51 protein-coding genes, 1 tRNA gene and 1 pseudogene (1 of these 53 running past the window's edge) are annotated in these 57,671 nt (G+C 62.2%); 36 read left to right on the forward strand and 17 right to left on the reverse strand.

The window, feature by feature from the left end:
- On the reverse strand, positions 1–1,025 hold a 1,025-nt coding region (gene cax / locus GXH28_RS03550), incomplete at its 3' end, for a calcium/proton exchanger (RefSeq protein ID WP_169237647.1).
- A 105-nt stretch (positions 1,026–1,130) separates the two neighbouring features.
- Between cax and GXH28_RS03555 the strand changes: the two genes are divergently transcribed.
- Both GXH28_RS03555 and rpe read left to right on the forward strand, forming a co-directional pair.
- On the forward strand, positions 1,131–2,204 hold the full coding sequence (locus GXH28_RS03555; protein ID WP_169237648.1) for a protein kinase domain-containing protein: 1,074 nt from the start codon (positions 1,131–1,133) through the stop codon (positions 2,202–2,204).
- Positions 2,201–2,914: a ribulose-phosphate 3-epimerase gene (gene rpe, locus GXH28_RS03560; RefSeq protein ID WP_240550159.1), complete on the forward strand. Its 714-nt coding sequence runs from the start codon at positions 2,201–2,203 to the stop codon at positions 2,912–2,914. The genes GXH28_RS03555 and rpe overlap by 4 nt, the downstream gene beginning before the upstream one ends.
- A 28-nt stretch (positions 2,915–2,942) precedes the next feature.
- Here rpe and rpmB read toward each other — a convergent pair whose 3' ends face one another.
- On the reverse strand, positions 2,943–3,170 hold the full coding sequence (rpmB, locus tag GXH28_RS03565) for a 50S ribosomal protein L28 (RefSeq protein ID WP_320447913.1): 228 nt from the start codon (positions 3,168–3,170) through the stop codon (positions 2,943–2,945).
- 83 nt (positions 3,171–3,253) lie between these two features.
- Between rpmB and GXH28_RS03570 the strand changes: the two genes are divergently transcribed.
- From GXH28_RS03570 to GXH28_RS03595, 6 genes are read left to right on the forward strand one after another with little or no spacing between them, the layout of a single operon-like run.
- The gene (locus GXH28_RS03570) at positions 3,254–3,607 is read left to right on the forward strand and encodes an Asp23/Gls24 family envelope stress response protein (protein WP_169237649.1); all 354 of its coding nucleotides are present in this window, start codon (positions 3,254–3,256) and stop codon (positions 3,605–3,607) included.
- A 28-nt stretch (positions 3,608–3,635) separates the two neighbouring features.
- Positions 3,636–5,318 (forward strand): DAK2 domain-containing protein, encoded by a 1,683-nt coding sequence (locus tag GXH28_RS03575; RefSeq protein WP_169237650.1) that lies wholly within the window; start codon positions 3,636–3,638, stop codon positions 5,316–5,318.
- A gap of 3 nt (positions 5,319–5,321) precedes the next feature.
- Positions 5,322–6,191: a DegV family protein gene (locus GXH28_RS03580; RefSeq protein WP_169237651.1), complete on the forward strand. Its 870-nt coding sequence runs from the start codon at positions 5,322–5,324 to the stop codon at positions 6,189–6,191.
- A 44-nt stretch (positions 6,192–6,235) separates the two neighbouring features.
- Positions 6,236–7,138, forward strand: coding sequence for an FAD binding domain-containing protein (locus GXH28_RS03585; RefSeq protein WP_169237652.1), 903 nt, complete (start codon positions 6,236–6,238; stop codon positions 7,136–7,138).
- 54 nt (positions 7,139–7,192) lie between these two features.
- Positions 7,193–8,536, forward strand: a complete 1,344-nt coding sequence (locus tag GXH28_RS03590; protein WP_169237653.1) for a cytochrome P450 — start codon at positions 7,193–7,195, stop codon at positions 8,534–8,536.
- A gap of 10 nt (positions 8,537–8,546) precedes the next feature.
- Positions 8,547–9,338: an XdhC family protein gene (locus GXH28_RS03595; protein WP_169237654.1), complete on the forward strand. Its 792-nt coding sequence runs from the start codon at positions 8,547–8,549 to the stop codon at positions 9,336–9,338.
- A 59-nt stretch (positions 9,339–9,397) separates the two neighbouring features.
- Here the strand turns inward: GXH28_RS03595 and GXH28_RS03600 are convergent, their stop codons facing one another.
- The 6 genes and pseudogenes from GXH28_RS03600 to GXH28_RS03625 form a co-directional block, all read right to left on the reverse strand.
- Positions 9,398–10,033, reverse strand: a complete 636-nt coding sequence (locus tag GXH28_RS03600; RefSeq protein ID WP_169237655.1) for a LysE family translocator — start codon at positions 10,031–10,033, stop codon at positions 9,398–9,400.
- A 3-nt stretch (positions 10,034–10,036) separates the two neighbouring features.
- The gene (locus GXH28_RS03605; protein WP_169237656.1) at positions 10,037–10,690 is read right to left on the reverse strand and encodes an L-ribulose-5-phosphate 4-epimerase; all 654 of its coding nucleotides are present in this window, start codon (positions 10,688–10,690) and stop codon (positions 10,037–10,039) included.
- 13 nt (positions 10,691–10,703) lie between these two features.
- The gene (lepB, locus tag GXH28_RS03610) at positions 10,704–11,318 is read right to left on the reverse strand and encodes a signal peptidase I (RefSeq protein ID WP_169237657.1); all 615 of its coding nucleotides are present in this window, start codon (positions 11,316–11,318) and stop codon (positions 10,704–10,706) included.
- A 39-nt stretch (positions 11,319–11,357) separates the two neighbouring features.
- Positions 11,358–12,116 (reverse strand): sugar phosphate isomerase/epimerase family protein, encoded by a 759-nt coding sequence (locus tag GXH28_RS03615; RefSeq protein WP_169237658.1) that lies wholly within the window; start codon positions 12,114–12,116, stop codon positions 11,358–11,360.
- Positions 12,117–12,304: 188 nt separating this feature from the next.
- A pseudogene (locus GXH28_RS16175) lies at positions 12,305–12,493 on the reverse strand (ribulokinase); the annotation flags it as partial.
- Between the two features lie 291 nt (positions 12,494–12,784).
- On the reverse strand, positions 12,785–14,164 hold the full coding sequence (locus tag GXH28_RS03625; protein WP_169237659.1) for an amidohydrolase family protein: 1,380 nt from the start codon (positions 14,162–14,164) through the stop codon (positions 12,785–12,787).
- 72 nt (positions 14,165–14,236) lie between these two features.
- On the opposite strand from GXH28_RS03625, the gene GXH28_RS03630 reads away from it, so the two are divergent.
- The 5 genes from GXH28_RS03630 to GXH28_RS03645 all read left to right on the forward strand — a co-directional run bounded on the left by GXH28_RS03630 (position 14,237) and on the right by GXH28_RS03645 (position 20,177).
- On the forward strand, positions 14,237–15,682 hold the full coding sequence (locus GXH28_RS03630) for a S8 family peptidase (protein ID WP_169237660.1): 1,446 nt from the start codon (positions 14,237–14,239) through the stop codon (positions 15,680–15,682).
- 25 nt (positions 15,683–15,707) lie between these two features.
- Positions 15,708–18,581, forward strand: a complete 2,874-nt coding sequence (gene polA, locus GXH28_RS03635; protein ID WP_169237661.1) for a DNA polymerase I — start codon at positions 15,708–15,710, stop codon at positions 18,579–18,581.
- On the forward strand, positions 18,578–19,528 hold the full coding sequence (locus tag GXH28_RS03640; RefSeq protein ID WP_169237662.1) for a peptidylprolyl isomerase: 951 nt from the start codon (positions 18,578–18,580) through the stop codon (positions 19,526–19,528). Before polA ends, GXH28_RS03640 begins: the two co-directional genes overlap by 4 nt.
- Before the next feature lie 80 nt (positions 19,529–19,608).
- Complete coding sequence (locus GXH28_RS16610; protein WP_255464512.1) at positions 19,609–19,734, forward strand: hypothetical protein; 126 nt, start codon at positions 19,609–19,611, stop codon at positions 19,732–19,734.
- A 77-nt stretch (positions 19,735–19,811) separates the two neighbouring features.
- Entirely contained in the window at positions 19,812–20,177 is a 366-nt protein-coding gene (locus tag GXH28_RS03645) for a Uma2 family endonuclease (protein ID WP_320447905.1), read from the forward strand.
- A 154-nt stretch (positions 20,178–20,331) separates the two neighbouring features.
- Here the strand turns inward: GXH28_RS03645 and GXH28_RS03650 are convergent, their stop codons facing one another.
- From GXH28_RS03650 to GXH28_RS03660, 3 genes are all read right to left on the reverse strand, one after another.
- The gene (locus tag GXH28_RS03650; RefSeq protein WP_169237645.1) at positions 20,332–20,598 is read right to left on the reverse strand and encodes a hypothetical protein; all 267 of its coding nucleotides are present in this window, start codon (positions 20,596–20,598) and stop codon (positions 20,332–20,334) included.
- Positions 20,558–21,166, reverse strand: a complete 609-nt coding sequence (locus GXH28_RS03655) for a CDP-alcohol phosphatidyltransferase family protein (protein WP_169237664.1) — start codon at positions 21,164–21,166, stop codon at positions 20,558–20,560. The genes GXH28_RS03650 and GXH28_RS03655 overlap by 41 nt, the downstream gene beginning before the upstream one ends.
- A 103-nt stretch (positions 21,167–21,269) precedes the next feature.
- Entirely contained in the window at positions 21,270–22,385 is a 1,116-nt protein-coding gene (locus tag GXH28_RS03660) for an inositol-3-phosphate synthase (RefSeq protein WP_169237665.1), read from the reverse strand.
- Between the two features lie 120 nt (positions 22,386–22,505).
- Here GXH28_RS03660 and GXH28_RS03665 point away from each other — a divergent pair, with 120 nt between their 5' ends.
- Positions 22,506–23,528, forward strand: a complete 1,023-nt coding sequence (locus GXH28_RS03665; protein ID WP_169237666.1) for a 30S ribosomal protein S1 — start codon at positions 22,506–22,508, stop codon at positions 23,526–23,528.
- Between the two features lie 76 nt (positions 23,529–23,604).
- On the forward strand, positions 23,605–26,505 hold the full coding sequence (locus GXH28_RS03670) for a DNA translocase FtsK (RefSeq protein ID WP_169237667.1): 2,901 nt from the start codon (positions 23,605–23,607) through the stop codon (positions 26,503–26,505).
- 61 nt (positions 26,506–26,566) lie between these two features.
- Here GXH28_RS03670 and GXH28_RS03675 read toward each other — a convergent pair whose 3' ends face one another.
- Entirely contained in the window at positions 26,567–27,949 is a 1,383-nt protein-coding gene (locus tag GXH28_RS03675) for a DUF2142 domain-containing protein (protein WP_169237668.1), read from the reverse strand.
- A 54-nt stretch (positions 27,950–28,003) separates the two neighbouring features.
- On the opposite strand from GXH28_RS03675, the gene GXH28_RS03680 reads away from it, so the two are divergent.
- Positions 28,004–28,693 (forward strand): class I SAM-dependent methyltransferase, encoded by a 690-nt coding sequence (locus tag GXH28_RS03680; protein ID WP_169237669.1) that lies wholly within the window; start codon positions 28,004–28,006, stop codon positions 28,691–28,693.
- Here the strand turns inward: GXH28_RS03680 and GXH28_RS03685 are convergent.
- On the reverse strand, positions 28,657–30,483 hold the full coding sequence (locus GXH28_RS03685; protein WP_169237670.1) for a thioredoxin domain-containing protein: 1,827 nt from the start codon (positions 30,481–30,483) through the stop codon (positions 28,657–28,659). The genes GXH28_RS03680 and GXH28_RS03685 overlap by 37 nt on opposite strands.
- A 182-nt stretch (positions 30,484–30,665) precedes the next feature.
- Between GXH28_RS03685 and GXH28_RS03690 the strand changes: the two genes are divergently transcribed.
- Both GXH28_RS03690 and GXH28_RS03695 read left to right on the forward strand, forming a co-directional pair.
- The gene (locus GXH28_RS03690) at positions 30,666–32,447 is read left to right on the forward strand and encodes a VWA domain-containing protein (RefSeq protein WP_169237671.1); all 1,782 of its coding nucleotides are present in this window, start codon (positions 30,666–30,668) and stop codon (positions 32,445–32,447) included.
- A gap of 19 nt (positions 32,448–32,466) precedes the next feature.
- Entirely contained in the window at positions 32,467–34,146 is a 1,680-nt protein-coding gene (locus tag GXH28_RS03695; RefSeq protein ID WP_169237672.1) for an acyl-CoA mutase large subunit family protein, read from the forward strand.
- Positions 34,147–34,171: 25 nt separating this feature from the next.
- Here GXH28_RS03695 and GXH28_RS03700 read toward each other — a convergent pair whose 3' ends face one another.
- Entirely contained in the window at positions 34,172–35,332 is a 1,161-nt protein-coding gene (locus GXH28_RS03700) for a 6-phosphofructokinase (protein WP_169237673.1), read from the reverse strand.
- A gap of 141 nt (positions 35,333–35,473) precedes the next feature.
- Entirely contained in the window at positions 35,474–36,067 is a 594-nt protein-coding gene (locus GXH28_RS03705; RefSeq protein ID WP_169237674.1) for a GNAT family N-acetyltransferase, read from the reverse strand.
- A gap of 256 nt (positions 36,068–36,323) precedes the next feature.
- Between GXH28_RS03705 and GXH28_RS03710 the strand changes: the two genes are divergently transcribed.
- The 12 genes from GXH28_RS03710 to atpF all read left to right on the forward strand — a co-directional run bounded on the left by GXH28_RS03710 (position 36,324) and on the right by atpF (position 48,800).
- Positions 36,324–36,680, forward strand: a complete 357-nt coding sequence (locus tag GXH28_RS03710) for an NADH-quinone oxidoreductase subunit A (RefSeq protein WP_169237675.1) — start codon at positions 36,324–36,326, stop codon at positions 36,678–36,680.
- A 60-nt stretch (positions 36,681–36,740) separates the two neighbouring features.
- Positions 36,741–37,994, forward strand: a complete 1,254-nt coding sequence (gene nuoH, locus GXH28_RS03715) for an NADH-quinone oxidoreductase subunit NuoH (RefSeq protein ID WP_169237676.1) — start codon at positions 36,741–36,743, stop codon at positions 37,992–37,994.
- A 31-nt stretch (positions 37,995–38,025) separates the two neighbouring features.
- Positions 38,026–38,745 (forward strand): NADH-quinone oxidoreductase subunit J family protein, encoded by a 720-nt coding sequence (locus tag GXH28_RS03720; protein ID WP_169237677.1) that lies wholly within the window; start codon positions 38,026–38,028, stop codon positions 38,743–38,745.
- Between the two features lie 38 nt (positions 38,746–38,783).
- A complete protein-coding gene (nuoK, locus tag GXH28_RS03725; protein WP_169237678.1) occupies positions 38,784–39,101 on the forward strand; it encodes an NADH-quinone oxidoreductase subunit NuoK in 318 nt (105 codons plus the stop codon).
- A 49-nt stretch (positions 39,102–39,150) separates the two neighbouring features.
- Positions 39,151–41,340, forward strand: a complete 2,190-nt coding sequence (locus GXH28_RS03730) for an NADH-quinone oxidoreductase subunit 5 family protein (protein WP_169237679.1) — start codon at positions 39,151–39,153, stop codon at positions 41,338–41,340.
- A 51-nt stretch (positions 41,341–41,391) separates the two neighbouring features.
- Positions 41,392–42,981, forward strand: coding sequence for a complex I subunit 4 family protein (locus GXH28_RS03735; protein ID WP_169237680.1), 1,590 nt, complete (start codon positions 41,392–41,394; stop codon positions 42,979–42,981).
- A 4-nt stretch (positions 42,982–42,985) separates the two neighbouring features.
- Positions 42,986–44,521, forward strand: a complete 1,536-nt coding sequence (locus GXH28_RS03740; RefSeq protein WP_169237681.1) for a complex I subunit 4 family protein — start codon at positions 42,986–42,988, stop codon at positions 44,519–44,521.
- A gap of 45 nt (positions 44,522–44,566) precedes the next feature.
- The gene (locus tag GXH28_RS03745; protein ID WP_169237682.1) at positions 44,567–46,060 is read left to right on the forward strand and encodes an NADH-quinone oxidoreductase subunit N; all 1,494 of its coding nucleotides are present in this window, start codon (positions 44,567–44,569) and stop codon (positions 46,058–46,060) included.
- A 100-nt stretch (positions 46,061–46,160) separates the two neighbouring features.
- The gene (locus GXH28_RS03750; RefSeq protein ID WP_169237683.1) at positions 46,161–46,514 is read left to right on the forward strand and encodes an AtpZ/AtpI family protein; all 354 of its coding nucleotides are present in this window, start codon (positions 46,161–46,163) and stop codon (positions 46,512–46,514) included.
- A gap of 40 nt (positions 46,515–46,554) precedes the next feature.
- Positions 46,555–47,658 (forward strand): F0F1 ATP synthase subunit A, encoded by a 1,104-nt coding sequence (locus tag GXH28_RS03755; protein ID WP_169237684.1) that lies wholly within the window; start codon positions 46,555–46,557, stop codon positions 47,656–47,658.
- 79 nt (positions 47,659–47,737) lie between these two features.
- Positions 47,738–47,986, forward strand: coding sequence for an ATP synthase F0 subunit C (gene atpE, locus GXH28_RS03760; RefSeq protein ID WP_169237685.1), 249 nt, complete (start codon positions 47,738–47,740; stop codon positions 47,984–47,986).
- 22 nt (positions 47,987–48,008) lie between these two features.
- Positions 48,009–48,800 (forward strand): F0F1 ATP synthase subunit B, encoded by a 792-nt coding sequence (gene atpF, locus GXH28_RS03765; RefSeq protein ID WP_169237686.1) that lies wholly within the window; start codon positions 48,009–48,011, stop codon positions 48,798–48,800.
- A gap of 102 nt (positions 48,801–48,902) precedes the next feature.
- Here atpF and GXH28_RS03770 read toward each other — a convergent pair whose 3' ends face one another.
- Positions 48,903–49,925 carry a mannonate dehydratase gene (locus GXH28_RS03770; protein WP_320447906.1) on the reverse strand — a complete coding sequence of 341 codons (1,023 nt, stop codon included), beginning with the start codon at positions 49,923–49,925 and terminating at the stop codon, positions 48,903–48,905.
- Between the two features lie 344 nt (positions 49,926–50,269).
- On the reverse strand, positions 50,270–51,550 hold the full coding sequence (gene eno / locus GXH28_RS03775; protein ID WP_169237786.1) for a phosphopyruvate hydratase: 1,281 nt from the start codon (positions 51,548–51,550) through the stop codon (positions 50,270–50,272).
- A gap of 203 nt (positions 51,551–51,753) precedes the next feature.
- Between eno and GXH28_RS03780 the strand changes: the two genes are divergently transcribed.
- The 6 genes from GXH28_RS03780 to GXH28_RS03805 form a co-directional block, all read left to right on the forward strand.
- A complete protein-coding gene (locus GXH28_RS03780; RefSeq protein WP_169237687.1) occupies positions 51,754–52,890 on the forward strand; it encodes a hypothetical protein in 1,137 nt (378 codons plus the stop codon).
- Between the two features lie 76 nt (positions 52,891–52,966).
- Positions 52,967–54,172, forward strand: coding sequence for an RtcB family protein (locus tag GXH28_RS03785; RefSeq protein ID WP_169237688.1), 1,206 nt, complete (start codon positions 52,967–52,969; stop codon positions 54,170–54,172).
- Positions 54,173–54,313: 141 nt separating this feature from the next.
- A tRNA-Gln gene (locus tag GXH28_RS03790) sits at positions 54,314–54,385 on the forward strand.
- A gap of 69 nt (positions 54,386–54,454) precedes the next feature.
- The gene (glmU, locus tag GXH28_RS03795) at positions 54,455–55,840 is read left to right on the forward strand and encodes a bifunctional UDP-N-acetylglucosamine diphosphorylase/glucosamine-1-phosphate N-acetyltransferase GlmU (RefSeq protein WP_169237787.1); all 1,386 of its coding nucleotides are present in this window, start codon (positions 54,455–54,457) and stop codon (positions 55,838–55,840) included.
- A 58-nt stretch (positions 55,841–55,898) separates the two neighbouring features.
- Positions 55,899–57,305 (forward strand): hemolysin family protein, encoded by a 1,407-nt coding sequence (locus GXH28_RS03800; protein WP_169237689.1) that lies wholly within the window; start codon positions 55,899–55,901, stop codon positions 57,303–57,305.
- 7 nt (positions 57,306–57,312) lie between these two features.
- Positions 57,313–57,671, forward strand: partial view of a cytidine deaminase gene (locus GXH28_RS03805; protein WP_445082640.1) — the 5' portion only. The gene runs 31 nt beyond the window's last position; the window shows 359 of its 390 coding nt (coding positions 1–359); its start codon is at positions 57,313–57,315; its stop codon lies off the right edge, out of view.

The raw sequence follows: 57,671 nt of genomic DNA on the forward strand, positions 1-57,671 counted from the left end.
CCTTCTAACCAGTTTGACTCTCCGTCAAAGGCTACCATTGCGGCTATTACAACCCCGCCTCCCAACGCAAGCAATTCAAATCGGTTGAAAATTAAGGTTAGAGGATTACCAATCAATAAACTGATAAAAACCAGTAAGGGAGCAACAAACAATGCAATTTGTAAACTGGATGATACCGCAATTTCTAATGAAAGGTCCATATTATTCCGAACCGCCACCGTTACCGATACCAGATGTTCTGCAATATTTCCGATGAGTGGGATAAGAATCACTCCTAAAAAGAATTCCGATACACCAAACGACACTATCACCTCTTCCACTGAACCAACCAGAAACTCGCTCATGAACACTACCCCCAGGGTGGATAATGCCAGTATGGAAATGGCACGCGAAGGTTTCCAAAGCCGGCTGACTTCGCTCTCTAACTGAACCGCAGCGACTGCGATCGGGCTTTTGGCTACTCTCAGGGTATAAATTAAACCAATCATATACAAAGCAATCATTACTCCTGCTACCCCTAGACTCAACAGTTCAACCCCCCAACTCCCTTCGACACCAATGGAATGGCTGAAAAAGGATGGAATAATTAATGCGATAATGACAACGACCAGCATCACAGCATGATTCGAAGATTGCTGACGATCGAACCTTTGAATACCGTTTTTTAGTCCCCCAAGAAGCATAGAAAGACCCATGACCAGCAATAGATTTCCTATGATTGACCCTGTGATGGAAGCTTTAACCAACTCCAGTAACCCCTGACGGATGGCCATGATGGTAATGATTAATTCCGCAGCATTTCCCAAAGTAGCATTGAGTAATCCACCAATTTTTGGGCCGGTATAAGCGGCCAATGCCTCGGTTGATTCCCCAATTAAAGATGCCAAAGGGATCACAGCAATTGCGGAGAAACCAAAAATCCAGATCGCTCTCCAGTTAAAAATCTCAGAAATAACGCTAACTGGAATTGCCAATAATAATATGTGAATGGGGTGTTTTTGGAGGTAAGAGATCAATGTTTTCAAGAATAACTCTCCACGGATAGAATATCTAGATTATAACTCCGATGCCACGCCAGAAATTCCACTTCGAAGTGGTGTGATATAATTCAGCCAATATTATCTAGGATTATGGAAGATTCGAAAACTGTTGTACCTGTTTTAGGCAACCGCTACCAACTGCTCCAAACAATAGGAACGGGTGGTATGGCAGTTGTCTATTTAGGCCGTGACACCATGCTCGAACGGCCAGTTGCCATCAAAATCCTGCGCGAGGACTATTCCAAAAACGAAGCCTTCCGAGAAAGATTTCGCTTAGAAGCCAAAGCGGCGGCAAACCTCTCCCATCCCAACATCGTAACGGTACATGACTTTGGCTTTGATTCCGATCGTCTGTTCCTCGTCATGGAATATTTGCCGGGCACAGATCTAAAAACGATTTTGCGCGAAAGAACCCGTTTGCCGATTGAGGAAGCAGTCAACATCATTGTTCAAGCCGCAGCCGGAATTGGCTACGCGCATCGGGCAGGGCTAATCCATTGTGATGTCAAACCCCACAATATCCTCGTCACTCCTGATCAGCGTATCAAGGTAACTGATTTTGGCATCGCCCGCGCCATGGCAAGTATTCATCCCGAAGAAAAATCGGATGTGGTTTGGGGATCGCCATTGTATTTCTCACCTGAACAGGCTGCGGGTGAACCTCCTTCACCCGCTTCAGATGTATATTCGTTGGGAGTGGTTTTATACGAAATGGTGACGGGAAGACTGCCGTTTCAAAGCAGCGACCCCGTTGAATTAGCCCGGATGCACCGAGAAGTACTACCACCGCCTCCTCGTCGCTTTAATCCTGAAATTCCACCCACCCTTGAGCAAATCATCCTGAAAGTGTTATCCAAAGAACCGGCAGCTCGCTATCGCACCGCCGATCAGTTTGCCAGGGTGTTATCTACCTTTTTACAAAATAATCCAGAAGCCCCTATTCTAACCTACCAAAACCCCAGCGAAGCAGATACTCAACCTCAATTAATTTCTGTACAACCGGCTTCCTCTTCATCGCTTCCCCAAGCTTCCCAAGCGAGCGATGATACCACATTGAACATTGATTGGTTGACAATCTTTCTTGCCTTGCTGGCCATTTTAGCGGTTGGCGGTTTGATCCCCTTGTGGTTGTATATCTGGTTTTCTTTCAATCCTCCCATTTGAAAGGGATTATTGACTTGTTTTACCTGTCAGCTTCAATTCTTTCAGCAGATTTTGCTAACCTCGCGGATCAAATACACAAGGCGGAGGACGCCGGCGTTGACTGGATTCACATTGATGTGATGGATGGCCATTTTGTACCCAACATTACCATGGGTCCATTCATCGTTGAAACCTGCCGGAGAATTACATCTCTCCCACTTGATGTCCATCTTATGATTGAAAAACCGGAGAATCACATCCAATCCTTCATTAACGCCGGTGCCAATTGGGTCAGCATCCATATTGAAGGCAATTCTAATGTCCATCGAACCCTTCAAGTCATTCAATCCCTTGGCGCCAAAGCAGGCATTGTTCTGAATCCGGGAACTCCCGCTCAAGCTGTTGAAGCCATTTTACCTTTCACCGACTTGGTTTTGGTCATGACCGTAAACCCCGGATTTTCAGGGCAATCCTTTATACCCCAAATGCTAGGAAAAATCAGCACCATCAAGAACATGATAGAAAAGACAAATTTAAGGGCCATTCTTCAGGTGGACGGAGGTATCAACCCGCAAAACATCTCCGTCGTTGCGCAAGCTGGTGCTAATTGCTTCGTTGCAGCCACCGCAATCTTTAAGCATCCGCAGGGAATTGCAGAGGGTGTAATTTCACTCCGAACTGAATTACAAAAAAAAATGCGGCTTTCGCCGCAAATTCAAGAAAACGGTTGATAAAACCGTATCTCTCGAAAGGATTGAACTACTTGGTCTTAACCAATGTCCGAATGCATTTTGCACATAATATACGCCGAACTTTCCGGCCGCTTTCCATCACCATCACCCGCTGCAGGTTGGGTTTATAGGAGCGGTTTGTGGCACGCATGGAGAAACTTCGGTTATGACCAAAAGTTGTTGTTTTTCCGCATCGTTCGCATTTAGCCATGATCATCAAATCCTTTCCAGCAACAAAACTCTCTTCCAGCCGCATAATGACCGGACGCAAGTTGGTATTTTACCACACAGCGCATCTTTTTTCAATACGAATTGTTTTATAAAAGAGGGATTGTCATAATGAGCGAAACAAATCCGCTAGGCAATATTTTCGTATCACACCGCGCCATCGCATCCATTGCCCACATGGCTGCAATTGAATCATATGGTGTTGTGGGATTAGCTGCAAAGAACCTGGCAGAGGATCTTGCCAATAAAATCGTCAAAGATCCTTCCAAGGGCGTTGAGGTCGAGTTCAAAGAAGATGGCATTGTAATTGACCTTTATATTATTGTCGAATACGGAACTCGGATTAAAATGGTAACTTCTAGCGTCGCGGAGAATGTGCGCTATCAAATCGAGAAATGGCTCGAGTTACCCGTGAAAGAAGTCAATGTTCACGTGCGCGGCTTGCGAATCAGCGACACGGATTAGAAAATCTAATGAATTGGTTTGGAGCACTATGATTGATGATATGAATCGAACAACCCTGCCTCAGGCAAAGGAAATTGCCCAGGCAGGGAAACTGGATGGAATTGGGCTTAAAAGACTGGTAGAGGCCGGCACGCTCTGGTTGAAAGCCAATCAACAACTGGTTAATTCCTTAAATGTGTTTCCTGTGCCGGATGGTGATACGGGCACAAATATGCTTTTGACAATGCAGGCTGCTTATAATGAAATCCTGCATTCCGATGAAAGAAATGTGGGAAAGGTTGCTCACGCCATTGCCCAAGGTGCTCTAATGGGGGCAAGAGGTAATTCCGGTGTGATCTTATCTCAATTGTGGAGAGGTTTTGCTCGTGCTTTGGACACTTTTGAGGAAGTGGACGGTGAAATTCTCATCAAGGCATTGGTAGAAGCCAAAAACACGGCTTATAAAGGTGTCGTCCGCCCCGTCGAAGGCACAATTTTAACAGTTGCGAAAGATATCGCCACAGCCATTGAATCCTTTAAAGGTAAACCTCTATCAATGGAATGGCTGGAAAAAATCGTATTTGAAGCCGATCTTTCCGTCCAGAAAACACCCGAGCTGTTGCCCATTCTTAAACAAGCCGGCGTGGTTGATTCCGGTGGCAAAGGTTTGTTTATCATCCTGGAAGGCATGTGGCGCTTCGTCAACGGCTTACCGGTGGAAGACGCCTCGCGCGCGGCCAGCAGCGTCCGGCTGAGCAGCGAGGCCAACTTGCAACACGAGGGCGGCTGGGGCTACGACGTGCAATACCTGATCTACGCCCGCAGCGGCCAGGCGCTCGATGTCGCCCAGATTCGCGCCGACATCGAAGCGATGGGCGAATGTCCGCTGGTGATGGGCGATGAGCACATCGTCAAAGTGCACGTGCACGTGCCCGACCCCGGCGTGCCCATCAGCTACGGCGCACGGCTTGGCTCCTTGCGCGACGTGGTCGTCGAGGATATGCAGGCGCAGTCCGAAGCATTCACCGCGCATACGGCGCCGCCCGCTCGCCCAGCCGAAGAGAGCCTGCCCGCAGCCCCAACGGCCATTGTCGCCGTCGCCTCCGGCGACGGCCTGGCGCGCGCATTCAAAGAGGTGGGCGTGCGCGTCGTCGTCGAGGGTGGGCAGACGATGAATCCAAGCGTGGATGACTTCCTGAACGCAATCGCGAAAGCCAACGCGCGCAGCGTCATCCTGCTGCCCAACAACGGCAACGTCATCATGACGGCGGAACAAGCAGCGGAGATCAGCGAGACGCCGGCTTGCATCGTGGCCACGCGCACGGTGGCGCAGGGCATCGCCGCAGCCATCGCCTTCAACCCCGATGCCAGCGCGGAAGAAAACGCCGCCGCCATGCGCGAAGCCGCGCAGCGCGTCACGACCGGCGAGATCACCGTCTCGACCCGCGACGCGACCATCAACGGCGTGCGCGTGCGCGCCGGTCAGGTCATCGGCTTGATTGACGACCAGCTCGCCGTGGCCGACGATGGCATCCCGGCCACCCTGCTGGCGCTGCTCGAGAAAGCCAACGCCCGCGAGCGCGAACTCATCACGCTGTTCTATGGCAACGGGCTGACCGAAGCGGAAGCGACGCCGATCGCCGAGGCGGTGCGCCAAACTTATCCATCCCACCAGGTCGAACTCGTCGCCGGAGGCCAGCCGCACTATTACTTCATCGTCAGCATCGAATGACGCATGACCCTCTGTCGCACCCCGCCGATCCGCGTCGTCACCGATAGCGCCGCACGATTGCCGCTAGATTGGGCCAAGGCGCACGACGTGATTGTGCTCCCACACTACGTCGTGCTGAACGGGCAAACGTATCGCGAGGACCTGGACCTGAGCGACACCGATTTGGCGCAGCAAGCGATCCGCTCGAAGTCCCCATTCGCCGTGCGCGCACCTCGCATCGAGGACTTCGACCGCGTATACGCTGCATTGGCCGACAAGCGCGCAGAGGTCATCTCGATCCATGTGTCGTCAGCACTCAGCGAGACGGTGCAGAACGCGCTGAAGGCGCGCGAAGCCTATCGGGGGCGTTGCACAATCCACATCGTGGACTCGCGCAGCATGGCGCTGGGATTAAATGAACTCACACGGGCAGCCGTGAAGCTGGCCGAGGCCGGCGAGGCCGGCGAGGCGATCGTCAAACATCTGCGCGGCCTCATGCAGCAGATCTACGGCATTTTCATCTCGGACGACATGGACTACCTGGAACACAGCAAGCGCCTGCGGCCAGCGCAGGCTATCCTCGGCGCCATGTTGGGCGTCATCCCCTGCCTATCTATGGAAGATGGCGACCTCGTCGCCGTAGAAAAAGTTCGCACGGCAGAACGCGCCATCGAAAAGGTGCTCGAATTCGTGACCGAGTTCGATGACCGAGCGCAACTCGCCGTGCTGCAGCTTTCGCCACAACCGAACGACCGCACCCGGGCGCTGATCGAAGCGCTCCAAACGCATTTCACCAGGATGAAGGAAATTCCGGTGAAGTCGTGCGGCGCAACCGTCGGCCACATCATCGGGCCACATGGCATCGGCGTGATGGTCTATGAAGGCAAAGTCTGACCGATCATCCGCAGCGATGGATGAAGGATGATAAATTACACAGCATGGTTATGCTGAATCTGAAGGAGTATCACCGGCCGCAGGGGTTAACGGAGGCGGTCGAGCTGCTCAAGCGGAAGGAGCCGCGCACGGTCGTGTTGGCCGGCGGCACTTGGCTGGTAGGCGAAGCGCCGCGCGACGTGGAAGCCGTGGTAGACATCGCCCACTTAGGCCTGAACCGCATCGTGGTCGAGGGCAACCTGCTGCGCATCGGCGCTGCCGTGACGCACCAGGCGCTCGTGGAGAGCGAGCTGCTTGGCCTAAACGCCCGCAGCGCGCTGCGCATCATCGGCGAGACGGCGCAGGCGATGTCCGGCCTGAACATTCGCAACCGCGCCACAATCGCCGGCGCCATTGTGACGGCCGACGCCGCCTCACCGTTGGTGACGGCGCTGCTGGCCTGCGACGCCGAGGTGGTGGTGGCCGGCGCCCGCGACCGATCCAAGGACGCGCAAGAACCGGACGACTTCTGGAAGGTGATCCCGCTCGCCGGCTTCCTGGCCTACCGCCGGCAAGTGCTGGCGGAAGGCGTGCTCATCACCGAGGTTCGCATGCCGATCCCCACGCCCGACACGCGCAGCGCCTACCGGCGCGTGGCACGCACACCGAAGGACTATCCCATCGTGTGCGCTGCCGCATCGTTTGCCATGAAGGATGGCATCGCCGGCAATGTCCGCATCGCCGTCGGCGGCGTCGCCCCGACGCCGATTCGCCTCAGCCGACTCGAGTTCGGCCTGGAGAAGAAGCATGTGTCCGACTGGCTCGAAAGCGAACTCGACGCGCAGATGCAGATGCTCAACCCACCAGGCGACTGGCTGGGCAGCGCGGCATACCGCAAGGAGATGGCGCATGTGCTGGTGCGCCGCGCCGTTCTGTCCATCGCCGATGACGCGCGCGGGCCAACATAGGCCGGGTCGTCTTCCTCATCGGGTTGGTTGACAAGTGGAAAGTGAGTCGTTGTTGTGGCAGATCACAAGATCCCAACTCTGGGCACATTTCGCAGCCTGTCGAGTCTGCTCGAAGCATTCAAGAATCCCAGCGCCTTCCTCCTCAGGCTGAGCTGCGCCGCTGGAGACATCGGTCAATTCAAAGCCGGACCGGTGCACATCATCTGCGTGAACCGGCCGGAGTGGGTACATACCATCCTCGTCGAGCAGGCCAGCGCCTTCCGCAAAATGCCGGCGGTGAAGACCCTGAGCGTCTTCACGGGCGATGGTCTGCTGGTCAGCGATGGCACCACGTGGGCCAGGCACCGCCGGTTGGTCGCGCCGGCCTTTCACCGACAACGCATCCTGGCTTACCAGGAAGTGGCGGCGCAGGCAGCGCGTGAGACGATCGCCAGTTGGCAGGATGGCCAGGTGATTGACCTGGAGCGCGAGATGAAGCGGCTGACCCTCACCATCGTCGGTCGCGCGCTCTTCACCCGCGACGTGAACGAGATTGCGGATGGATTCAGCCGCGATGTTGACTGCGCCCTGGACTACGTGAACGGCCTCTCGGGCCGGGTGACGCTGCCGCTCGTCCGCTCGATCGCGCGCCGCAACCGTGAGGCGTTAGCGGCCATTGCGCGCGTGGATGCCACCGTGCGCAGCTTGATCCGCGCCCGGCGCGCACAACCAGCACCGCGCGGCGACGATTTTCTGGACATGCTGCTTGCAGCGCAGACGGAAGACCGCGAATCGCTCACCGACGATGAAGTGCGCGATGAGGTCATCACCATGTTCGTGGCCGGACATGAGACGGTGGCCACCGTGCTGACGTGGTTGTTCTACCTGGTGGCGCGCCTCCCAGAGGTGCAAGCCCGCCTGGAGCGCGAAGCCCGCGAGGCATGTGCAGCCGGCGACACGCAGAACAGCGCCCCCTTCCAACGGCCCTACGCCCTGCGCGTGTACAAAGAGGCGATGCGGCTCTATCCGGGCGGCTTCACCATCGGGCGCGAGGCGATCCGCGACGTGCGGTTAGGCAATTACATCATCCCGGCCGGCGCATGGGTGATGATCTCGCCGTATAGCGTGCATCGCAACCCGGCCATCTTTCCAGAGCCCGAACGATTCAACCCCGAGCGCTTTGCCCTGGAGAACGAGCAGGCGCTGCCGCGGGCCGGCTATATCCCGTTCGGCATCGGCCCGCGCGCGTGCATCGGCGGCCAATTCGCGCTCATGGAAGGACAAATTGTCGTGAGCACGTTCGCGCAACACGCGCGCCTGGTCAACGTCACCCCCGGCGAGGTGGGCATTCGTCCGCTCGTCACACTGCGCCCCAGCCGGAAGATCGAGATGCGCGTCGAGAAAATCAGCAGCGATTAACATGAGCGCAATGAACATCCTCGGCCTTGCCTCGCAATGTGTCGAGCGCGGCGAACCCTGCGCGCTCGTCACCGTCATCCGCACCAGCGGCAGCGTGCCGCGCCACGCGGGCGCGAAGATGCTCATCGCCGCCGACGGCGCGATCCTGGGCGGCACCATCGGCGGCGGCGAGATGGAGAACCGCGCCATCCAACTGGCGCAACGCGCCATCGCCGATGGTCAGGCGCGCGTCGCGGGTTATTCACTGGCCGACCTGGCCAAAGGAGACCCCGGCGTGTGCGGCGGCACTGTCGAGCTGTTCATCGAGCCACTCTTGCCGGCCCCCACCTTGCTCATCGTCGGCGCAGGCCATGTCGGGCGCGCGCTGACGCACCTAGCCAAGTGGTGCGGCTTTCGCGTGATCGTCAGCGACGACCGCGCCGAGCTATGCACGCCCGAACAATGCCCCGGCGCGGATGTCTATCTTCCCGGCCTGCTGAGCACGCGGTTGGCCGAAGTGCCCCTCACCGCCCGGACCTATGTCGCACTCGTCACGCGCGGCTACCCGATTGACGTGGACGCCCTGCCCACCCTGCTCGATTCGCCAGTCGCGTATATCGGCGTCATCGGCAGCCGGCGGCGCTGGATGACGGCCGCCGAAGCGCTGCGCGAGCGCGGCGTGAGCGACGCGATGCTCCAGCGCGTGCGGGCGCCCATCGGCCTAGAGCTGAACGCCGAGACGCCGGAAGAAATCGCGGTCAGCATCATGGCCGAGATCATCATGGTGCACCGCCGAGGCAACGGGAGGCCGATGCCGGGCTAAAGGACGGGCGACGGCCTCCAAGAATCGGAGACGGCGCCCAGCCCATAGCGGCTCAGCGCTCAGGGGCTGCGCGAGCCGGAGAGGGCCGTCATCACGCCCAAGCCGACACACACCGCGCCGGCGAAGATGCGCTGACCGCGCCAAAAACGCCGGTTGCCGCGCAGCCAATTCCCCAGCGATCCGGCCAGCAGGGCATAGGCCCCGTCGTTCACCATGGCCAGCGCAACGAACAGCAGGCCCAGCAGCAGCACCTGCGCCGCCACATCGCCCTGCGCGGGATCAACGAACTGCGGCAGGAAGGCAAAAAAGAACAGCGCGGTCTTCGGGTTCAACGCGTTGACGACGACGCCCTGCGCGAAGACGCGCTGCAACGACTCCCGGGGTGTGGCCGGCGCGCCGGTTGCCGGTTCGCGCGTCCGCCATTGGCGCGCACCGAGATAGATGAGATAGGCTGCGCCGAGGTACTTCACCGCGTTGAAAGCCAACGCGGAAGAGAGCAGCACCGCCGAGAGACCCAGCGCCGCTGCGACGATGTGCACCAAAGCGCCCACTTGCACGCCGGCTGCCGATACCATGCCGGCCAGCCGGCCTTGGCTCACGCTGCGGGCGACGATGTAGAGCACGGCCGGGCCAGGCGCCACCAACAGTGCGAGCGAAGCCAGGACGAACAGTTGAATCTGCACCGGCTGTAGCATGGCTCAAGCGCGTTGGCCATATACGTTGCTGTAACGGTCGTGCAACTTCGCAATGTCGTCCGGGGCGATGGGGATGGGCGCACCGAGCTGCAACGCATAGAACGACGTGCGCGCGGCATCTTCAACCATCACCGCAGCTTTAACGGCAGCCTCGGCGGTCTTGCCGATGGTGAACACCCCGTGGTTCTGCACGACCACCGCCTTGCTATCCCCAATCACGCGCAGCACCTCCCGGCCGATCGCCTCGCCACCGATGAGCGCAAATCCGCCGAGCGGAATTTCGCCGCCGAACTCGCCGGACATGCCGGTAAGCAAACAAGGGATCGGCCGGCCGACGGCAGCGAAAGCGGTCGCGGCGAACCTGCTGTGGGTATGACACACGCCGCTCACATCCGGGCGGTGGCGGTAAATATACAAATGGGTTCGTGTGTCGCCGGAGTAAGCCAAGTCGCCCTCGACCACGTTGCCGTACAGGTCCACGATTACCAGGTTGTCCGGGCGCAAGTCCTGGTAGCGCCCGCCGCTGGGCTTGATGACCACCCAGCCGGTCTCGGGGGCGCGCGCACTCACGTTGCCCATCGTCCACACCGCCAGGTTGTATTTGGGCAACTCCAGATGGAGCGCGTGAACTTGCCGCTGCAGCGAGTCGAGCTTCATGGCCAAGCGAAGGTCATCGGGGGCCGGCCGACTTGTAAGTGTAATGCTGCACAATGTGCAGATCGCTCAGTGGCCAGTAGAGCAGCAGGGCGCGGCCAACGATCTTATCCGCCGTCACGGGACCGAACGCGCGCGAATCTTGGCTGAAGCTGCGGTTATCGCCCATGATGAAGTATTCATCAGGGCCCAGCACCCATCGGGCGCTGCCGTGCATTGGGCCGGAGTAGGCGCCGGGCGGAAGATACGGCTCATCAAGCGGCTCACCGTTCACATACACGCGGTTATCGCGCAGCTCAATCACATCACCGGGCTTGCCGATCAGACGCTTGATCAGTTCAATGTCTTGAATCGGCGAATGCACGACAACGACGTCGCCTCGGTTGTAGCCGAACAGTTGCGGTGAGATCTTATCCACCAACAACCGTTGATCTTCATGGTAATTCGGTTCCATGCTCTGTCCGAGGATCGAGTAGTTGCCGATGGCGAACCGCGCGACGGTAAACACGACGACGAAGAGCGCCACTGTCTCGGCAATCTCGCGCAGCAGGGCGCGGCTGGCGCCGCCTTTGGATTGCGCCGGCAACGCCGCCGCTTCCGCCGCATCGGGAATGGGGGCCGTCTCGTTCATCCGTGCGATTGTAACCGGCTGCTCGACCCGTGCGCTCGCTTACCCCAGCCATCCCCGCGCGACGATGTTCTGATAGCTCCGGCGCGCGCTTTCCAGCTCACCCTTGGGGCACTTATCTTGCTCAACGATGTACCAATCCACGCCGCTGGCATCGCCGGCCGCGAAAACAGCGTCGAAGTCGAGGATGCCCTCGCCGACGATCTCAAACGTGTGCGATGGGTCAGCGCTCATGTCTTTGAGGTGGATCAGGGGCACGCGGCCGCTCAGCTTCTTGATGTAGGCGACGGGATCCTCGCCGCCTTTCTTCACCCAATAGACATCGAGCTGGGACTTGAGCAACGCCGGATCGGTGTTGTCGAAGAGCTGGTCGAAGGCATACTTGCCGTTGGGCAGGCGTTCGAACTCGAAGGCGTGGTTGTGGTAGTGAAAGACCAAGTCGTGCTTCTGTGCCTGCAACGCGGCCTGCTCCATCAGCCTGCCGGCGCGCAGCCAGCCTGTCTCACTGCGATACGATTCCGGCATCCACGCCACGCCAACGTAGCCCGCCCCAAGCATCGCGTAGTCTTCCAGCAGCTTCTCAAGCCCACCCCCCAGCGCATCCATGCCGACATGTCCGCTGATCATCCGGATGCCCAGGTCATCCAGAATCCGCCTGAGTTCTCTGGCGCTATGGCCGCCCATGTCGCCCGCAAGTTCCACGCCCGTGTAGCCTATCCGGGCCACTTGCGCGAGCGTGCCGACAAAGTCCTTCTTGAGCGTCTCTCGAACGGTGTAGAGCTGAAGTGCAATTTTGCGCATGGTGGTGGCTGACCGATGAACGATGGCGAAAGGCCGATCACTCAACGACCCTGGCTGGCCAATTTGATCCGCTTGAGTATCTTGATCGTGCTGTTCGTATCCCGGCCGAAGTAATCGTGCAGCCGGACATATTCGCTGTAGAGCTGATCGTAGATCGGCCGATGCACTGGATTGGGCATGAATACTTCATCTTTGGGATCTTGCAACGCCCAATCCGGTTCGAGTCGGACGCCGCTTTCGGGCAAACGCTCGTCAATGACGCCATTGGCATACGCGCTGACTGCGCTCGCGATCTCGGCGCCGCCGCTGACGCGCACGAGCACAGCTCTGCCGGATAGGGCGCCGAAGTCAACGCCAAGTGTGTATTTGGGGGACATGCGTCTCTGCGCTGCTTCGAGCCGACGCGCGCCGGCAGCAGCCATCCACCATGCTACTTAATTCCGACATTTGCGCAAGCGCAGACGAAACATGGTTCATCGCATCAACACGTGGAGGGGGTGCGGCCTATCGCGCTTCACTCACACAGGCAAAACAATCGGCTTGTATCGCTCTCGATGAGTGTTGCGCCTGAAGCGATCGGGGTGGCCCCCCGATGGCTGCTGCGCCATAGCCGGCCAGGTTCATCGGTCGCCACACCCGCGCATGCGCCGTTCTAGCTCGCCACTGCATCACCGATGCCACAACCGGTCAGCGGCCTCGCGCGTCCGAGCAATTAGCGCTTCCGGATCCGCGTTGAGCACGACGTAGTTGCGCTTCAACCATCGGCCAGCCACCATCACACTGTGTACGTCCACCGCATCGCGCCACAGGATCAGTTGGTCGAGCAAATTATGCGCGGTGATCGGCGTCGGCAAATCGAGGTCAATCGCGATCAGGTCGGCCTGTTTGCCCACGGCAAGCGACCCAATGGCATCGTCCATCGCCAGCGCGCGTGCGCCATCGCGGGTGGCCATCTGCCACACTTCGCGCGCGGGCATCGCGCCGGGGTCCAGCAGCCGCGCCTTATGAATCAGGAACGCGCCGCGCAACGATGCGAAGAAGTTAGCGACATAGCCATCGGTGCCCAAGCCGACGATGGCCCCGGCTCGGCGCATCTCCGGCACCGGCGCGATGCCGCCGCCCACTTCGCAGTTGCTCAGCGGCATCGTCGTCACGCGGATGCCGCGTTCGCCGACGATGCGCACCTCATCCGACGAGAGCTGAACGCACTGCGACGCCAGCGTGGTCTCGTCGAGGATGCCCAGGTCGTCGTAGTGCTCGATCGTGCGCCGGCCCCACTTCTTCAACGCTTGCTCCGGCTCATACGTCCCCTCTGAGCAGTGGAAATGCAACAGCACGCCGAGTTCCTTCGCCAACCCATGCGCCTTGCGGATGAAGTTGTCGCTGCACGTGAAGGTGGTGTGATGGCACATCGCGCCGCTGATCAGGCGCGGCGCGCGAACCCCGGCGCCTGAACCGCCGCTCAGCCCATACTCAGCGCGACACGCCCGGATGAACTCGACGTTCTCGCGCAAGCCCAACTCGCCGTTCTCCTCGCTCACCCGCTGGGTGGCCTCGAAGCACAGCACGCCGCGCAGCCCCCAGCGCGCGACGACCTCGGCCTGGACGAACAAGCCGCCGGGGATGGCGTTGGGCGCCTCCAGGCAGTCGAAGAACGTGGTAATGCCGCTGCGGATCATGTCGTAGCACGACAGATCCATGGCTGCGCGGAGCATGTCGTGGTCGAGGCGATCTTCGATCTTGCCCCACCAAAACTCGTTCAAGAAAGCCCAGAAGTCCGCCGGCGCATGCTCGGTGGGGATGCCATGTGCCAACACACCGTAGCAGTGCCGATGCGCGTCCACGAAGCCGGGCGAGATGGCGCAACCGCGCAGGTCGGTCACTTCGGCGTCGGGGTGTTGAGCGCGCATCGCCGCAATTGCGCCGATGCCGGCGATGCGGTCGCCCTCGACGAGCACAGCATGATCGGGTTTAGGCGGCTCACCCGCCGAGGTGACCAGCCAGGAGCAAAGCAGCAGTTGACGTGCCGGAAGGTGATCCTGAGTCATGGCCCCGATTTTAGGCGCGCCGGGTTTAACCTGCGGATCGGCTACAGGCTACAATGGCAAGCAACGCCACATATGCCAGCCCCGGAGACACCGCCACAACGACGAGGACGCTTCGCAGCCCTTTTGGGGTTGCTGGCTGCTGCTGCGCTGATCCTATCCGGGCTTTCATCCTCGACAGCCCAGGGCGACGCCAAAGATCACTCGGCGCTGCTGCGCGCGCAAGCCGTACAGCGCGGCCGGCTGCGCGTCATCGCCACGCTGAACGTCAATTACCGGCCCGAGCGCCAACTCGCCGGCGCAGAGGCAACCGCCGCACAACGCGCGGCTATCCGTGCGGCGACGGCGCGCGTGCTATCGCGCCTGGCTGGCGGAAACTACACCGTGAATGCGACGTTCGAGGCTTATCCGTTCCTCGGCGTAACGGTGGATCCTGTCGCGTTGGAGACCCTGCTGTCTTCCCCGGACGTGCTGGCCGTCGCGGAGAGCACGCTCAAGCGCCCCACAGATGCGCTATCGAATCAGGTCATCAGCGCCAACGCTGCGCACAACCTGGGCTACACGGGTAGCGGTTACGTCGTCGCCGTCCTGGATACCGGCGTCCAGACATCGCACCCGTTCTTGGCCGGCAAGACCGTCGCCGAGGCCTGCTTCTCACGCACAGACATCTTGTGGGGGTCAACAACGCTGTGCCCGAACGGGCAATCCACCGGCATATCCGGCACACCCGGCCAAACCGGGCCTGGCGCAGGCACAAACTGCAGCGGGGTTCCCGGCTGCGACCACGGCACGCATGTCGCCGGCATCGCCGTTGGCAAGGATTACAGCGGCGGCCCAGGTTACAACGGCGTCGCGCCGGATGCCGGTCTCATTGCTATCCAGGTCTTCTCAAAGTTCACCACAGCCACAGCCTGCGGCGGGGCCGCTCCCTGTTTGGGGGCCTTTGACGAGGACATCCTGGCCGCGCTTCAGTATGTGCAAACCACGCTGGCGCCCAGCCACACAATTGCAGCAGTGAACATGAGCCTGGGCGACAGCTCATACAACGCCACACCGTGCGACTCCAGCCCCTATTTCACCGCCGTGGCCAACCTGCGCACAATCAACATCGCGACGGTGATCGCCGCCGGCAACAACGGCTACTCGAACGGCCTGAGCAGGCCGGCATGCGTCTCGAACTCGATCAGCGTTGGCGCGACGACGAACAGCGATACCATCCCCAACTTCTCCAACCGCGCGAGCTATATGAGCCTGTTCGCGCCGGGCGTATTCATTCAATCCGCATCGCCGGTAAACAGCTACGTCACCAAGAGCGGCACATCTATGGCCGCGCCGCACGTGGCCGGCGCGTGGGCCGCGATGCGCCAGCGCTACCCGACAGAAGACGTCGGACAGATCCTGACGCGGTTGCAAACGACAGGCAAACCGATTCCGTTCGGGCCGAACACCCAGTCGCGCATCCAACTGGACGCGGCGATGACGTTTGTGACAAGGTTTATGCCCATTGTGGCCAAGGAGTAGGCGCGGGCCAACTTACAATAGCGCTATGGCACATGCCAACGGCAGAAAGCCGAGGCTGCTCCTGCTTGACGGCCATTCGCTTGCGTATCGCGCGTTCTTCGTGGTCTATCCGCCCAACCGGCCCGACACCGGCTTGGCCCAGCTCTCGATCACCAACGAACGCGGCGAGAAGGAATTCACCGGCGTGGTCTACACCTTCGCCAACATGCTGCTGCGGGTGTGGAACGAGCAACAGCCGGACTACATCGCTGCGGCATTCGACGTCGGCGCGACTTTCCGCGACGCCATCTACCCCGAATATAAGAGCACCCGCCAAAAGTCGCCCGAGACGCTGGAGGAGCAAGTCACGCGCATTCAACATTTGCTGAAGACGTTCGACATCCCTATCTTCACCGCCGAGGGGTTCGAGGCCGATGACGTGCTCGGCACACTCGCCCGGCGCGCTGCCGGCGAGGGCATGGAGGTGATGATCGTCACCGGCGACCGCGACGCGCTGCAACTGGTCTCGCCGGCGGTGAAAGTGCTCACCTCCCGTCAGCGCTTCGAGGACACCATCCTCTATGACGAAGCGCTGGTCGAATCCACCTACGGCGTGCGACCGGACCAGTTGATTGACTACAAGGCGCTGGTGGGCGACGCCTCGGACAACATCCCCGGCGTGCGCGGCATCGGCGAGAAGACGGCTCAGGCGCTCCTACAACAATACGGCACGCTCGACGGCATCTACGCGCACCTGGACGCGATCGCGCCCAAGCGCGTGCGGGGAGCGTTGGAAGCCGGCCGCGACGCCGCCTATCTGAGCCGCCAACTGGCGGCCATTCGCACCGACCTGCCGCTCGATGTGAACTGGGACGCCTGCGCCGCGCAATTCGATTACCAGCGCGTGCTCAGCCTGTTCCGCGAGCTACGCTTCGAGAGCCTGATCAAGCGCATCCCACAGGCGCCAGCCGCTGCGGAGGTTGCAGACGCCGGCGATGACGCTGCGCCCGCGCAACTGAGCATGTTCGACGCGAGCGCCGAACAGCCGCCGACGCACTTCGTGCCGCGCACGCCCACGCGCGCGCGCCTGGTGGACAGCGACGGCGCATACAAAGCGTTGCTCGCCGCGCTCAACGACGCCCGGCGCATCGCCTTCGACACCGAAACCACCGACGCCGATCCGCTGCGCGGCGAGCTGATCGGCCTATCATTCTGCGTGAGAGAGGGCGAAGGCTGGTATCTGCCCTGCGTAGCCCATACGGCATCGGTGGATGGCGACAAGGCGCCCCCCTGGCATCTCGATCCGACTTCGCCCAAGTTCGAGCCGGTCGTCCTTGCGCTGCAGCGCCGCGAGGTCGAACTCATCGCCCACAACGCCAAATTCGACCTGGAGGTGCTGCGCGGAGTGGGAGTGACGCTTGACAAGCCGGTCTTCGACACGATGATCGCCCAGTTCCTATGCGATCCCGGCGGGCGTGCGCTGGGGTTGAAGCAAATGGCCTTCAACTATTTCGGCTGGCAGATGACGGAGATCGGCGAGTTGATCGGGCGCGGCAAGAGGCAAATCACCATGCGCGAAGTGCCGATCGAGCACGTGGCGGCCTACGCCGCTGCCGACGCCGACGCGACCTATCGCCTGCGCGACGTGCTCGAGCCGATGCTGCGCGAGCGCAATCAGGAGCGGTTGTTCTATGAGGTCGAGGGGCCGCTGATCCCGGTGCTGGTGGACATGGAGATGGCCGGCGTCGCGCTCGACGTGAAATACCTCGGCGAGCTTTCTGGCGAGATCACCGAGCGCCTGCGCGACCTGGAGAAGCGCATCTACAACGTCGCCGGTATAGTGTTCAACATCAACTCCACCAAACAGCTCAGCGACGTGTTGTTCGGCAAGCTCGGCCTGCCCACCCAGGGCCTGCGCAAGACCGAAGCCGGCGGCTTCTCCACCGCCGCCGACGTGCTGGACGGCCTGCGCGATCAGCACGAGATCGTCCCGCTCATCCTGGAGCACCGCGAGCTGAGCAAGCTGCAAGGCACGTATGTCAACGCGCTGCCGAAGTTGATCAACCCGAAGACCGGGCGACTGCACACCGACTTCAACCAAACCGGCGCGGTGACCGGCCGGCTATCCTCGTCGAATCCCAACCTGCAAAACATCCCGGCCAAGACGGAGATGGGCCGGCGCGTGCGCAAGGCGTTCATCCCGCGCAAGGGCTGGCGGCTGATCAGCGCCGACTATTCGCAGGTCGAGCTGCGCATCCTCGCCCATCTGGCCGACGACCCGACACTGAAGGAGGCGTTCGCCAACAACGAAGACATCCACGCCACGACGGCCGCCGCGATCTACGACGTGCCGCTGCGCGACGTGACGCCGATGCAGCGCAGCAACGCCAAACGCATCAACTTCGGCATCGCCTACGGCATGGGCGCCTTCGCCCTGGCCGCCAACACCGGCATGACCCAGGCCGAAGCGCAGGAGTTCATCAACCGCTACTTCGCGCGCTTCCCGCGCGTGCGCGATTGGCTGGAAGCGACCAAGCGCCACGCCGCCGAGCGGGGCTATGTCGAGACGGTGCTGGGCCGGCGGCGCTACTTCCCGGAGTTGACCTCGCGCACCTCCCCGGAGCCGGTGCGCCGGCGGGCCGAACGTGAAGCGATCAACCATCCAGTGCAAGGCTCGGCGGCAGACATCATGAAGATCGCCATGATCAACGTACATCGCAAGCTGCGCGAGGGCGGCTACCAGGCGCGCATGACGCTGCAGGTGCACGACGAGCTGGTGTTCGACTGCCCCCCCAACGAGCTTGCCCCACTATGCGCTCTGATCAAACGCGAGATGGAGTCGGCCTATCGGCTGAGCGTGCCGTTGCGCGCCGACATCGCTGCGGGCAAGAACTGGGACGAAGTGGAAGCGGTGTCATGAGCAAACAGATCGTCCTCGCGGCGTTAGCGACGCTGCTCACGGCGTGCGCCGGCGACCCGGTCAATGGACAACTGGTGATCACCCCGGTGATCTTCGGCGTCACGGTGGCCCCGCAAGCGACCGCCTCGCCGACGCCCCAACCTACGCCGACGCCCACGCCCAATCCACTCGCAGCGCGCGTGAACGGCCAGCCCATCACGCTGGCTGAATACCAAGCCGAGCTGGCGCGCTATATGGCAGCGCTGCCCGACACGCCTGCCCCCCAGGGCGAACACGGCCAACGGTCGGCGCTGCAGTTCAAAGATGCCGCCCTCGAGGCGCTCATTGAATATACGCTGATCGAACAAGAGGCCGCGCGCATCGGCATCCAGGTGAGCGATCAGCAGGTGGCCGATGAATTGGCCATCGCTAAAGCGCGCGCCGGCGGGGAAGCGAAATTTCAAGCCTGGTTAGCCACCATCCGCCAGACCGAAGCCGACATCCGCACACTCCTGCGCCGCGAGTTATTAGTCAACGCCGTGCGCGATCACGTGCTGGCGACGATGCCCCGCACGGCGGAGTATGTCCACGCCTACCACATCGTCGTGGCGACCGAGCGTGAGGCGCGCCAGGTGCTGACGCGGCTGCAAAACGGCGCCAAGTTCACCGCCCTGGCGCAGTCGCTTTCGCTGGACGAGAGCACGCGCGCGGACGGCGGCGACTTGGGATGGTTCGCGCGCCACACCGGGGCTGTGTTGTGGCCGGAGGTGGAAGACGCCGCATTCAACCTGCAGCCGGGCGAGACCAGCGACATCGTCAAAAGCCCGATCGGCTATCACATCATCCGAGTGACCGAGCGCGAGGTGCGCAGCTTGACCGAAGCCGACACCGTCCATCTGCAGACCGTCGCGCTGGCGGAGTGGATGGCCGGCCTGAAGGCACGCGCACAGATCGAGCGATTCGTATGAATCGGTTCGCGGAGAGACCGAAATATGCGCATCGCTGCCCGCGGCAGCGTTTGTCTATAGTTTGTCTACAACGGGTCTGCATGAAAGCGGTCGAGTCGGTTGCGCCACCCACTACAACTTGCTCGGACGGCATCGTCCGGCGGCGGCGCATGTCATTCGACGAGTTCCTAGCTTGGAACCCCGAAGGGGGATTGACCGAACGGTGAGGCGGCTCCATACATGCCAGCGACAAGCACGCACCAGCGCGTCATCCGATTTCCTCGTCCAGCTTATCGGCTAGTTGGTGCAGATTCATCAGCTCGGCAAGCTCTTCACTGGGCCTCACGCCATGCGCCTCCCAGGTGGCAACGCGCGCGAACCCGATGCATTCTTCGTGTCCAACGCACGGCTGGCAAACGCCGGAGAGGCGTTCCTGGACGGCCCCGCCGACCTGGTGATCGAAGTGGTCTCGGACGACAGCGTGAGCCGCGACCGTGTGGAGAAGTTCGACGAATACGAAGCGGCCGGCATCCCCGAGTACTGGGTAATTGACCCACGCCCCCACCGCAAACGCGCCGATATCCTTGCGCGCAATGCCGAGGGCGCTATCAGCAAGCGCCGGCCATGGACGGTGTCTATCGTTCCGCAACGCTGCCTGGCTTCTGGCTGAAAGCAGATTGGCCGTGGGAAGAGACCCGGACGCGCCGGCGGCGCTGGCGGCAATCGTCGGTGCCGAGGGGCTGATTGAGGCGATCTAGGCAAAGCGCGTCCCGGCGTGAAGGCCAGGGTTGCTGGCGCCTTATCCTTCACCGAGCGTTGCTGGATCAACTGTGCCCCACGATCGCGTGCGGCGCGTAAGGTGCTTCCATGTAGGCGATTTCCTCGGCGGTCAGTTGGATCGTCAGTGAGCGGGCAGTCGAACTCGCACCGTCGCAACTGCCGCGCAACATGCCAGCCAAGAACGCACAGGGGGTCAAGCCGGGGAAGCGCAGGGGGAAGGGGTGAGCTTCGTGCGTTGCGTCTTTCGTCTCACGTTTTCTGCGCTGCGTCTCACGTTTTACGTTGTACGTCTTGCGTTTCGCGATAGACATGGACGATGCGCTCGAGGGTGGTGTAGGCCGTCAAGATCGCCAGTGCCCAAACTAGGATGACGAGCGACACGGGAAAGACCGGCGACAGCAACAATCCGGCGACCAGGAGCAGGAAGCGCCCGAACCGGCTGAACAAGCCGACCCGACACTCCAGGCCCAGCCCCTCGGCGCGGGCGCGCGCGTAGCTCACCATGAACGAGCCGACCAGCGCCGCAAACGTGACGACCACGGAGAGCGCATCACCGCGTGCGGCGAAGTAATAGCCCAAGCCGGCCAGCAGCGCGCCTTCGGCCAACCGGTCGAGCGTCGCATCGAAGAACGCGCCGAACTTGGTCTGCTTGCCCAGCTTGCGCGCCACCGCGCCGTCCACGGCGTCGAACGGCATGCCGAGGGTAGCCATCACCACCCCGCCCCAGAACGGCTGGCCGATAGCGATGAGCGCGCCGGCCACGACGTTGATGACGAAACCGGCGAATGTGAGCGCATTAGGCGAAACACCCGCGCGCGCCAGCGCACCCACCAGCGGGTCGAGCAGCGGGCTGAGATGCTTGCGCGCCCAGGCTTCCATGTCAGGGGTCAGGGGTGTCAGGGGTCAGGGGTCAGGTGTCAGGGGTCAGGGATCGGCGCGGCGTGCTCATCCTGACCCCTGGTCCCCGATCCCCGGCCCCCGGCTACTCACCTCGAATGAATGCCTCGACCTTGTCGCGCGCCTCATCATCGGTGTATTGCTCCGGTGGCGACTTCATGAAGTAGGACGAGGGCCCCAGCAGCGCGCCACCGATGCCGCGGTCGAGCGCGATCTTGGCGCAGCGCACGGCGTCAATCACCACGCCGGCGCTGTTCGGGCTATCCCACACCTCGAGCTTGAGTTCGACGTTCAGCGGCACGTCGCCGAAGGTCGTGCCCTCCATGCGGATGTAAGCCCACTTGCGGTCGGTGAGCCACGGCACATAGTCGCTCGGGCCGACGTGGATGTTCTCCTCGGGAATCTCGTAGGGGATCTGCGAGGTGACCGCATTGGTTTTGCTGATTTTTTTGCTTTCCAACCGTTCACGCTCGAGCATGTTCATGAAGTCGGTGTTGCCGCCGAAGTTGAGCTGGTAGGTGCGATCAATGCGGACGCCTCGCTCGACGAACAAACGCGCCAGCATGCGATGGGTGATCGTCGCGCCAACCTGGCTCTTGATGTCATCGCCGATGATGGGCAAGTTGCGCTCGCGGAAGCGACGCTGCCAGTACGGTTCGCGCGCGATGAAGACGGGAATGCAGTTCACGAAGGCGCAGCCCGCCTGGAGCACCTGCTCCACATACCATTTGGTCGCCTCTTCGCTGCCGACCGGCAGGTAGTTGACGACCACATCGGTTTGCGTGTCCTTCAGGATTTTGACCACGTCGCTGGTCTCGCCGGGCGCTTTCTTGATCACCTGCGACAGATACTTGCCCAGACCATCGTGCGTCATGCCGCGGTGCACGCAGCAGCCGGTGTAGGGCACATCGCAGAACTTGTAGGTGTTGTTGGGCGCTGTGAAGATGGCTTCGCTCAGATCCTTGCCGACCTTGTTCACGTCTATATCGAATGCAGCGGTGAATTCGATATCGCCCACGTGATAGTCGCCCAGTTGCACATGCATCAAACCGGGCACTTTATCTTCAGGCTTGGCGTTGCGGTAGTAGTGCACGCCTTGCACCAGCGAACTGGCGCAATTACCCACACCGATGATCGCGACGCGCACTTTGCGGTTGGCCGCAGCGCGCAGCTCACTCAGTTTGTTCGACTTCTTCGCCATTTCTCAAAGGTCCTCTTCCGTAAGCTGCATACCGGATTGGTGCCTGACGCATCAGCTCGTCTTACAGTCTATTTCCTTAAAAACAGGCCGGCTGATTATAATCATCTAGCCGAGAAATCTATGCCATACCGTCCAGAGGATTTAGAACTCGACGAAGGGTACTGGCGCGCATTGCTGGAAGAAGTAGAAAAACTGCCTATCCCACCGACGCAATCGCCATCGCATCAGCCCACGTTGCAAGCGTCGGCACATTCCACCCCGGCCGAAGAAACGCCGCGCCCAGCCGGCGTCGCTTCCGAGAGCACACCGGCCTGGGCCGCGCTACAGGAAGCCATGGCTCAGAGCACGCTGCTGAGCGTAGAAGTGATCGGCTACAACCGCGGCGGCTTGATCGTCCATTATCAGGGGATGCGCGGGTTCGTGCCCTGCTCTCACCTGAAGGCCATCTCGCCCGACATGGATGAGCCGACCCGTCGCGCAGCGCTGGCCGACCATATCGGCCGTCACCTGAACGTGCGCGTGATCGAACTCGATCCCAAACTCAACCGAGTGGTCTTTTCCACGCGCGCGCGCCCCACAGACGCCGAATCGGCGCCGCCGGAGATTCCACCTCTCCTGCGCCAGATCCGCCCCGGCGAAACGCGGCGTGGCGTGGTGACCAACTTAACCCATTTCGGCGCATTCGTGGACCTGGGCGGCTACGAAGGACTGGTGCACGTCAGCGAACTCTCGTGGAGCCGTGTGAACCATCCGCGCGACCTGCTGCGTATCGGCCAGGAGGTGAACGTTTACGTGATCAGCGTATCGCCGGAAGAAGGGCGAATCGCGCTCAGCCTAAAACGGGCACAGGCGAACCCCTGGGAGACGATCGAGCAGCGCTACCATGTGGGCCAAATCGTTCACGGCACGGTGACGAACGTGGTGACATTCGGCGCCTTCGTCAAAGTCGAGAACGACCTCGAAGGACTGGTTCACATCAGCGAGATGGCCGAGGGCAACTTCATGCACCCGCGTAACATCGTGAACGAGGGCGATCGCGTAGTCGCCCGCGTGATCGCTGTGGATAGCCAGCATCGGCGTCTGGCGCTGAGCATGCGCGGCGTGTTTGCCGACCGCCAGGCTGAGGGCGAAAACGGCAAGTGAGACGCCGGCACGATACTCGCACTCTTATAATCCCCCTAGACCGCACACCAGGCGCAGCCGCTGTGCAACACCCATCATGACGGAGCGGGGTTCTTCGATTCTGGCAACCTTAGACGCGGCATTCGCCCGCATCGTCGCACGCAGCCGCTTGTGGCGCGCGCTGGCCGGCGCGACGCTCGTCCCCCTGGGGGCAACCACGCTCCTGACACTACTCGGCTTGAACACCGGCGGCCTGATCGCGCGCTGGGCGCTCCTCCTGCAACGCGCATTCGGCGCCGGCGTCTTTCCGCTGTGCCTGCTCATGATCGGCGCGGGACTGGTGGCGTTCTCGAACGCATCCCTGCGTTCAACTCGACGCACCTGGGTGCGCGTCATCGCCGGCGAGATCGCGTTCCTCTCCTTTCTGGCGCTCATGCACGCGCTGGCGCTCGGCGCCGATTCTTACCAGCTCGCGCTCGCCGGCGGGGGAGGCGGCGCGACCGGCTGGGTGCTGGCCGAATTGCTATGGCGCGCGCTCGGCATACAGGCTGGTGACGGCCTGACACCGCTGCGCCTGCTCTCCGTCTTGATCTGGTTCGCGCTGTTCACGTTCAGCGCCTTCATCGCCGCTGCGCCATGGCTGCAAACGACCCGGCGCGTCCACGCACAGCCGGCAGCAAACACCGTTGCATCATCAGCGATCACCAAGCGTAGCCTGCGCCCTGAGCCACGCACCGAAGAGACATCATCGGCGAGACCGATTCGCGGCGAGCAACCGCCCTTGCCTGAGCCGACAGCGAGTAGGGTAGAAGGACGGCAAAGCACGAAACCCTCGCCTGCCTCAACGTCCGTCAAGTCAGATGCGGTGATCATCAAAGACGGTGAACGCGACGCCGGCATCGTGACGAAGTCGAAGGCTGCCAAGCCTAAACCGTCTGCGCCGCGCCCGGACATGCTGCCGCCGCTCTCCCTGCTGCGAGCGAGCAAGCAAACTGGCGCAGCCCGCAGCGATGCCGATGCGCGGCGGCAAGCCGACATCATCGAGACGACCCTGGCCCAGTTCGGTTTGTCGGGCAAGGTGGTGGAGATCCGGCGCGGCCCAACCGTCACGCAGTTTGGCATCGAGCCGGGCTACGTGGATCGCGGCGCACAGAACCGCGACAAAGCGGCACAGAAGATACGCGCCGCGGTCGCCGATGCGCTCCACGACGCAATCGTCGTCGAGCCGAACGTGGATCGCACCGCTGCAATCCTCGAAGTGCCGGCGGCGCTGGTGGACGCGCGCGAAGCCGGTTTCAAGGCGCTGCTCAAATCGCTGTTGAGCGCTCTCGACCTGAGCACCCACTACACCGAAGGTGAGCGACGTTCCGGCCTAGCCTATTTTGAAATCGGCGCCGACACAGAACGCAAGCTCAAGATCAAAGCCGGCCAACTCAGCACACTGCGCCGCGAGCTGGCCGGCCGCCTCATGGAGCGCCTGTTCCACTTCGACAACTTCGAGGAGTCCGACCAACTGACCGAACGATTGACGCTTGCCTTCCCCGCTGGTGTGGGCGAGGCCCTCAGCCTGGGAGATGTGCTGCAGGATGCCATTGCCAGCCTGGGGTTGGCCGGCAGCGTCATCATCGGCAAGAAGGCATCCCAGGCGGTGATCGAGTGGCAAAAACAGGCGCAGAAAGTGCGCGTCGGGGCGATTGCCGCGTTGCAGAACGATATTGCGCTCGCGCTGGCCGCGCCGTCCATCCGGATTGAAGCGCCCATCCCCGGCCGCGGGCTGGTCGGCATCGAGGTGCCCAACAGCGTCATCGGCGAAGTGGACTTGCGCTCGATCATGGAAGGTGAAGCCTTTCGCAAGCTGGCCGAGAAGTCCCCATTGGCGATCGCGCTGGGCCGCGATGTCTCGGGCGCCGCGATCGTCGCCGACCTGGGGCGCATGCCCCACCTGTTGATCGCCGGCACCACCGGCAGCGGCAAGAGCGTGTGCATCAGCGCAATCACCCTATGCCTGGCGATGAACAACCGGCCGGAGGACTTGAAGCTGGTGATGATTGACCCGAAGATGGTCGAGTTGTCGCGCTTCACCGGCCTGCCGCATATCATCGGCAAGCCAGAGAGCGACATTGACCGCATCCCGGCGGTGCTGCGCTGGGTGACGCGCGAGATGGACGCGCGCTACAAGAAGTTCGCCGAAATCGGTTCGCGCAACTTGCAGGAGTACAACCAGGCGATGGCGCGCCGGCGCGAGGAGCCGCTGCCGCGCATCGTGGTGTTGATTGACGAGCTGGCCGACCTGATGCTGCAATCGCCGATCGAGACGGAGAAGACCATTTGCCGGCTAGCCCAAATGGCGCGTGCGACGGGGATCCACCTCGTCGTCGCCACACAACGCCCCAGCGTGGATGTGGTCACCGGCCTGATCAAAGCCAACTTCCCGGCGCGCATCTCATTCGCCGTCGCCTCGGCCACCGACTCGCGCGTGATCCTCGACCAGGTCGGCGCCGAATCGCTGCTCGGCCGCGGCGATATGCTCTTCCTCAACCCCGAGCACGGCAGCCCGATCCGCTTGCAAGGCTGCTTTGTGAGCGAACGCGAGATCGAAGCCGTGATCGGCTGGTGGAAGAAGCAGACTGCGCTTGAGCAGTCGGAAATCGAAAGTCGGGAGTCGGACGGAGCATACGTCGCGCACCAGAAGCCAGAACTGGAGACGCCGTGGGAGACGGTGGTCGCCGAGATCGCTGCCGAGCGCTTTCAGCAAATGGGCAGCGCCAAGGGCGGCCGGGGCGGCGAGGATGAAGACGGCGACGACGACCTGTTGCAGCGCGCCATGGAGATCATCCGCGCCAGCGGCAACGTGAGCACGTCGCTGCTTCAGCGCAAGTTGCGCATTGGCTACCCACGCGCAGCGCGCCTGATGGAAGAACTTCAAGAGATGGGCTACGTCAGCGCCCCTAGCCGACAAGCCGGCAAAGGCCGCGACGTCACTTTGCAGGACAAGTAAAAAGCCGCTGCGGGCCTCCCAGGCTAGCCTGAGCCGCGCAGTCTTCGGCCATGCCGCCCCCTCATGCGCCCATCCCCGGCAAGATCACGCGGAACAGCAGATAAGCGTCGAACGCCGCCAGGCCGATGAGCAACGCCAGCCACAACCACCGGCCAATTGCCTCGCGGCGCGAGAACAGGAAACTCCACCCCAGCGCCAAGGCCGTCGCGATCGGGATGAGCGCCGGATACAGGTAGCGCCCCTGATGCTGCACGAATTGCAGGTTGTACCAAGCATAGGCAAGCACCGTAAACAACGCTCCACCTGCCAGTAGCGTGAGCGCATGTGCCTGCTGCGTCGTGAGCAAAAGATAGGGCGAGTAAAGCGCGCTGTCAGCGCGCGCGTGCATCTGGCGGCTCAGCCGCCTGCGCGCTGCTCGCCCATGCGCCCACCAAGTGAGGAAGAGCACCGCAGAAATCAACGTAAAAACGAGCAGCGCAAGATAGATGCGCCGGTCGAGTGGGATGCTCATCCAACCAAACTGCCCCCAGAACGACTGGAACGTCGTCTGCCATAGGCGCCACAGCACGCCCCCCAGGCCATATGCAGCCAGCCATTCGGCGGTGGTGGGCTGGCCGACGACGACTGCGTTGTGCCGTTGCAGGCCGAGAAAGTCGGCGCCGCCATAGAGGCGCACGCTGCGCACCCACCACGGCAGGCCGATGAGCGCGCTGAGGCCGAGCACGACGAGCACAACGCGCAGCAGGGAGGGGAACGCGTTATCGGGGGCGTCGGCGCGTCGGGCGGCCAGGAAGCCGCCGAGCAGGGCGACGGGCAACGCCAGATACGCCTGCGCCTTGGTAATGAAGCACAGGCCAACGACGACGGCGAGGATGGCCAGCCGCCCTGCGGCGAAGGCGTCGCGTTTCATGATCATGCGAACGCTCAGCAACACCGCCAGGGCCAGCAGCGCTTCGGAGAGCGCATCGTTGTTATAGCTGCTCATGATCGCCAGATGCTGCGGCAGCAACGCGATGAAGGTCGCTGCGAAAGCGGCCAAGTAGCGATGCGCCGGGAAAATGGTCGCAACGGTGAAATAGGCAAAGGCGACCACGAACGCACCGATCAGCAAAGCGAACAGGCGCAACGCGACCAGACTGCCATCGGTGATGGCGAACACCGGCACGGAGAGACAGTAGAACAACGGCGGCTGGTGATCCTCATAGGTCATGCGCTCCACCGGCACATCGCGCACATCGGGGCCGATGGGCACGAGGCCGGCGACCCAGTCCTCCGGCTCGATAATGGGGAGGGTACCAGAACGGACGATCTGGCGCGTATAGTTGTAGTGCGCAGGTTCATCGGGATTCTGCCAGACCGGAGTGCGCAGGGCAAACAGGCTGCCGAGCACCAGGTAGGCGGCGACGATGACGATAAGCGGCCAATGGCAGCGACAGGCATTCATTGCGCGGTATTCTAATGACAGCATCATGGACGCCGAGTTGCCCATCAAACGCCGATGACCCAACGCGAAACATCGGCGATGAGCCGCCTGATCCGCTTCGCCTTCGATCAGCTCTACACCCACCTCGCCTGGGGATATGACCGGGTGGCGGACGCCGTCTCGTTCGGCGAATGGAAGGCATGGGGACGCGCCGCGATTCCCTTCCTGACGCGCGAGGGCCGCCTGCTGGAAATCGCCCACGGGCCGGGCCACCTATATCTGACGCTGCGACAGCAGGGATTCGAGGTCATCGGGCTGGATCTCTCGCCACAGATGGCGCGACGGCTGCGCCAGCGCGTCCTCCAGACCACCGGCCGTCCGGCTGCGCAGGTGCGTGCCTCGGCGCTGCGCCTGCCGTTCGCCAGCGGGTCGTTCGCCTGCGTCGTCAGCACCTTCCCGGCGGCGTTCATCTTTGCGCCCGAAACGCTGCGCGAAGTGCGCCGCGTGCTCCGCCCGGGCGGGCGGTTCGTGGTCGTGCCGACGGCGCGTCTAACGGGGCAAGATGCCCTCACTGCGTTGGTCAAGTTGGCCTACCGCGTGACCGGCCAGGGCCAATCGTCGGCGGACCGTGCTCGACAGCGCTTCGAGTCCGCCGGCTACACCTTCGCGCAGCACGTGGTGCAGACTGCGCGAGCAGAAGTCGTTGTGTGGGTGTGCGCTGCGCCGCATCACACAGACGCAGCGCGCAATTCATCCGGCGCGTAGATCGGCGCGCTGCACGCCGTCCCACGACAGAGGAATGCAACCGGCAACCGGGCTGCGGGATAGCCGCGCTGAGCGATAACAGCCGAGTCGCGTTCGGGGTCGAGCACCCGCACGATGCGCCAGGGCGAGTAGGTCGCGTGCGCCGCACGAACGAACGGCAACGTTTCATCGCTGCGCCCGACGATCGCGAACTCATCGGGAGGTTGGGCCGCGCGCATGACGGCCAACGCGTAGGGGGCTGCATGCTCGCGGTAGCGCTTGTATTCGTCGCCAAATGCCGCAAGCGCCGCCAGCGCTGCCTGTCGTCCATCCGCCTCATCGGCCAGAGCACTCATCATCACAAGCGCCTCGGCGAACGTGCAATTGTCGAAGATGGGCTGGATGCGCACACGCAACATCCCTTGCGCGTTCGGATTGGCCGGCGCGTCGTAGAAGTTGCCCTCCGGCGCGCGCAGCTCGCGCATGGCAAAGGCCACGATGCGGCGCACGACGGCGAGGGCGTCGGCGGTCCGCTCCGGCCGGTGCTGCGCCAGGTCCAGGCCGGCCTTCGCCAGCGCCGCCTGATCGCCGAGTTGGCCGCGCAGGCTGGCATGCACCATGGCGCCATTTTTCGAGATGAGCGAATGCACCACACTGCCATCGTCGTTCACACAGCGATTCACCAGCGTGCGCCAGATGCGCGCGGCGAGATCGGCATATGCCGGCTCGTCGAGCACGACGTCGGCCTGCAACAGCGCGGAGAGCATCAGCGCGTTCCAGTCGGCATACAGTCGCCAGTCAATGAACGGCGCCGGAAGTTGGGCGCGCTCCTCGCGCGAGAGCAGGTAATACGTCTCGTCGGCGTCCTGGCTGCCGGCGAAGTAAGTCAGGTCGGCTTCGTCGTGGAGCAGCGTCGAGGTCAAATAGTCGAGCGACGCCCGGACGATTTTGGTCAACGTCGCCGCGTCGTCTTCGCGCCCCGCCGCGCGGCACAACTGAATGGCGTGCAAATAGACCGGCGTCAGGCGGGCGTGGTCTTCGAGCATCTTCTCAAAGTGCGGCACGCTCCAATCGGGCGTGGTGGAATAGCGGAACCAACCGCCAGCAACCCGGTCGTACATGCCGCGCGTGCCCATGGCCACCAACGTCTTCACCACCATGTCGAGCAAACGCTTCTCGCGCGTCTGGGCATAGATGGCCAGCAATAGTTCCCAGGCATCGCTCATGGGGAATTTTTGGCCGTTGCCCAGCCCGCCGTGCTTGGGGTCGAAGTTGCGGATAATGGCGTGGGCCACGTCTTCGACGATTGCGGATGGACGCTGGCTGATTGACGATTGCAGCTCAGCCAGCGTTGACGTTGTGATTCGAGTGTTGCGCTCCGCATCCTCCGTCCTGCCCTTGAGCTGCTTCAGAATTTCTTCGCGCTCATTGCGCCACACTTCGAGGACGCGCGGAAGCAACTGGCGCATCTGCGCCGGCGCCAGGTAGGTCGCGCCGTAAATCACATCGCCATCGGGCGTGAGGAAGCAGGTCGTCGGCCAGCCGCCCATGTTGTAACGCGCGTTGATGTCAGGACGCTGATCGTTATCCACGCGGATGGGGATAAAATGCGCGTTGATGAAGTCGGCGATCTGTGGATTGTTGTACACGCCGGTGTGCACCGGATCGCCCGGCACACCCCGATCCATCACATGGCACCAATGGCACCACACCGCGCTGATGCCAAGCAGCACCGGCTTATCCTGCGCCTTCGCCTCGGCAAAGGCTTCATCGCTCCACTCGCGCCATAGAACCCGGGATTCGCTCGCCATAGGTGAATTATCCACGCCTTGCGCCGGTCGGACGAACTGATCCGGACGGCTCGCGCGTTCGCGTCGAGCAACGCATACACGACATCAATAAAATCCGGGCCCATACCCCCTAGGGATTTGCGGTTAAACTTCAGGGGTGACCGAAGCGCATCACCCGGAGGCCAGGAAGCGCTCAACTCGACATGAAAAGCAATCGGATTTTATTCAGCCTGATCGTCGGGACGGCGATCATCATCGTCGTCGCCGTCCTGCTGGGCCGGGCTGTCAGCAACTTCATCGCCGGCGCATCGCCGGCGGTGAGCAAGCCGGACAACGCGATCGAGGTGTCGTTCATCTACGCGCCGGAGTTCGATAAGAATCTGAACATCAGCGCGATCATCGCCGACTTCAACCGCACCTACGCACAGGGGCGCAACCCCCTCACCGGCCAATCGCTCCAGCCCGGCGAGCGGCCGATCTGGATCGAAGGCCGCAGCGGTTCATCCGGCACGGTGCACGAGGGCGTGATCAATGCGTTCATCGCGCCGAACAACGCCAACGTCGAGCGGCCGGTGCTATGGTCGCCTTCGGTGCGGCACTGGCTGGCGCTGGTGAACTACCAGACCGGCCAGCGCGTGTTCGACGTCGAGGGCGCGCCGGCGACGGCGATCGCGCCGGTGGTGATGGCGATCTGGGAATCGCGGCTGAAAGCGCTGCAGGCCAAGCACGGCGCGGCGATCGGTTGGGAGGAACTGCTCGCCGTGTTCGACAACCCGCAGGGCTGGAACGCCTACGGCCTGGGCGGGCGGCCGGCGGTGTATTACGGCCACACCGACCCACGCGTGTCGTCCACGGCGCTCTCCACGCTGATGGCCGAGTTCTACGCCAGCGCGCGCTACAACGCCGGCAAGACCGATGCCTCCTCGCGGCTGACGCTGGAGCACGTCAACGATCCGCGCGTGCAGGAGGGCGTGCGCCGCATCGAGAACCTCATCAAACACTATTCGGCGCGCACCACCGAGTTCATCGAATACATCGCGCAGGGGCCGGACTACGTGGACTTCGTCGCGCTGGAAGAGAACGATTTAATCTTCATCAACCAGGGCAAGACGCAAATCAAGCCGCCGGAGAAGTTGGTGGCGCTTTATCCGAAGGAAGGCACCTTCGTGCATGACCACCCCTTTGCCATTCCCAACGCCCCCTGGGTCACGGATGAGCAGCGCCGCGCCGCCGAGGTCTTCACCCAGTACTTCCTGAGCCAAGCAGTGCAACAGAAGGTGCTGGAAGCCGGCTTCCGGCCGGCCAACGAGGCAGTGCCCCTAGCCTACCCCATCAGCCCGGAGAACGGCGTAGATCCGAACCAGCCCAAGGCGCTGCTGCCGGTGCCCGATCCGGTGGTCATCGCGGCGGTGCAGCAGTCGTGGCAACTGGTGAAGAAGCAGGCCGACGTGATGCTGCTGATTGACACGTCCGGTTCGATGCGCGACGAGGACAAGATCGGCCAGGCGATCGAAGCTGCGAAAGTATTCCTGGAAGACCAGGCCGGCAAGAACAACGTCGGGCTGATGCGCTTCAGCAGCGATGTCGAGGTGCTTGTGCCGCTCGGCGCACTGGAGAGCAATCGCGATACCATCCTGGCGGCGCTCGACCGGATCGAGGCGCGCGGCAACACATCGCTTTACGACGCAGTGGTCGCCGCCGTTCAAAAGCTTCAAGCCACATCCGACCCTGAGCGCATCCAGGCGATTGTGCTGCTCTCCGACGGACAGGACACATCCTCACAGGCCAACTTGAACCAGGCCGTGCGCGTGATACAGGAAGCCCGCAACAGCCGCGCGCCGATCCTGGTGATTCCGGTGGCCTACGGGCGCGACGCCGACATCAACGCGCTGAACGCGATCGGCCGCGCCAGCGACACCAAAGTGCAAAGCGGCGATCCGGAGAACATCAAGAAACTGCTGGACGTGATCGGCAGTTACTTCTAACCGATACACTTCACGCGCCATGACGGAGATCGCTTACGCCCAACGCACCCGTGCCGACTGGGAGCGCGAGACGCTCCATCCCTCGTTGAAACGCGCGCCCGAGCGCAAAGCGCGCTTCGAGACGCCTGCCGGCATCCCGCTCGATGTCGTTCATGGCGACCCGCTGACCGGCGCCGGCCATCACGGCGAGTTCCCCGGCGAATATCCGTTTACGCGGGGCATCCATCCCACCATGTATCGCTCGCGCCACTGGACGATGCGGCAATATGCCGGCTTCTCTACGGCGAAGGAAAGCAACGCGCGCTATCGCTATTTGCTCGCGCAGGGACAGACCGGCCTTTCGGTGGCCTTCGACCTGCCGACGCAACTGTGCATGGACGCCGACGATCCGCTGGCCGCCGGCGAAGTCGGCAAGGTCGGCGTGAGCATCAGCACGCTGGGCGATATGCGCGAGCTATTCGACGGCATCCCGCTCGACCAGGTGAGCACCAGCATGACCATCAACGCGCCGGCTGCTGTGTTGCTGGCGCTCTATATCGCGGTAGCGAAAGAGCAAACCGGCGGCTCGCCCGAGATCGTGCGCAAGCTGCGCGGCACCACGCAAAATGACATCCTGAAAGAATATGCCGCGCGCGGCTTGTATGTCTTTCCCCCGCGACATTCCATGCGGCTGGTGACGGACATCTTCGCGTTTTGCAAAGATCACCTGCCCCACTGGAACACGATCAGCATCAGCGGCTACCACATCCGCGAAGCCGGGAGCACCGCCGTGCAAGAGGTGGCGTTCACGCTGGCCAACGCCATCGCCTATACCCAAGCGGCCATCGAAGCCGGCCTGAACGTGGACGAGTTCGCCGGCCAACTGGCCTTCTTCTTCAACGCGCACAGCGACTTCCTCGAAGAGATTGCCAAGTTCCGCGCCGCGCGCCGGCTGTGGGCCAAGATCATGCGCGAGCGATTCGGCGCCCAAGACCCGCGCAGTTGCATGCTGCGCTTCCACACTCAAACCGCCGGCAGCACGCTCACGGCGCAGCAACCCCTCAACAACATCGTTCGCGTCACCCTTCAGGCGCTGGCGGCGGTGCTCGGCGGCACGCAGAGTTTGCACACCAACGGCTGGGACGAAGCGTTGCAGCTTCCCACGGCCGAGGCAGCGCGCACGGCGCTGCGCACGCAGCAGATCATCGCCCATGAGAGCGGCGTGACCGACACCGTGGACCCGCTCGGCGGCTCATACGTCATCGAGTACCTGACCGACGAGATCGAGCGACGCGCCGCCGACCTCATCGCGAAGATTGACGCCATGGGCGGCGCGGTCAAAGCGATCGAGAGCGGCTGGATGCAGGCGCAGATCGCTGAGTCGGCCTATCGCTACCAGCGCGACGTGGAGCGCAAAGAGCGCCTCATCGTCGGCGTCAATGCGTTCGAGGATGAGGCTCAGGAGCCGGCCGCCGGAGAGCGGTTCAGAGTGGACCCAGCCATCGAGGCCGAGCAACGCCGGCGGCTGGCCGAATGGCGCCGCCACCGCGACAACGAACGCGTCGGTGCGCTGATCACCCAACTGGAACAGACGGCGCGCAGCAGCGAGAACATCCTCCCATGCCTGATCGCGTGCGTTGAAAGCGGCGTCACCGTCGGCGAGATCGGCAAAGCGCTGCGCCGCGTCTTTGGCGAGTATCACCCGCCGACGGTTATTTGAGAGATTGAAGATTGAGAGATTAGGGTCAATACAAGAACATCGGCTTATTCTCGACGTTGCGCACGCGCGGCCGATAGTGTTCGGCGTCGTACAGTTCGGCGACATCAAGCGGGCGCGGCCCCCCCCCTACTTCGGTCAGCGGGACGCTGGTGTACTTGCCGCCCTGTAGCGCAACCATCCGGCCGTAGCGCCCTTGCAAGAGCAAATCGGCCGCCAACGCGCCGAAGTTGCTGGACACCATCACATCCAACGCGTCCGGCGCCCCGGAGCGCATCAGATACGCCACGTTCTGATACATCGTGTGCTCGCCGGTGAGGCGCTTGATCTGCTCGCTGATGTAATCGCCGATGCCGCCCAGCTTGCGGTGCCCGTAGGCGTCGGCCTCGCCGCGTTCGATCATCGCGCCATCCTTCGGCCGCGCGCCCTCCGAAACGACCAGCATCGCATAGTTGCTCGGATTGGTGCGCTTGTCGCACAACAAATAGTCGCACAGCTTCTCGATGTCGAACGGCACCTCGGCGATCAAGCAGCGATCCACGTTGCCCAGATAGGAGGACACAAGCGCAGTCTCGCCGCTATAACGCCCGAACAGCTCGATCACAGCGATGCGCTCGTGGCTGCCGGTGCAGGTGCGCATATTGTGGATGAAGTCGAGGGCGCGGGTGACCGCCGTGCTGAAACCGATGCAGTAATCGGTGCCGCGCACGTCGTTATCCATCGTCTTGGGGATGGCCACGATCGGGAAGCCCTCGTTGTGCAACCGCAGCGAATAGCTGAGCGTGTCGTCGCCGCCGATGGTGATGAGCGCCTCTATGCCCAAGAACCGCAACACACTCAACACGTGCTGAGTGAAGTCGTAGCGGTCGGCCAGGCCGCTGGCAAACACCGTAGTGTGTTTGAGGAACTCCGGCACGTCTTTAGCTTTCACGTTGGCCGGGTTGGTGCGGCTGGTGTGCAGAAAGGTGCCGCCGGTGCGATCCACCGTGCGCACGGCGTTGCGGTCGAGCCGCATGGTGAACTGCTGTGCGCTCGTCTCGTCGTCCATGTTGAAGTGCAGCAGGCCATACCAGCCGCGCCGGATGCCAATCATCTCGTGGCCGGCGTCGAGCAATCGGATCGTCGCCGCTTTGATAGCCGAGTTCAAACCCGGCACATCGCCGCCGCCCGTCAAAATTCCAATTCGCATAATATCCCTCCTGATGTTTTGAGAATGCGTTTCTCTTGGGTTTCAACTCTCCATTTCTCTAAAACGGTTCAGCAAGCTGAGCAAGTCTTACAAAAGCGCATGGACATGTGGGCCTTCCTCTGGAATCAACACTATGCAGACTCAGGCGCTCAGCATTTGTTCGAGACGCGCTTTGACGAGCGGCCACTCGTCATCAATCACGCTATAAATCACCGACGAACGCGGGTAGCCATCCGGCATGATCATGTGCTTGCGCAATACGCCTTCGCGCACAGCGCCCAAGCGTTCAATCGCGCGCTGGCTGCGTTCGTTGCGCAGATCAGTCTTGAGTTGCACGCGAATGCACCCCAGCACCTCGAAAGCATGCTTCAGCAGCAGGTATTTACACTCTGTGTTCATCGCAGTGCGACGGTACGCCTTGCCATACCAGGTGCCGCCGATCTCCAGGCTGCGGTTCGGCCGGTCAATCGTCATGTAGCGCGTCATGCCGGCTGCCGCGTCCGTCGCACAATCAAACACCGCAAAGCACAAATCGGTTCCGCGCGCCTGGCGCTCGAGCAAATCCTCGATCAACGCGTGCAGCTTAGCCGGCGAGTTCATCTCACCGTAGGGCATATAGCGCCAGATCTCAGGCTCGGCAGCCTGCGGCCATAGTGCCTCAGCGTGTTCTATGCGCAGCGGCTCCAGCCTCACCCACCGTCCGGACAGGGTGACAGGCCGGACCTCCATCGCCATGCCGCAGAATTATAGTTAATTTGACACCAAGCGGCGAGGTCAGATGGAGCCGCCGGCGTATACTTCATGCCCGACCTAGGCAAGTGGTGACCATGAGAAGCTTGAAAAGGCCGAACAAACCTTGACGCTATAAAGCGCTTGCGGCTATAATGCTCACGCTTTGTGAAGTTTGGCACTTGTCCGGATCTCCGTTAGCCACAGTGCCGCGAAAGACGATCGTTCGTAGCGGCGCTGTGGCTAAATCGTGCATAAGCCTATGAGAACAGACTTTGCGTTCGTCGGTGTGATGTTGGTTACGGCTGCGTTGCTCATGGGAGTGACGCTCATCGCCGCTTCACTATTACGCCCCAAGAAGCCCAGCAAAGCAAAGCTCGAGACGTATGAGTGCGGCATGCAGACGGTCGGCGATACCTGGGTGCAGTTCCGCGTGCAGTACTACGTCATCGCCCTGGTGTTTGTGCTGTTCGACATCGAGGCGATCCTGCTCTTCCCGATCGCTGTGGCGTTTAACTCACTGACGTTCTTCGCCGTCGCCAACGTCATCCTTTTCATCGTCGTGCTGCTGATCGCACTGCTATATGCCTGGCGCAAAGGCGCGCTGGATTGGGAATAGGAAGAGGAGCACATATCGTGGGGCAGCCCAACCGGCTGCCGGCTGCCGAGACCTGATTCTATGGACTTGATCAACGATCTGCTCAAGATTATTGGCGACTTCATCGCAGGAATCATCAACAGCATCTTCGGATTCAGCCCCTTCCTCGCCGACCTCGTCACCATGGGGCTGGCGGCGGTCATGTTGTGCACCTTCGCCGCATTGTCGTTCATGGGGCTGACGTACGTTGAGCGCAAGGTTGTCGCGCGCATCCAAGACCGAGTCGGCCCTAATCAGGCTGGGCCATTTGGGCTGCTCCAGCCCATCGCCGACGGCATCAAGATGTTCACCAAGGAAGACACCACGCCGGCGACTGCGGATCGCTGGGTGTATAACCTCGCGCCGCTGGTCATCGCGGTGTTCGCCCTGACGACCTACGCGGTGCTGCCGTTCGCGCCGGGCGTGGTGGGCACCAATCTGAACGTGGGCGTGTTCTACATCATCGCCATGGGCTCGGGCAGCATTGTGGCCATCATCATGGCGGGTTGGGGCAGCAACAACAAGTATGCCTTGCTGGGCGCCTTCCGCACAGTGGCGCAACTGGTCGGTTACGAGGTGCCGATGCTGTTGAACGTGCTGCCGGTGGTGATGATCACCGGCTCGCTCAGCCTCGTAGACATCATCAACCAACAAACGACGCTGAACGGCAACCCCGGCATCCCCTTCATCGTGTTCTTCCCGTTCAGTGCGCTGGTCTTCCTGATCAGCGGCATCGCCGAGACCGGGCGCTCGCCGTTCGACCTATTGGAGGCGGAGTCGGAGATCGTCGCCGGCTTCCACGTCGAATATAGCGGCATGAAATTTGCGCTGTTCTTCCTCGGCGAATACGTCAACGCGCTGGCCGTGGCGTTTGTGTTCTCGACGCTGTTCCTGGGCGGTTACGCTGGCCCGGTGCTGCCACCCTACATCTGGTTGATGCTCAAAGCCGCCGTCGTCTTCTTCATCTTCATGTGGCTGCGCGGCACGCTGCCGCGCGTCCGCGTGGACCAGATGCACAACTTGAACTGGAAGTTCTTCGTGCCGGTTTCGATCGTGCATCTGGTCGTGGTCATGGCGTTGATGAAACTCTTCGTGACCAGCCCGGCGCTGGCACAGGCCAACGGCGGCGTCCTTGTCACGCCGGGCGCGCAAGCGGCGATTCTGTTCGTGGCAAGCCTGCTCATCCTCATTGGCTCGCTGGCGGTTGTGGCGCGGCGCGCGCGCATCCTGCGCCTGCAGGAAGCGGCCGTGCTCGAGCAACGCCGAGCGGAGAACATCGCCGCAGTGAGCGCCTAGGCCCGGTTGACCCATGACGAATTCGGAAATCATGACGATCCATCAAGCGCTTTTCATCGTGATGGCCCTGGCCGTCCTCGGGTCGGCCATCTTCGTTGTCACCACCAGCAACCTCTTTCGTGCGGCGCTGATGCTGATCCTCACATTTTTCGGCATCGCGGGGTTGTTCGTGTTGCTGGACATCGGCCTGTTCGCCGTGGCGCAGGTGCTGATCTACATCGGCGCCATCTCCATTTTGATCATCTTCGCCGTGATGCTCACACGCGGCATGCAGGGCATGGTGCCGCGCAACTCACAGGCGGTCGCCGCGGCTGTGACTGCGGGGATCATCTTCGCAGTGCTGCTGCTGCTGTTCGGCCCATTCCGTGTGACGGTTGATGTTGCGCGCTGGCCGGTCTTCTCGCTGTTTGCCGGCAACGCTTCTCCCCGCGACGTTGGCGGCATCGCGTGGACGCCCCCCAATCAGCCAATCCCGGCCATGCCGGAGACTTACATCGCCGATTTTGGCCGCTCACTGGTGGACGGGAACCAGTATCTACTGCCTTTCTTGCTGATCGCCTTCTTGGTCGATGTGGTGCTGGCTGGCGCGATCTTCATCGCGCGCCAACGCCGACCGGCCGAGATCATTGAGGATCGCCGTCGCCAGGCCGAAGAAGCTGCCGAGGAAGCCGAAGCAATGCGGCAGGCTGGTATGACGCCGGATGTTGCGCCGCTGCCGGAAGGCGCAGTGGCTTCAACCGCCGAACACTGAAACTCAAGCGCACTCCTGATCGAGGAATCATGCAAAACTTGCTCAACGGAATCCCGCTGTGGTGGTATCTCGTCGTATCGGCGGCGCTGTTCTGCATCGGCCTATATGCCGTGCTGGCGCGCAAGAATGCCATCGCTTTGTTGATGGGCGTCGAGCTGATGCTGAACGCCGCCAACATCAATCTGCTGGCCTTCTGGCGCTATCTGACGCCCGCATCGTCTGGCGGGCTGGCTTTCGCAGCCTTCGTGCTCGTGATCGCTGCCGCCGAAGCTGCGGTCGGCCTCGCGCTGATTGTTTCGGTCTATCGCATCACTCGCAGCATTGACCCGGAGAAGCTAGACCAGATGAAGCTGTGATGACGTAAGACGCCACAGACGCCACCGACACAAACGACACCATCAACGCATGTCGCACGAAACCCTGACTACACTGCTCTGGCTTGCGCCGCTGCCGCCGATCTTGGCGTTTGCGGTCATTGCGCTGTTCACCAATCGCCACCGGCAGACCAGCTCGACGATTGCCGTGCTCGCGATGATTGCATCTTTGGTGATGTCATTCATCGTGTTCTTCAGCGTCTGGCAGATGAAAGACCTGGGCAAGAAGCCCATCGGTGGGCAGGTCGGCTGGTTGCCCACCGGCGAGACTGTCTTAAACATCGGCGTCGTCGTGGATCCGCTCGGCGCGACCTTCCTGTTCATGGTGCCGCTGGCTTGCACGCTGATCTTCATTTACAGCATCGGCTACATGTCGGCGGATCCACGCTACACGCGCTTCTTCGCCTACCTCAGCCTGTTCGCCGGCTCGATGATGGGCCTGGTGGTCAGCGACAACCTGCTCACCCTGTTCATCTTCTGGGAGCTGATGGGCTTTTGCTCCTACTCGCTGATCGGCTTCTTTTACCAGAAGCCCTCGGCCTACAAAGCGGCGGTCAAGGCTTTCATGACGACGCGCGTGGGCGACATGTTGCTGTTGCTGGGCATGGTGTATCTCTATGCCCAGACCGGCACCCTGAACTTCCACGCGATCCTGCACAACGAAGAGGTGCTGAAAGAGCTGGCCGCGACGCCGGCAGTGCTCGGGCTGGGCATTTCGGCTGCCGGGCTGATCGCCATCCTGATCTTCGGGGGCACAGTGGGCAAGAGCGCGCAGTGGCCGCTGCATGTGTGGTTGCCCGACGCCATGGAAGGCCCGACGCCGGTTTCGGCCATGATCCATGCTGCCACGATGGTGAGCGCTGGCATCTTCATGCTGCTGCGCTTCTTCCCGCTGCTGCTCGCTGCCGGCGAACACAGCGCAGCCTTTACCATCGTCGGCCTCATCGGGGCGTTCACCGCCTTCCTGGGCGCGACGATTGCCGTAGCGCAATACGACATCAAGCGCGTGCTGGCCTTCTCCACCATCTCGCAGCTCGGGTTCATGGTCGCGGCGGTTGGCATCGGCGCGTATGTGGCGGCGGCCTTCCATCTGCTCACGCATGCCTTCTTCAAGGCGCTGTTGTTCCTGGCTTCCGGCTCGGTCATCCACGGTATGGAGCATGGACACCACCACGTGAGCCATGCCCACCACTCAGGCCATGAGGGCCATCCGGCGCACGGGCACGATGCACACAGCGAACACACCGATCCCACCGGCGATGACGGGCACGCATTCGACCCACAGGACATGCGCAACATGGGTGGGTTGCGCGCGCGCATGCCGATCACATTCGTCACGTTCCTGATCGGCGGCCTGGCGCTGGCCGGCTTCCCGTTCATCACCGCCGGTTTCTGGAGCAAAGATGAGATCTTTGCCGATGCGTACTACCATGGTCTGGTGAAGGGCGATGGCTTGGCGACGCTCGTCTTTCTGGTGTTGGTGGTCAGCGCGCTTTTGACGGCGTTCTACACCATGCGCCAGATCGCCATGACCTTCCTCGGCCAGCCGCGCACCGAAGCGGCTGCGCACGCAACCGAAAGCGTCCCCTCAATGACCTTCCCGCTGATCGTCCTGGCCGTCTTCGCGCTGTTCATCGGTTTCATCAACATCCCGAAGGACTTCCCGATCTTCGGTGCACTGATGGGCGATGGCGCCTTTTGGTTGAAGAACTTCATCGCCAGCATGCTGCTGGAGAAGCCGGAGCCGCTGGCATTCAACATCGTGCCGGTGTTGTTCTCGATCGGCGTGGCGCTGGGCGGCCTGGCGCTCGGGTGGTTGGTCTATGCGCGCAACCCGCTGCAGGCCGGCCAGACCGACCCGGTGGAGAAGCTGCCGGTGTTCAACTTCCTCTATCACCGCTGGTACTGGGACGAGTTGTATCGCAAGATCTTCATCAATCCGCTACAAGCCATCGCCGATAACTACTCGCGCGTGGTGGACAAGGGTGTGATTGATCGCATCCTGGAAGGGGGTTACGCCCTCGGCGCGCGCGTGACGCAGGGCTTTGCCGAGTTCGACCGCGTCGTGATCACCGGCTTCTCCGATGCTGTGGGCCGCTTCTTCCGCAGCCTGGGTGATTGGGGACGCGAACTACAGACCGGACAAGTGCAGAACTACCTGCTGTCCGGCCTGATCATGGTCATCGCGATTCTGGTGTTCTTCTTGTTCCTGTTTCAGTGAAGGCATGAATTTTGGGACGGGGGATTGGTCTCCGGTCTCACGGCGACAACGATGAATCTACTGAGTACGAACCTGCTGTCGGTAATAACCTACCTGCCGCTGGTGGGCATGTTGCTGGTGCTGGTCACGCCATCCAACCAGACCCGGCTGATCAAATGGGGGTCCATCGCCTTCAGCCTGATTCCGCTGGGGCTTTCGGTTGCGGCGTGGGCCGGCTACGACCGCGCCCAGGGCGGCTACCAGTATCTGGAGAGCATGGTCTGGTTCCCCCAGATCAACTCGGTCTACAAAGTGGGCGTGGACGGCATCAGCCTGCCGCTGGTGGTGCTCACCTGCTTCCTCACACCGCTGGCGATGATCTTCTCGCTCAACATCGAGCGCAGCCCCAAGGCGTACTTCGCGCTCTTCTTCCTATTGCAGACGACGGTGCTGGGCGTGTTCATCGCGCTCGACCTCATCCTGTTCTTCCTGTTCTATGAGGTCAGCCTGGTGCCGATGTACTTCCTCATCAGCCAGTGGGGCGGGGCGAACCGGCGCTATGCCTCCTTCAAGTTCATCCTCTACACGATGTTCGCCAGCTTGGGCATGTTGCTGGCGATCCAGGTGATCGGCCTGGCCTCCAAGAGCTTCGACCTCACGTATCTCGAATCGTCGCTTGGCCGTCCGTTCACCGGCAACAACCAGGTCGAGTTCTTCGGCTGGGATCCGACCGTCTGGAAGGCCATCGCATTCATCGCCTTCAGCATCGCCTTCGCGCTGAAAATCCCGATCTGGCCGCTGCACACCTGGCTGCCCGACGCGCACACCGAGGCGCCGACCGGCGGCTCGATGATGCTGGCCGGCATTCTGCTTAAGCTCGGCGGCTACGGCTTCTTCCGGCTGGTCATGCCCCTCTTCCCCGATGTATTCTCGCAGCCGGTGTTGCCCGGGCTGAGCGTGTTCGGCGCGCCGCTCAACTACAGCGTGCTGCTGGCCCTGCTGGCCTTCCTGAGCATCCTGCTGGGGGCATTCGCCGCCTGGGGACAGACCGACTTCAAGCGGCTGGTCGCCTATTCTTCCATCAACCACATGGGCTTTGTAGCGCTGGGCATCGCCTCGGCGGGATTGGCGCTGGCGCCCAATTCCACCGTGCGCGAAATTGACGCCACCATCGCCGGCAGCGGCGCCGTGCTACAAATGGTGACGCACGGCCTCTCCTCGGCAGCCATGTTCGCCCTGGTCGGCGTGGTGTACGAACGCGCCCACACGCGCGACCTGAATCAATATGGCGGCCTGTGGACGATCATGCCGATCTACGGCGCCGTGCTCATCTTCTGCTCGATGGGTTCGCTGGGGTTGCCCGGCCTGTCTGGATTCGTGAGCGAATTCATGGTCACGCGCGGCGCGTGGTCGGTGCACACCCTGCTCACCATCCTCTCGATGGCCGGCTTGCTCATCACCGGCATCTACATCCTCAAGGCGATCCAGAAAGTGCTGCATGGGCCGCTGGGTGAAGCGTGGCGGCATCATCCGCTGCCGGACATGAACTTCGCCGAGATCCTCGGCATCGCCCCGTTGATAGGCGCGATGTTGATGCTGGGCGTGTGGCCGGCGCTGGCGCTCAATGTGATTAACGTAGGCGTGCAAGGGTTGTTAAGGTAGCTCAATGACGAACGTCCCGTTCCTCTCCCTTATCATGCTCGTGCCGCTTATCGGCGCGATCATCATCCTGCTCGTGCCGCGCGATCGGGAGGAGGTGATTAAGACCATCGCGGCCATGGCGTCATTCGTCTCGCTGCTGCTCTCGCTGGCCGTATTCTTCGGCTACGATCGCACGCTCGGCGGCTTCCAGTTCCAGGAGAAAGCGACCTGGATACCGGAATTCGGCATCGGCTATCACGTCGGCGTGGATGGCTTCTCCGCGCCGCAGCTTGTATTGACCGGCATCGTCATGTTCTGCGCCGTGCTGGTCTCATGGCGCTCCGCCGATCGCCCGCGCGAGTATTTCGCCTTCCTGCTGTTGCTCGTGGCCGGCGTGTTCGGCAGCTTCATCGCGCTCGACATCTTCCTGCTGCTCATCTTCTACGAGCTGGTGCTGTTCCCGGTCTACGTGCTCATCGCCGGCTGGGGCAGCAAGCGACGCGAATATGCGGCGATGAAGCTGACGATCTACCTGTTCGTCGGTTCGCTCGTGGCGATCATCGGCCTGCTGGCCGTTTACTTCCAGACCGGCAATTCGTTCGACTGGTTCGACATCCAGGCCGGCGTGCGCAACCTGCCACCTGAGCAATCCGTTCAGTTGCAGCGCACTTGGTTTTTGCCGATCTTCGTCGGCTTCGGCGTGCTGGCCAGCCTGTGGCCGTTGCACAATTGGTCGCCCGATGGTTACGCCGCAGCGCCCACCGCCGTCTCGATGTTGCACGGCGGCGTGTTGAAGGCCACCGGCGCCTACTGCGGCCTGCGCATCGGCATCCAACTGCTGCCAGAAGGCGCCAAATACTGGATGCCAGTGGTCGTCTTCCTGTGCATGGCCGGCCTGATCTACGCGGCGTTGATCGCCTTCCGACAAACGGACCTCAAGTACATCATCGGCTTCTCGTCGGTCAGCCATCTCGGCCTGGTGCTGCTGGGCCTAGCTGCGTTGAACGAACTCGGCTTGAACGGCGCCGGGTTGGAGCTGTTTGCCGGCGGCGTGATGACCGGCCTGATGTTCGCCCTGGTGGGCATGATCTACGAGCGCGCGCATCTGCGCGACGTGCGCGAGCTGAACGGGCTGGCGCGGGTGATGCCGCTGGCAGCCATCGGCTTCGTCATCGGCGCGCTCACGCTGATGGGCATGCCTGGCCTGCCCGGCTTCCCGGCCGAATTGCAAATCTTCATGGGCCTGTGGAACGCCTCGACCACGCCGAGCGCGATGTTCGCAGGCGCGACGAACGGTTGGTACGCTGTTGTGGCTGTGGCCAGCATCGTCGTCATCGTCGTCAACGCCGCCTGGACGCTGCGCGTGGCGGGCCGGGTGTACTTCAGCGAGCCACAGGACATGGCGCTGCAAAAGCTGCCTCGCCTCGACGCGCTGGAGAAGACTGCCATTGTGTTGATGTGCGCGGTGCTCATCGTCGTCGGCGTGCTGCCGAACACGGTCATGTCGGTGATCAACGCCGGCGTGCAAGCGATCGTTCGCGGCTTGACTGCAACGGGATAGTTCCTAGTTCAGTTTTTAGTTTTGGAGACAGCTCGTAGCTCAAACATGGCTGGTTCTTTCGTAGAGTTCAACCCCGCCGAGTTTCTCGGCATCCTGCCGGAGATTTTGTTGCTGCTGTGGTCCATGGTGGTGCTGGCGTTCGACCTGGTCTCTGGGCGGTCGCTCCGGCGGCGCACCCTGGGCTTGACAGCGGCCATCGGCATGATCGTCATCTTGGTTGTTACTATCGTCAGCCGGCCGGCCGAATCGCAGACCCTCCTCGGCGGCATGATCCGCAACGACCTGTATACGTTCGTCTTCCGCATCATCTTCATCGCCGCCGGCGCACTCACCTGCCTGGTCTCGATTGACTTCCGCTCGATGCGGATCGGCAGCGAGTACTACGCCATCATCATCTTTACGACGATCGCCATGTCGCTCATGGCCGGCGCGAACGACCTGATCATGCTGTTTTTGGCCACCGAGTCGTCGAGCCTGTCGTTGTACCTGCTGGCCGGCTTCTACCGCGGCAACAAACTGAGCGCCGAAGCCGGCACGAAGTATTTCATCTTTGGCGCGGTCGCCTCGGCAGTGATGCTGTTCGGCCTCAGCCTGTTCTATGGCTTGAGCGGCGGCGCCACCGGCTATCAAGCGATTGCCCGCGCGCTGCTCAACCCCGATCTGCGCGTGCCGGTGTCCTTTGCAGCTTTGCTTGTGCTGGTCGGGTTCGCCTTCAAGACATCGGCTTTCCCGTTCCACTTCTGGGCGCCAGACGTATATCAGGGCGCGCCGACGCCGATCTCCGGCTACATCAGCACGGCGTCGAAGGCAGCCGGCTTCGCCATCCTGATGCGCTTCTTGTTCTACACGCTGCCGCCGGGCACCTCGGAAGCATCGTTGACCTGGGCAGCGCTCATGCAGCCGCTCGCCATCCTGACCATGGTCATCGGCGGCCTGCTGGCGCTGGTGCAGAACAACGTCAAACGCATGCTGGCCTATTCCAGCGTTGCGCAGGCCGGCTACATCCTCGTCGGCGTGACGGCGCTGGCCGCCAACCAGTTCAACCGCGCCGAGGCGCTGGCAGCGGTGATCTTCTACATCGCCACCTACATGCTCACCAACATCTGCGCCTTCGCCGTCGTCGGCCTCGTCTCCGAGCGCGTGGGCGGGGACGACATCCAGCACTTCAACGGGCTGGGCCGGCGCGCGCCCTATCTCGCGTTGGGCATGGCCGCGGCCCTGGTCAGCCTGTTGGGTGCGCCCCCGCTGGTCGGCTTCGTCGCTAAATTGCTGATCTTCGCGCCGGCTATCGGCGTCAACCTGGTCGCTCTAGTCGTCATCGCCATCATCATGGTGCTGGTGTCGGTCGTGTATTACTTGAACGTGGTGCGCGCGATGTACGTGGAGCGCACCGAACGCGACGCCCAACCGTTCCATGTGCCTGCACCGACCGGCGCTGTGGTATTGCTCACCGCTGTCGCCATCGCGCTGTTGACCATCGTATCTCCACCGTTCTGGAACCTGGCCATCGAGGCAGCGCAGGCGTTCTTCCCGGGATGAGTCAATCTGCCACTCCCGACTTCCCATGCCCGAACGTCAAGAGAGAGGGAAGTGAGGGGTGAAGTCGTAGCGTCACACATGCTAAAATCGGGGCCGCACCATGCATAGCGCCAAACGCGAGTCGTCGCTCGTCATCTTCCTCAAGGCCTTTCCACCCCCAATCATCGCTGCGATGGCCGCCCAAATTGCATTGATCAACGGCGCGCTCATGATCGGGGGCGTGTTCCTCGGCGTCATGCTCGACCGCCAGCTCAACACACGCCCACTGTTGACCCTCAGCCTGCCCATCCTCGGCGCGATCCTCTCGGTGTTCGTGACTTACCGGATGGCCATGCGGACGGTCAAACGCTCCCGACAGGCTTACCTGGACTGGGTGGAATCGCAGCGCGCCAACGCCAAGAGCGCGGCCGATGCGCAGGCCGCGCCAGCCGTCACATTCAACGACGCACACTAGCCACAACGCGAGATTCGATGAGTTTTGAAACAGTCATGATATGAAAGGGTTGAAGTTTCTCGTCATCCTGGTTCTGGCCATCGTGGCCGGCCTCCTGCTCAGCAGCTTCACGCTGAACATCAACGGCGTGGCTGTACCGTTCAAGACGTTCATCCCCAACATCGTCGTGCCTTCGGAGCCGCTCGGCCCGGATTGGTTGCACAACACGTTGCTCACGACGCTGATCGTGGACGCTGTGATCATTGTGCTGGCATTGCTGGGCGCGCGCGGCCTGCGCAACACGCTCACCGGAACCAACTGGTTTGCGCGCGCATGGGAGACGTTCGTCGAGTTCCTCTACAACAACTACCTCGTGCCCACGCTCGGCTCGCGCGCGAAGGCGGTGGCGCCGATTGCGATCTCGATCTTCACCTTCATCATGATCGCCGGCTTCTTCGAGTTGTTGCCCGGCCACGAGTCCGTCGGCAAGATGGAAGCTGCGCCGGCCAACCTGCGCGGTTTTTGCGCCGTCAAAACAGGGGGCATGTGGTTGATCACCGGCCACGAAGTGGACAAAGCGAAGGGCTTTGCTGAGTCGTGCGGCTATACGCTCGAGCAGGCCGAGGGCGTGGCGGTCGCCGACGGCGCCAAAACGGCTGCGCTAACCAGCGACGTGCGGGCTGCTTCGGCCATGGCCGGCGGCACCGATCCGAACGCCGGGGCTGCGCTCATCCCCTTCCTGCGCCGTCCGACCTCTTCGCTGAGCACGACGCTGGCTTTGGCGGTGCTCGCCTTCTTATTCATCGAATATCAGGGCATCCGCGCCAATGGCATCCATTACTTCAGCCGCTTCATCCAGGTGGATGCCTGGCGGCGCGCGCATCAGGGCATGATGCAAGGCTTGGTGGGCAACATCCAGGCCGGCCTGGTTGGCCCGCTCGAGTTGATCTCCGAGTTCATCCGCATCGTATCGTTCTCGTTCCGACTTTTCGGCAACATGTTCGCCGGGACGGTGCTCGTCTTTGTGATGACGTCTATCCTCCCGACCTTGTTGCCCACCGTCTTCTACGGCTTGGAGTTCGCGATCGCCGTGATCCAAGCCTTCGTGTTCATGATGTTGATCACCGTGTTCACTTCGCTGGCCGTGGCGCACGGCGAGCATTGATGCAGGTGACAACGCATCACCCAACTGAAGTCCACCAATACCGATTTACAAACTACAGACATACTGAGGAGTAAGCACCATGGATCCAGAAGCAGCACTCGTTTTGGGCAAAGCGATCGGCGCGGGCATCGCCGGCGGCGCCGGCATGATCGGCCCCGGCATCGGCATCGGACTAGCCGGCCTCGGCGCGCTGATCTCGATCGGCCGCAATCCCGAGGTGACCTCGACGCTCCAGACCTACATGATCCTCGTGATCGCGTTCGCAGAGTCGCTGGCCATCTTCGCGCTCGTGATTTCGTTCCTGCTGTTGTTCGCCTTCACCGGTTAGGCGCAGCGAATCGGAGGTAACCGTGTTGTCGTTTCTTGCAATCGCACGGGTGGCGGCGGAGGGCGGCGGCGCCCCCAATCCGTTTGAAGGACTGGGCATCAACCTGGTGCAGTTCCTGGCGCAGCTCATCAACTTCCTCCTGATCATGTACTTCCTGAACGGCATGGTGATCCGGCCGGTGCTGCGCAACCTGGAGGCGCGACGCAAGCGCATTGAGGAGAGCCTGGAGAACGCGCGCCTGGCCGATGAGCGCCTGGCCAACGTCGAAAAGGATTATCAGGCCAAGTTGAACGAGGCCGCAGCCGAAGCGCAGAAGATACGCGCCGAAGCGGTGAATGCCGCCCAGCAAGAGGCGCAGCGCATCCGGCAGGAGGCCCAAGCCGAAATTGAGCGCATGCGCCAGCAAGCCCGCATTGACGCGCAGGCCGAGCGCAACCAGCTCCTCGCCGACGCGCGCAACCAGATCGTCGCCCTCGTCATCGCGGCGACGAACAAGCTCGTGGGCGAATCGCTCGATGCAAATCGTCAGAAAGCCCTGATCAACGACTTCTTCAGCAAAGTGCCGGCGGCCAAGATTGCCGGCGTCTCGGTCAATGGTGCGCCCGTCGTCGTCACCAGCGCGCTGCCGCTCACGGCCGAAGAACAATCGCGCGTGAAGGCTGATCTGTCGAAGCAAATCGGCGCAATCGAAAACATCACGTTCGATGTGGACCCGTCCATCCTGGGCGGCTTGGTGGTCCGCGTGGGCGACAAGGTGATAGACGACAGCGTGTTGAGCAAAGTCAACACCTTGCGTCAGCAGTTGAGCGCCTAAGCGCTTATCAACGCGAGCACCGATCCCCCGGCGAGGATGCCGCCGGGGGATTTTTGCTTCTTTCAGCACTCATTCCCGCCAGTGCAGGCCCGTGATGGCAAATCAGCCGCAGTCATCCCGATGCGCATCGGCAATCGCATTGATCGCCTGTAACAGGCCGAGCATGTAGCCGGTCGCGAAGGCGTGCCCCCGGTGACGCCACGGCGAGTCGTTCACCAGCGCCGGCACGTGGTCGTCAATCATGAAGCCGTTGAAGCCGACCCGCTTAAGCGTCAGCATCACCCGGAACATGTCGCTGTTACCCTCGCCGAGGAAGCACTCCGTGAAATCGTCGCACCCGCCTTTCACGTCGCGGAAATGCACGTAGAAGATGCGCCCCCGCCGGCCAAAGTACTCGATGCTCTCCAACACGCCGGCGCCGCCGCGCATCTCGCTCCAGCAGCCGTGGCAGTAGTCCAGGCCGTGCATCGGGCTGGGGTGCGCCTCCATCGCTCGCTTGAAGTTCTCGAAGTTGCGGAACAGGCGCGGCACGCCGCCCAGCTTGGGCACCGGCGGGTCGTCGGGGTGCAGCGCCATGCGCACGTTGTACTCCTCGGCCACCGGCAGGATGCGCTCCATGTACCAGTGGTAGTTGGCCCACATCTCCTCCTCGTGATATTCACGGTCGAAGGAGAGCGGCGCGCGCTGGGCCAGCGCCAGTTTGAAGCCGTTGCTGATCGCCCCACCGCGGATGGGCGTATCCCACGCCGTGCGCCACACGCCGTTGGCGATGAAGTGGTAGCCGAAGATCGGGATGCCGGCTCGGCCCAGGTTGCGGATCGTTTCCTGCATGTTCTCGAGCTGGCGCTCACGGCCTTCTTGGCCCAGCATGATCTTGTCGTAGAAGTGAATCGGCACGTTCTCGATGGCGATCAAGCGCAGGCCGCGATCCTCGGCCCGGCTGCGCAGCCGCAACAGATCGTGGAACTCCAGCCGGCCGGTGTCCTTCATGCCCGGCGGCAAGCTGTAAAGGTTCATCTGCACGTCTTGCAGCCCCATCTGCCGGGCGAAGTCGAGGAACTCGTCGCTCAGCTCGTTCACCTGGCCGATGGCGACCCGCATAGGGAGTTGGGCAATATCAATCACAGCTCATTCGACGATCAATATCGCGCACCCACGCCGGGTGCTGGCGTCCCTTGACCGGCGGCGCGACATAGCGCGCCCCTTGTAGTCGTCCGGCGGCAGCGTCCAACGCCAAACCCATCGCGGGCCCTCCGAGCACGTGCATTGACGTCACCATGGCTGCGCGGCGCGCCGGTGAACGCTGCGCGCTTGCCTCCGCAGGCACCCAGGCGCGGCTCGCACAGCTTCACAACGACCTTCTTTTCACGCCGGTGCAAGTCCGATGAAAACGGCGCAAACTCGGCCTGGGCGGGGATGAACCTCGGTCAGTCCTTGTCCGCGTCGCGCGCCAGTTGCTGCTTCATAAATCACGACTTGAGCGCCATGCGACCGGCATAGCGCCCGCCCTCGCCCAGCTCTTCCTCGATTCGCAAGAGCTGATTGTACTTAGCGGTGCGCTCGCCGCGCGCCGGCGCGCCCGTTTTGATCAGGCCGGTGTTCAGCGCCACCACCAGGTCGCTGATCATCGTGTCCTCGGTCTCGCCGCTGCGGTGCGACACGGCCACCGCCCAGCCGGCGCGCAGGCTCATGGTCACCGCAGCGATGGTCTCGCTCAGCGTGCCGATCTGGTTCACCTTGCACAGCAGCGCGTTGCACGCCTTCTCGCGGATGGCGCGCTCGACGAACTTGACGTTGGTCACCAGCAGATCATCGCCGACCAGCCGGATTCTGTCGCCGACAGCAGCGGTGAATTTGACCCAACCATCCCAGTCGTGCTCGGCCAGGCCGTCCTCGATCGAGACGATGGGGTACTGGCGAACCCAGTCCTGCCAATAGGCGATCATCTCGTCGGTGCTGAGCACTTTGCCCTCTTTGGCCAGACGATATCGGCCTTTGTCATAGATCTCGCTGGCCGCTGGATCGAGGCCGAGGGCGACCTGATCGCCGGGCGCATAGCCCGCTTTGGTGATCGCTTCGAGGATGACCTCGACGGCCTCGGCGTTGCTCTTCAACGAGGGCGCGAAGCCGCCTTCGTCGCCGACGTTGGTGCCGTAGCCCTTGCCCTTCAGCACCTTGTGCAGGGCGTGATAGCACTCCGCGCCCCACTGCAGCGCCTCGGCAAACGACGACGCGCCGACCGGCAGGATCATGAACTCCTGAAAGTCGGTGCTGTTGTCGGCATGTTTGCCGCCGTTGAGGATGTTCATCATCGGCGTGGGCAGCACGTGCGCGTTCACGCCGCCGATGTAGCGATACAGCGGCATGCCCAGGCTGTTGGCCGCCGCGCGCGCCACGGCCAGGCTGACGCCGAGGATGGCGTTCGCACCCAGATTTGACTTGTTCTCGGTGCCGTCGAGTTGGTTGAGCAGCTTGTCAATGCCGGTCTGGTCGGTGGCCGGCCAGCCTTCCAGCGCAGCGGCGATCTCGGTGTTGATGTGGTTGACGGCCTTGCGCACGCCCTTGCCGCCGTAGCGTTGCTTGTCGCCGTCGCGCAGCTCCACGGCTTCGTTGTCGCCGGTGCTGGCGCCGCTAGGCACGCTGGCGCGTCCAAAGGCGCCGTCTTCGAGGATCACATCCACTTCGACGGTGGGGTTGCCGCGCGAATCGAGGATCTCGCGCGCAAAAACGGACTCGATGAAACTCATGATGGGGTTCTCCTGAATGACGCAGGCCGGCGGATGCGCGGCCTGCGAAATGTTCGATTGCAACCCATTTTAGCGTCTTGCGAGATGTCACGCACAGCGCCCAACGCACTCGGAGCGCGTTGGGCGCTGAATCACGCTTGGCTCGTTGATCTGCGCAATGTCATTTGAGTCAATCGTCGTCTCACGGACGAGTAACATTGAAGTCCATGCCCACCATCGTTGACCTGCCGGAGTTGATCGCTGCGCTGCCCGCCGAGCGCCGGGCGCGCTTCGAGCGCATCTTCCGCGTGGATCGCGTCGCCGGCGAATGCCGCGTCCCCGACGCAATGCGCCCGTGGGTCGAGGCGCAGTTCGGCTCGGTGGCCGCTGTGGAGCGTCAGACCGTGGTGCGCGTGACCAACCGGGTCACCTTCGACGGCGCGCTGTTCAACCCCCTGCGCCGCTGGCGGCCGGTGACGCTCTACGAGGATGGACGCGAGACGCAAGACGCAATACGTAAAACGCAAAACGTAAACCGTCAACCGCCCATCGAAGCCCCCTTCGCCGATCCAGTGCATTTGACCACCGAAGATGTCTTCGGCCGGGTGCGCGGCGAGCACTGCATCACCGCCAGCAACGTGGCGCGCTGGGAGGGCCAGTGCGCCGTGCTGATCTTCGACGAGCCGGATCCGCTGGCCTTTACCCGCGCGCACCTGCGCGATTACTTCCGCACGTCGCTGGCGTGGGCGCGGCGGGCGCACCAGCATGACCCGCAAGCGCGCTATTTCGTGTGGATATGGAACGGCGGACTAAAAGGCGGCGCCTCGGTGCCGCACGCCCACGCGCAGATGGGGCTGGGCCGCGGCATGCACTACGCCAAGGTGGAGCTGCTGCGCCGCGCGGCGCTGGCCTACCGCGCGCAGTACGATGCAAACTACTTCGACGACTTGCTGGCGGCGCACGACGATGTGGGGCTGGGCTTGCGCGCCGGCCGGCTGCGCGGCTTTGTGTATCTGGCCGCCAACCGGCCAAAGGACACCTGGATCTACGGCCGCGCACTCGACGACGATCTAGCCGACGCGCTGCACGACGCGCTGCGCGCGCTGATCGAACGCGCGGACATGCGCGCCTTTGATGTGGCCGTGCTCATGCCGCCGTTGTTCCCCCTCACCGCGGCCCACTCCCTCCAGGGGGAGGGAGTGGAGGACTGGTCGGGCTTTCCGGTCATCGTGCGCATCGGCGACCGCGGCGCGCCGGAGATGCGCTCGTCGGACATCGGCGCGATTGACCTCTACGCCCACAACACCATTTCGATGGATCCATTTGAGGTGAAGCCGTTGCTGATGGAGTCGGGATTGAGCTAGTTACCGAATCGCGCGTGAGGCCGTTTGGTTCAGCGCCTGTCGGCCCCGATGAGTTGAACATGGTACGATAAGCCACATGACGACAGGACACGGGGCAGTGCGGCCAACGCCGCTGGCCTATGCCGTGTGGGGCGAGGAGCACATTGACGCCGCATCGCGGGCGCAGATGGACAACGCCATGCGCCTGCCGGTGAGCGTGGCCGGCGCGCTGATGCCCGATGCGCATGTCGGCTACGGCTTGCCCATCGGCGGCGTGCTGGCGACGGTAGGCGCCGTGATCCCCTACGCTGTGGGCGTGGACATCGCCTGCCGCATGCGCCTGAGCGTCTTCGACGCGCCGCCGAATCTGCTCGACCAGCAAGAGGGGCGCTTCGAGAAAGCGCTGCGCGAGAACACGCGCTTCGGCGCCGGCGCGGAGTGGAAGCCGCCGCGCGAAGACCCAATCCTGGATGACCCCGACTGGCGGGCCACGCCGCTGCTGCGGCATTTGAAAGAAACCAAGGGCATCCCGCAACTCGGCACGTCCGGCAGCGGCAACCACTTCGTCGAGTTCGGCCAGCTCGAGGTAGTGGAATTCGATCCACAACTGGGCTTGCAGCCTGGCACATACTTGGCCCTGCTCTCGCACAGCGGCAGCCGCGGCGTCGGCTTTCAGATCGCCGATCACTACAGCAAGCTGGCGCGTCAGTTGCATCCAGAGCTGGGCAAGGACCTCGCCCACCTTGCCTGGCTGGATATGGACAGCGAAGCCGGACAGGAATACTGGGTGGCGATGAACCTGGCGGGTCGCTTCGCCTCTGCGAATCATCGCATCATCCACAAGCAGATCGCCAAAGCTGCCGGCCTGGAAGTGCTGGCCACGGTGGAGAACCATCACAACTTCGCCTGGGAGGAGACATTGCCCGATGGCCGGCGCGTCTATGTGCATCGCAAGGGCGCGACGCCGGCCGGCAAAGGTGTATTGGGCGTGATCCCCGGCACGATGGGCGACGTGGGTTACGTGGTGCGCGGCAAGGGCAACCCGGCCTCGCTGAACAGCGCCTCGCACGGCGCCGGTCGGCAGATGAGCCGCAACGAGGCGTTCAAGAACATCACCAAGAAGATGCGCGACGCCTATCTGCGCGAGCGCGGCGTCAAGTTGCTGGGGGGCGGTCTGGACGAAGCGCCACAAGCCTACAAGAACATCAACGAGGTGATGGCCGCCCAGAGCGACCTGGTGGACATCATCGCGCGCTTCAAGCCGCGCCTGGTGATGATGACCGACGACCCGCGCGATATTTGAGCTTGCACTTTGCGCAGCCAAACGGCCAGCCGAGTAACACGCCGCCATTGCCTGTGTGACTGCCCATGGAGAAACGCGCCTCCGGCGAGACCCCGCGCTGTCACTGATGGTAAAATAGGCGAGCGCAGAGTCGCATCATGATGGGGCGTCGCCAAGTGGTAAGGCATCGGACTCTGGATCCGACATTCGTTGGTTCGAATCCAGCCGCCCCAGTAAGAGGGAGGATCGAGGGCTGAGCGTCACCCGGCGCTCAGTTCTCGATTCTTATTTTCAATTCAGATGATGCCTGACGAACCCGACCATCCGTGCGCAAATACCCGCGCGATTGTGCTCGCGGCCGGCATGGGGAAGCGCATGAAATCGAAGCGCCCCAAAGTCCTGCACCACCTGGCCGGCCGCCCCCTGATAGATTACTGCATCACTGCCGCCGAGCGCGCCACAGGCCGTGCGCCCATCGTCATCATCGGTCATCAGGCCGATGACGTGCGCGCCGAGATCGGCGAACGGGTTATCTTTGCGCACCAAGACCAACCACTGGGCACAGGCCACGCCCTGATGCAGGCCGAAGCCCACGCTGCCAGCGCTGCGCAGGTTCTCGTCACTCACGGCGACGTGCCGCTCCTGCGCCCCGAGACGCTGCGCCAACTCGTCGCGCTGCGCGAGCGCCACGGCGCGGCGATCACCATGCTGACGGTAATTGCGGACGATCCGCGTGGGTTTGGCCGCGTGATCCGCGACGCGCAGGGCGAGCGGGTGCGGGCCATTGTCGAAGAGGTGGCCTGCGCGCCGGCGCAGCTTGCCATCCGCGAGCTGAACGTGGGCGCCTACTGCTTCGACGGCGCATGGGTGTGGGACGCGCTGAAGCGCATCCGCCCCAACCCCCAGAAGGGCGAATACTTCCTCACCGATCTGATCGAGATCGCCGTTGCCGACGGCCGGGAGGTGCGCGCCCTGACGGCGGAAGACCGCGACGAGTGCATCGGCATTAACACCCGCATAGACCTGGCTGACGCCGAGCGCGCGCTGCGTCGCCGCATCAATCGCCAACACATGCTCAACGGCGTGACAATCGTTGATCCCGAAACGACCTACGTCGAGGTCAGCGTAGAAATCGGCGCAGACACCGTCATCCTGCCCAACACGCATCTGATCGGTCGTACGCGCATTGGGAGCGACTGCCGGATCGGGCCGAATTCCTACATCGTCGAGTCATACGTCGGCGACCGCGTGCAAATCGTACAGTCCATGATCGAGCATTCGCGCGTGGAGGACGACGTGCACGTTGGGCCGTTCGCGCACCTGCGCCCCGGTGCGCATATCGGCGCCGGCGCGCACATCGGCAACTTCGCGGAGATCAAGAACAGCACGCTCGGCGCGGGCAGCCACATGGGCCACTTCAGCTACCTGGGCGACGCCAGTGTGGGAGAACACGTCAATATCGGCGCCGGCACGATCACCTGCAACTTCGACGGCGTGAAGAAGCACCGGACCGTCATCGGCGATCACGCCTTCATCGGCAGCGATACCATGCTGGTAGCGCCGGTTACCGTAGGCAAGCGCGCGCGCACCGGCGCCGGTGCAGTCGTCACCAAGGACGTGCCCGACGCAACGCTGGCCGTTGGCATACCGGCGCGCGCGATCCGCAAGTTGGGGGATCCGCCGGCCTAGCGCCCAGGGCGCAGTTTGCGGCATTTGCGCTCGGACGGTCATGTAGAAAGTCGTGGCGATGGTCGTTTTGCTGTTCGTGCTAGCCGTTGCGATCCGCGCGTTCTTCGCCCTTGCCCGCAGCGCGCTGATCAACATGCGCCGCCCACGCCTGGTCGAGCTGGAGAAGAAGGGGGTAACCTCTGCGCGGGCGATTCAGCAGCTCACCGAGAATTCCAGCCGTCTGTTGGCGACGGCGGAAGTGGGGGCGCTGTTGGGGCTGGTGCTTGCAGCCGGCATCGCTGCGTTGGGCTTCACACCGCCGGCGCTAAACTGGCTGCGCGCGATGTTCGATGCGCTACCGCCGGAGATAGCCCAAGTCATCGCCTTCCTCATCGTCACTTTTGCGACGGCGCTCTTCTTGTTCGTCTTCGGTCGGCTGGTGCCAGAGGCGCTGGCGTTGCGCTACACCGAGCCGCTCGCACTGGTGTTGGTTCGCCCAATACAAGTGATGAGCATCCTGCTGGCGCCGTTCGTGCGCTTCGCCGTGGTGCTGAGCAATCTGCTCTCGATCCCGATGGGCGGCCAGAAGCGCGAAGGCGCTACGCTCGTCACTGAGGAAGAGCTGAAGACGATGGTGGACGTCGGCGAAGAGGAAGGCTTGATCGAAGAAGGCGAGAAGGAGATGATCCTCTCGGTGCTCGATTTCGGCGATACCGTCGCGCGCGAGGTGATGGTGCCGCGCATTGCAATGGTGGCCCTGGACGTCAACACCCCGTTCGACGAGGTGTTGGACGTGGTCATCTCCGCCGGCCACTCGCGCATCCCCGTCTATCGCGGCACGATTGACGAGATCATCGGCATTCTCTACGCCAAAGACTTGCTGACCGCGCTGCGCGACGGCACAAAACCGCCGCTGGAACAGATGCTGCGCCCGGCCTATTTCACGCCCGAATCCAAGCGCGTCATTGAGTTGCTCCACGAACTACAGAAGCGCCGGGTGCACGTCTCTATCGTCGTGGATGAATACGGCGGCACCGCCGGCCTCGTGACTATCGAGGATATCCTGGAGGAGATCGTCGGCGAGATTCAGGACGAATACGACGCCGAGGAGCCGGACATCGTGCCGCTGCCGGAAGGCAACGGCTACATCCTCGACGCAGGGATGAACATCGAGGACGCCGGCGAATTGCTCCAAGTCGAGCTGCCCAAAGGCGAAAGCGACACGCTGGGCGGCTTTATCTACGACCAGTTGGGCAAGGTGCCGGTTGTCGGCGAGCAGGTGGAGCACGATGGTTTTATCTTCGAGGTGCTCGCCGTCAACGACCGACGCATCCTAAAAGTGAAGGTGACGCATGCGCCACACCAACCAGACGCGCAGCAGCAAGCAGCGCAAGAACGCCCCCACGCGACAGGCGACGCCGCGCCGGAAGAGCGCGGCAAACGCCTCAACCCCATCAACAACCCCGCCCCCGGGCGAGCTACCTGAGGAAGTCATCCGTGTGCTGATCGAGGTGGCCAACCGCGCGCGGCAGCACGCCCACGCCCCCTATTCGCGCTACCGCGTCGGCTCGGCCCTGCTGGCCGAGTCCGGCAACGTCTACAGCGGCGTGAATGTGGAGAACGCATCCTATGGGTTGGCGATCTGCAGCGAACGCACGGCCTATGTCAAGGCAATTAGCGAAGGAGAGCGCGACTTCATCGCCATCGCCGTCGTCACCGACAACGGCGGCTCGCCGTGTGGGGCATGTCGGCAGTTCATGAGCGAGTTCGGCCTGGACACCATCGTCATCCAGGCCGACGCCCGCGGCCACTATACGCTAACCACAGTCGGCGCGTTGCTGCCCGATGCGTT

The sequence above is a fragment of the Candidatus Roseilinea sp. NK_OTU-006 genome (assembly GCF_012931985.1).
GTDB lineage: Bacteria > Chloroflexota > Anaerolineae > J036 > Brachytrichaceae > JAAFGM01.

Bases quoted from the DNA above. Each gene is read 5' to 3' on its own strand.
- GXH28_RS03720 (WP_169237677.1), top strand. From the start codon at position 38,026: ATGACGATCCATCAAGCGCTTTTCATCGTGATGGCCCTGGCCGTCCTC.
- GXH28_RS03675 (WP_169237668.1), bottom strand. From the start codon at position 27,949: ATGAATGCCTGTCGCTGCCATTGGCCGCTTATCGTCATCGTCGCCGCC.
- GXH28_RS03660 (WP_169237665.1), bottom strand. From the start codon at position 22,385: ATGGCGAAGAAGTCGAACAAACTGAGTGAGCTGCGCGCTGCGGCCAAC.
- GXH28_RS03750 (WP_169237683.1), top strand. From the start codon at position 46,161: ATGCATAGCGCCAAACGCGAGTCGTCGCTCGTCATCTTCCTCAAGGCC.
- GXH28_RS03650 (WP_169237645.1), bottom strand. From the start codon at position 20,598: ATGTCTATCGCGAAACGCAAGACGTACAACGTAAAACGTGAGACGCAG.
- GXH28_RS03580 (WP_169237651.1), top strand. From the start codon at position 5,322: ATGACCCTCTGTCGCACCCCGCCGATCCGCGTCGTCACCGATAGCGCC.
- GXH28_RS03605 (WP_169237656.1), bottom strand. From the start codon at position 10,690: ATGAAGCTCGACTCGCTGCAGCGGCAAGTTCACGCGCTCCATCTGGAG.
- GXH28_RS03600 (WP_169237655.1), bottom strand. From the start codon at position 10,033: ATGCTACAGCCGGTGCAGATTCAACTGTTCGTCCTGGCTTCGCTCGCA.
- GXH28_RS03705 (WP_169237674.1), bottom strand. From the start codon at position 36,067: ATGGCGATGGAGGTCCGGCCTGTCACCCTGTCCGGACGGTGGGTGAGG.
- GXH28_RS03735 (WP_169237680.1), top strand. From the start codon at position 41,392: ATGAATCTACTGAGTACGAACCTGCTGTCGGTAATAACCTACCTGCCG.
- lepB (WP_169237657.1), bottom strand. From the start codon at position 11,318: ATGAACGAGACGGCCCCCATTCCCGATGCGGCGGAAGCGGCGGCGTTG.
- GXH28_RS03800 (WP_169237689.1), top strand. From the start codon at position 55,899: ATGGTCGTTTTGCTGTTCGTGCTAGCCGTTGCGATCCGCGCGTTCTTC.
- GXH28_RS03665 (WP_169237666.1), top strand. From the start codon at position 22,506: ATGCCATACCGTCCAGAGGATTTAGAACTCGACGAAGGGTACTGGCGC.
- GXH28_RS03740 (WP_169237681.1), top strand. From the start codon at position 42,986: ATGACGAACGTCCCGTTCCTCTCCCTTATCATGCTCGTGCCGCTTATC.
- GXH28_RS03785 (WP_169237688.1), top strand. From the start codon at position 52,967: ATGACGACAGGACACGGGGCAGTGCGGCCAACGCCGCTGGCCTATGCC.
- rpmB (WP_320447913.1), bottom strand. From the start codon at position 3,170: ATGCGGCTGGAAGAGAGTTTTGTTGCTGGAAAGGATTTGATGATCATG.
- atpE (WP_169237685.1), top strand. From the start codon at position 47,738: ATGGATCCAGAAGCAGCACTCGTTTTGGGCAAAGCGATCGGCGCGGGC.
- GXH28_RS03780 (WP_169237687.1), top strand. From the start codon at position 51,754: ATGCCCACCATCGTTGACCTGCCGGAGTTGATCGCTGCGCTGCCCGCC.
- GXH28_RS03680 (WP_169237669.1), top strand. From the start codon at position 28,004: ATGACCCAACGCGAAACATCGGCGATGAGCCGCCTGATCCGCTTCGCC.
- GXH28_RS03555 (WP_169237648.1), top strand. From the start codon at position 1,131: ATGGAAGATTCGAAAACTGTTGTACCTGTTTTAGGCAACCGCTACCAA.
- GXH28_RS03700 (WP_169237673.1), bottom strand. From the start codon at position 35,332: ATGCGAATTGGAATTTTGACGGGCGGCGGCGATGTGCCGGGTTTGAAC.
- GXH28_RS03755 (WP_169237684.1), top strand. From the start codon at position 46,555: ATGAAAGGGTTGAAGTTTCTCGTCATCCTGGTTCTGGCCATCGTGGCC.
- GXH28_RS03655 (WP_169237664.1), bottom strand. From the start codon at position 21,166: ATGGAAGCCTGGGCGCGCAAGCATCTCAGCCCGCTGCTCGACCCGCTG.
- GXH28_RS03595 (WP_169237654.1), top strand. From the start codon at position 8,547: ATGAACATCCTCGGCCTTGCCTCGCAATGTGTCGAGCGCGGCGAACCC.
- GXH28_RS03690 (WP_169237671.1), top strand. From the start codon at position 30,666: ATGAAAAGCAATCGGATTTTATTCAGCCTGATCGTCGGGACGGCGATC.
- GXH28_RS03745 (WP_169237682.1), top strand. From the start codon at position 44,567: ATGGCTGGTTCTTTCGTAGAGTTCAACCCCGCCGAGTTTCTCGGCATC.
- glmU (WP_169237787.1), top strand. From the start codon at position 54,455: ATGCCTGACGAACCCGACCATCCGTGCGCAAATACCCGCGCGATTGTG.
- GXH28_RS03630 (WP_169237660.1), top strand. From the start codon at position 14,237: ATGCCAGCCCCGGAGACACCGCCACAACGACGAGGACGCTTCGCAGCC.
- GXH28_RS03685 (WP_169237670.1), bottom strand. From the start codon at position 30,483: ATGGCGAGCGAATCCCGGGTTCTATGGCGCGAGTGGAGCGATGAAGCC.
- GXH28_RS16610 (WP_255464512.1), top strand. From the start codon at position 19,609: ATGAAAGCGGTCGAGTCGGTTGCGCCACCCACTACAACTTGCTCGGAC.
- GXH28_RS03670 (WP_169237667.1), top strand. From the start codon at position 23,605: ATGACGGAGCGGGGTTCTTCGATTCTGGCAACCTTAGACGCGGCATTC.
- GXH28_RS03625 (WP_169237659.1), bottom strand. From the start codon at position 14,164: ATGACTCAGGATCACCTTCCGGCACGTCAACTGCTGCTTTGCTCCTGG.
- GXH28_RS03710 (WP_169237675.1), top strand. From the start codon at position 36,324: ATGAGAACAGACTTTGCGTTCGTCGGTGTGATGTTGGTTACGGCTGCG.
- GXH28_RS03585 (WP_169237652.1), top strand. From the start codon at position 6,236: ATGGTTATGCTGAATCTGAAGGAGTATCACCGGCCGCAGGGGTTAACG.
- GXH28_RS03730 (WP_169237679.1), top strand. From the start codon at position 39,151: ATGTCGCACGAAACCCTGACTACACTGCTCTGGCTTGCGCCGCTGCCG.
- nuoH (WP_169237676.1), top strand. From the start codon at position 36,741: ATGGACTTGATCAACGATCTGCTCAAGATTATTGGCGACTTCATCGCA.
- GXH28_RS03615 (WP_169237658.1), bottom strand. From the start codon at position 12,116: ATGCGCAAAATTGCACTTCAGCTCTACACCGTTCGAGAGACGCTCAAG.
- GXH28_RS03575 (WP_169237650.1), top strand. From the start codon at position 3,636: ATGATTGATGATATGAATCGAACAACCCTGCCTCAGGCAAAGGAAATT.
- polA (WP_169237661.1), top strand. From the start codon at position 15,708: ATGGCACATGCCAACGGCAGAAAGCCGAGGCTGCTCCTGCTTGACGGC.
- GXH28_RS03570 (WP_169237649.1), top strand. From the start codon at position 3,254: ATGAGCGAAACAAATCCGCTAGGCAATATTTTCGTATCACACCGCGCC.
- GXH28_RS03640 (WP_169237662.1), top strand. From the start codon at position 18,578: ATGAGCAAACAGATCGTCCTCGCGGCGTTAGCGACGCTGCTCACGGCG.
- GXH28_RS03695 (WP_169237672.1), top strand. From the start codon at position 32,467: ATGACGGAGATCGCTTACGCCCAACGCACCCGTGCCGACTGGGAGCGC.